Source organism: Allokutzneria multivorans, from assembly GCF_039537405.1.
In the GTDB taxonomy this organism is placed as follows: domain Bacteria; phylum Actinomycetota; class Actinomycetes; order Mycobacteriales; family Pseudonocardiaceae; genus Allokutzneria; species Allokutzneria multivorans.
This window is the reverse complement of sequence record NZ_BAABAL010000019.1, coordinates 780272-837213: the sequence shown is the minus strand read 5'-3', so window position 1 is coordinate 837213 and position 56942 is coordinate 780272. Positions and strand designations below refer to the sequence as shown.

At 68.6% G+C, this 56942-nt stretch carries 51 protein-coding genes (2 of these 51 running past the window's edge); 26 read left to right on the top strand and 25 right to left on the bottom strand.

The window, feature by feature from the left end; genetic code table 11:
* Positions 1 to 1313, bottom strand: the 5' portion of a protein-coding gene (locus ABD798_RS31945) for an AAA family ATPase (RefSeq protein ID WP_344883251.1). The gene continues 13 nt to the left of window position 1, outside the view; the window shows 1313 of its 1326 coding nt (coding positions 1–1313); it begins with the start codon at positions 1311 to 1313; its stop codon lies off the left edge, out of view.
* 389 nt (positions 1314 to 1702) lie between these two features.
* Between ABD798_RS31945 and ABD798_RS31940 the strand changes: the two genes are divergently transcribed.
* A complete protein-coding gene (locus tag ABD798_RS31940; RefSeq protein WP_344883248.1) occupies positions 1703 to 2569 on the top strand; it encodes a geranyl diphosphate 2-C-methyltransferase in 867 nt (288 codons plus the stop codon).
* 60 nt (positions 2570 to 2629) lie between these two features.
* On the opposite strand, the gene ABD798_RS31935 is transcribed toward ABD798_RS31940, so the two are convergent.
* Both ABD798_RS31935 and ABD798_RS31930 read right to left on the bottom strand, forming a co-directional pair.
* Positions 2630 to 3844 (bottom strand): family 2 encapsulin nanocompartment cargo protein terpene cyclase, encoded by a 1215-nt coding sequence (locus ABD798_RS31935; protein WP_344883245.1) that lies wholly within the window; start codon positions 3842 to 3844, stop codon positions 2630 to 2632.
* A 159-nt stretch (positions 3845 to 4003) separates the two neighbouring features.
* The gene (locus tag ABD798_RS31930) at positions 4004 to 5176 is read right to left on the bottom strand and encodes an MFS transporter (protein ID WP_344883242.1); all 1173 of its coding nucleotides are present in this window, start codon (positions 5174 to 5176) and stop codon (positions 4004 to 4006) included.
* A gap of 80 nt (positions 5177 to 5256) precedes the next feature.
* Here ABD798_RS31930 and ABD798_RS31925 point away from each other — a divergent pair, with 80 nt between their 5' ends.
* On the top strand, positions 5257 to 6357 hold the full coding sequence (locus ABD798_RS31925) for a hypothetical protein (RefSeq protein ID WP_344883239.1): 1101 nt from the start codon (positions 5257 to 5259) through the stop codon (positions 6355 to 6357).
* A 26-nt stretch (positions 6358 to 6383) separates the two neighbouring features.
* Here ABD798_RS31925 and ABD798_RS31920 read toward each other — a convergent pair whose 3' ends face one another.
* Positions 6384 to 6677, bottom strand: coding sequence for a hypothetical protein (locus ABD798_RS31920; protein ID WP_344883236.1), 294 nt, complete (start codon positions 6675 to 6677; stop codon positions 6384 to 6386).
* A gap of 105 nt (positions 6678 to 6782) precedes the next feature.
* Here ABD798_RS31920 and ABD798_RS31915 point away from each other — a divergent pair, with 105 nt between their 5' ends.
* The 4 genes from ABD798_RS31915 (at position 6783) to ABD798_RS31900 (ending at position 11923) form a co-directional block, all read left to right on the top strand.
* Positions 6783 to 7721: a GbsR/MarR family transcriptional regulator gene (locus ABD798_RS31915; RefSeq protein WP_344883232.1), complete on the top strand. Its 939-nt coding sequence runs from the start codon at positions 6783 to 6785 to the stop codon at positions 7719 to 7721.
* A 120-nt stretch (positions 7722 to 7841) separates the two neighbouring features.
* Positions 7842 to 8015, top strand: a complete 174-nt coding sequence (locus ABD798_RS31910) for a hypothetical protein (RefSeq protein WP_344883229.1) — start codon at positions 7842 to 7844, stop codon at positions 8013 to 8015.
* Positions 8016 to 8018: 3 nt separating this feature from the next.
* Positions 8019 to 10967 carry a type 2 lanthipeptide synthetase LanM family protein gene (locus ABD798_RS31905; protein WP_344883226.1) on the top strand — a complete coding sequence of 983 codons (2949 nt, stop codon included), beginning with the start codon at positions 8019 to 8021 and terminating at the stop codon, positions 10965 to 10967.
* A 62-nt stretch (positions 10968 to 11029) separates the two neighbouring features.
* Positions 11030 to 11923, top strand: a complete 894-nt coding sequence (locus ABD798_RS31900) for a prenyltransferase/squalene oxidase repeat-containing protein (RefSeq protein WP_344883709.1) — start codon at positions 11030 to 11032, stop codon at positions 11921 to 11923.
* Here ABD798_RS31900 and ABD798_RS31895 read toward each other — a convergent pair.
* Positions 11904 to 12563 carry a hypothetical protein gene (locus tag ABD798_RS31895; RefSeq protein ID WP_344883223.1) on the bottom strand — a complete coding sequence of 220 codons (660 nt, stop codon included), beginning with the start codon at positions 12561 to 12563 and terminating at the stop codon, positions 11904 to 11906. The genes ABD798_RS31900 and ABD798_RS31895 overlap by 20 nt on opposite strands.
* A gap of 88 nt (positions 12564 to 12651) precedes the next feature.
* Here ABD798_RS31895 and ABD798_RS31890 point away from each other — a divergent pair, with 88 nt between their 5' ends.
* Positions 12652 to 13059: an SgcJ/EcaC family oxidoreductase gene (locus ABD798_RS31890; RefSeq protein ID WP_344883220.1), complete on the top strand. Its 408-nt coding sequence runs from the start codon at positions 12652 to 12654 to the stop codon at positions 13057 to 13059.
* Here the strand turns inward: ABD798_RS31890 and ABD798_RS31885 are convergent.
* Both ABD798_RS31885 and ABD798_RS31880 read right to left on the bottom strand, forming a co-directional pair.
* The gene (locus ABD798_RS31885; protein WP_344883217.1) at positions 13056 to 13547 is read right to left on the bottom strand and encodes an SRPBCC family protein; all 492 of its coding nucleotides are present in this window, start codon (positions 13545 to 13547) and stop codon (positions 13056 to 13058) included. The two genes, ABD798_RS31890 and ABD798_RS31885, sit on opposite strands and share 4 nt — an antisense overlap.
* Positions 13544 to 13897, bottom strand: coding sequence for a metalloregulator ArsR/SmtB family transcription factor (locus tag ABD798_RS31880; RefSeq protein WP_344883214.1), 354 nt, complete (start codon positions 13895 to 13897; stop codon positions 13544 to 13546). Before ABD798_RS31880 ends, ABD798_RS31885 begins: the two co-directional genes overlap by 4 nt.
* Before the next feature lie 182 nt (positions 13898 to 14079).
* On the opposite strand from ABD798_RS31880, the gene ABD798_RS31875 reads away from it, so the two are divergent.
* Positions 14080 to 14934: an SGNH/GDSL hydrolase family protein gene (locus tag ABD798_RS31875; protein WP_344883211.1), complete on the top strand. Its 855-nt coding sequence runs from the start codon at positions 14080 to 14082 to the stop codon at positions 14932 to 14934.
* Positions 14935 to 14946: 12 nt separating this feature from the next.
* Here the strand turns inward: ABD798_RS31875 and ABD798_RS31870 are convergent, their stop codons facing one another.
* The gene (locus ABD798_RS31870; protein ID WP_344883208.1) at positions 14947 to 16182 is read right to left on the bottom strand and encodes a PucR family transcriptional regulator; all 1236 of its coding nucleotides are present in this window, start codon (positions 16180 to 16182) and stop codon (positions 14947 to 14949) included.
* 115 nt (positions 16183 to 16297) lie between these two features.
* Here ABD798_RS31870 and ABD798_RS31865 point away from each other — a divergent pair, with 115 nt between their 5' ends.
* A complete protein-coding gene (locus tag ABD798_RS31865; protein ID WP_344883205.1) occupies positions 16298 to 18052 on the top strand; it encodes an AMP-dependent synthetase/ligase in 1755 nt (584 codons plus the stop codon).
* A 51-nt stretch (positions 18053 to 18103) separates the two neighbouring features.
* Here the strand turns inward: ABD798_RS31865 and ABD798_RS31860 are convergent, their stop codons facing one another.
* Together ABD798_RS31860 and ABD798_RS31855 are read right to left on the bottom strand one after the other, a co-directional pair.
* The gene (locus ABD798_RS31860; protein WP_344883202.1) at positions 18104 to 22147 is read right to left on the bottom strand and encodes a Pls/PosA family non-ribosomal peptide synthetase; all 4044 of its coding nucleotides are present in this window, start codon (positions 22145 to 22147) and stop codon (positions 18104 to 18106) included.
* 448 nt (positions 22148 to 22595) lie between these two features.
* A complete protein-coding gene (locus ABD798_RS31855) occupies positions 22596 to 23780 on the bottom strand; it encodes a DUF222 domain-containing protein (RefSeq protein ID WP_344883199.1) in 1185 nt (394 codons plus the stop codon).
* A gap of 263 nt (positions 23781 to 24043) precedes the next feature.
* Between ABD798_RS31855 and ABD798_RS31850 the strand changes: the two genes are divergently transcribed.
* Positions 24044 to 24937: a sigma-70 family RNA polymerase sigma factor gene (locus ABD798_RS31850; RefSeq protein WP_344883196.1), complete on the top strand. Its 894-nt coding sequence runs from the start codon at positions 24044 to 24046 to the stop codon at positions 24935 to 24937.
* Here the strand turns inward: ABD798_RS31850 and ABD798_RS31845 are convergent.
* The 4 genes from ABD798_RS31845 to ABD798_RS31830 form a co-directional block, all read right to left on the bottom strand.
* Positions 24907 to 26001 (bottom strand): TetR/AcrR family transcriptional regulator, encoded by a 1095-nt coding sequence (locus ABD798_RS31845; RefSeq protein ID WP_344883193.1) that lies wholly within the window; start codon positions 25999 to 26001, stop codon positions 24907 to 24909. The two genes, ABD798_RS31850 and ABD798_RS31845, sit on opposite strands and share 31 nt — an antisense overlap.
* 120 nt (positions 26002 to 26121) lie before the next feature.
* The gene (locus ABD798_RS31840; protein ID WP_344883190.1) at positions 26122 to 28146 is read right to left on the bottom strand and encodes a S9 family peptidase; all 2025 of its coding nucleotides are present in this window, start codon (positions 28144 to 28146) and stop codon (positions 26122 to 26124) included.
* Positions 28147 to 28208: 62 nt separating this feature from the next.
* Positions 28209 to 28832 (bottom strand): dihydroxyacetone kinase subunit DhaL, encoded by a 624-nt coding sequence (gene dhaL, locus ABD798_RS31835; RefSeq protein WP_344883187.1) that lies wholly within the window; start codon positions 28830 to 28832, stop codon positions 28209 to 28211.
* Between the two features lie 15 nt (positions 28833 to 28847).
* On the bottom strand, positions 28848 to 29855 hold the full coding sequence (locus ABD798_RS31830) for a dihydroxyacetone kinase subunit DhaK (RefSeq protein ID WP_344883184.1): 1008 nt from the start codon (positions 29853 to 29855) through the stop codon (positions 28848 to 28850).
* Positions 29856 to 29978: 123 nt separating this feature from the next.
* Between ABD798_RS31830 and ABD798_RS31825 the strand changes: the two genes are divergently transcribed.
* The 7 genes from ABD798_RS31825 (at position 29979) to ABD798_RS31795 (ending at position 37014) form a co-directional block, all read left to right on the top strand.
* Positions 29979 to 30737 carry an IclR family transcriptional regulator gene (locus ABD798_RS31825; protein WP_344883181.1) on the top strand — a complete coding sequence of 253 codons (759 nt, stop codon included), beginning with the start codon at positions 29979 to 29981 and terminating at the stop codon, positions 30735 to 30737.
* Positions 30738 to 30961: 224 nt separating this feature from the next.
* Positions 30962 to 31282 (top strand): acyl carrier protein, encoded by a 321-nt coding sequence (locus ABD798_RS31820; RefSeq protein ID WP_086818815.1) that lies wholly within the window; start codon positions 30962 to 30964, stop codon positions 31280 to 31282.
* Complete coding sequence (locus ABD798_RS31815) at positions 31275 to 32045, top strand: alpha/beta fold hydrolase (protein ID WP_344883176.1); 771 nt, start codon at positions 31275 to 31277, stop codon at positions 32043 to 32045. Before ABD798_RS31820 ends, ABD798_RS31815 begins: the two co-directional genes overlap by 8 nt.
* Complete coding sequence (locus tag ABD798_RS31810; protein WP_344883174.1) at positions 32042 to 33220, top strand: glycosyltransferase; 1179 nt, start codon at positions 32042 to 32044, stop codon at positions 33218 to 33220. Before ABD798_RS31815 ends, ABD798_RS31810 begins: the two co-directional genes overlap by 4 nt.
* Positions 33217 to 35034, top strand: a complete 1818-nt coding sequence (locus tag ABD798_RS31805) for a class I SAM-dependent methyltransferase (RefSeq protein ID WP_344883171.1) — start codon at positions 33217 to 33219, stop codon at positions 35032 to 35034. Before ABD798_RS31810 ends, ABD798_RS31805 begins: the two co-directional genes overlap by 4 nt.
* Positions 35035 to 35668: 634 nt before the next feature.
* Positions 35669 to 36424, top strand: coding sequence for an alpha/beta fold hydrolase (locus ABD798_RS31800; protein WP_344883168.1), 756 nt, complete (start codon positions 35669 to 35671; stop codon positions 36422 to 36424).
* Between the two features lie 68 nt (positions 36425 to 36492).
* Complete coding sequence (locus ABD798_RS31795) at positions 36493 to 37014, top strand: DinB family protein (RefSeq protein WP_344883165.1); 522 nt, start codon at positions 36493 to 36495, stop codon at positions 37012 to 37014.
* On the opposite strand, the gene ABD798_RS31790 is transcribed toward ABD798_RS31795, so the two are convergent.
* From ABD798_RS31790 to ABD798_RS31780, 3 genes are all read right to left on the bottom strand, one after another.
* Positions 36974 to 38077 (bottom strand): glycosyltransferase 87 family protein, encoded by a 1104-nt coding sequence (locus ABD798_RS31790; protein ID WP_344883162.1) that lies wholly within the window; start codon positions 38075 to 38077, stop codon positions 36974 to 36976. The genes ABD798_RS31795 and ABD798_RS31790 overlap by 41 nt on opposite strands.
* An 80-nt stretch (positions 38078 to 38157) precedes the next feature.
* On the bottom strand, positions 38158 to 39306 hold the full coding sequence (locus ABD798_RS31785) for a 50S ribosomal protein L11 methyltransferase (RefSeq protein ID WP_344883159.1): 1149 nt from the start codon (positions 39304 to 39306) through the stop codon (positions 38158 to 38160).
* 237 nt (positions 39307 to 39543) lie between these two features.
* Positions 39544 to 40176 (bottom strand): DUF4360 domain-containing protein, encoded by a 633-nt coding sequence (locus tag ABD798_RS31780; RefSeq protein WP_344883156.1) that lies wholly within the window; start codon positions 40174 to 40176, stop codon positions 39544 to 39546.
* A gap of 274 nt (positions 40177 to 40450) precedes the next feature.
* Here ABD798_RS31780 and ABD798_RS31775 point away from each other — a divergent pair, with 274 nt between their 5' ends.
* From ABD798_RS31775 to ABD798_RS31750, 6 genes are all read left to right on the top strand, one after another.
* Positions 40451 to 41095 carry a peptidylprolyl isomerase gene (locus ABD798_RS31775; RefSeq protein ID WP_344883153.1) on the top strand — a complete coding sequence of 215 codons (645 nt, stop codon included), beginning with the start codon at positions 40451 to 40453 and terminating at the stop codon, positions 41093 to 41095.
* Between the two features lie 322 nt (positions 41096 to 41417).
* On the top strand, positions 41418 to 43721 hold the full coding sequence (locus tag ABD798_RS31770; RefSeq protein WP_344883151.1) for a sensor histidine kinase: 2304 nt from the start codon (positions 41418 to 41420) through the stop codon (positions 43719 to 43721).
* Complete coding sequence (locus ABD798_RS31765; RefSeq protein WP_344883148.1) at positions 43718 to 44143, top strand: roadblock/LC7 domain-containing protein; 426 nt, start codon at positions 43718 to 43720, stop codon at positions 44141 to 44143. Before ABD798_RS31770 ends, ABD798_RS31765 begins: the two co-directional genes overlap by 4 nt.
* Positions 44140 to 44577 carry a DUF742 domain-containing protein gene (locus ABD798_RS31760; RefSeq protein WP_344883145.1) on the top strand — a complete coding sequence of 146 codons (438 nt, stop codon included), beginning with the start codon at positions 44140 to 44142 and terminating at the stop codon, positions 44575 to 44577. Before ABD798_RS31765 ends, ABD798_RS31760 begins: the two co-directional genes overlap by 4 nt.
* Positions 44558 to 45184 (top strand): GTP-binding protein, encoded by a 627-nt coding sequence (locus tag ABD798_RS31755; RefSeq protein ID WP_425549310.1) that lies wholly within the window; start codon positions 44558 to 44560, stop codon positions 45182 to 45184. Before ABD798_RS31760 ends, ABD798_RS31755 begins: the two co-directional genes overlap by 20 nt.
* Before the next feature lie 39 nt (positions 45185 to 45223).
* The gene (locus ABD798_RS31750; protein ID WP_344883139.1) at positions 45224 to 46126 is read left to right on the top strand and encodes a TIGR04222 domain-containing membrane protein; all 903 of its coding nucleotides are present in this window, start codon (positions 45224 to 45226) and stop codon (positions 46124 to 46126) included.
* Between the two features lie 255 nt (positions 46127 to 46381).
* Here the strand turns inward: ABD798_RS31750 and ABD798_RS31745 are convergent, their stop codons facing one another.
* From ABD798_RS31745 to ABD798_RS31715, 7 genes are all read right to left on the bottom strand, one after another.
* Positions 46382 to 47320 (bottom strand): catalase family peroxidase, encoded by a 939-nt coding sequence (locus ABD798_RS31745; protein WP_344883136.1) that lies wholly within the window; start codon positions 47318 to 47320, stop codon positions 46382 to 46384.
* Between the two features lie 64 nt (positions 47321 to 47384).
* Positions 47385 to 48308 carry an SRPBCC family protein gene (locus tag ABD798_RS31740; RefSeq protein WP_344883133.1) on the bottom strand — a complete coding sequence of 308 codons (924 nt, stop codon included), beginning with the start codon at positions 48306 to 48308 and terminating at the stop codon, positions 47385 to 47387.
* A gap of 60 nt (positions 48309 to 48368) precedes the next feature.
* Positions 48369 to 48680 carry an ArsR/SmtB family transcription factor gene (locus ABD798_RS31735; RefSeq protein ID WP_344883129.1) on the bottom strand — a complete coding sequence of 104 codons (312 nt, stop codon included), beginning with the start codon at positions 48678 to 48680 and terminating at the stop codon, positions 48369 to 48371.
* Between the two features lie 4 nt (positions 48681 to 48684).
* Positions 48685 to 49248 carry a GrpB family protein gene (locus tag ABD798_RS31730; protein ID WP_344883126.1) on the bottom strand — a complete coding sequence of 188 codons (564 nt, stop codon included), beginning with the start codon at positions 49246 to 49248 and terminating at the stop codon, positions 48685 to 48687.
* 20 nt (positions 49249 to 49268) lie between these two features.
* Positions 49269 to 49664, bottom strand: a complete 396-nt coding sequence (locus tag ABD798_RS31725; protein ID WP_344883123.1) for a DUF3037 domain-containing protein — start codon at positions 49662 to 49664, stop codon at positions 49269 to 49271.
* Positions 49661 to 50476: a HipA family kinase gene (locus ABD798_RS31720; RefSeq protein WP_344883121.1), complete on the bottom strand. Its 816-nt coding sequence runs from the start codon at positions 50474 to 50476 to the stop codon at positions 49661 to 49663. The genes ABD798_RS31725 and ABD798_RS31720 overlap by 4 nt, the downstream gene beginning before the upstream one ends.
* Positions 50473 to 51894 carry an amidase gene (locus tag ABD798_RS31715; RefSeq protein ID WP_344883118.1) on the bottom strand — a complete coding sequence of 474 codons (1422 nt, stop codon included), beginning with the start codon at positions 51892 to 51894 and terminating at the stop codon, positions 50473 to 50475. Before ABD798_RS31715 ends, ABD798_RS31720 begins: the two co-directional genes overlap by 4 nt.
* 51 nt (positions 51895 to 51945) lie before the next feature.
* Here ABD798_RS31715 and ABD798_RS31710 point away from each other — a divergent pair, with 51 nt between their 5' ends.
* From ABD798_RS31710 to ABD798_RS31700, 3 genes are read left to right on the top strand one after another with little or no spacing between them, the layout of a single operon-like run.
* Positions 51946 to 52539 carry a TetR/AcrR family transcriptional regulator gene (locus ABD798_RS31710; protein ID WP_344883115.1) on the top strand — a complete coding sequence of 198 codons (594 nt, stop codon included), beginning with the start codon at positions 51946 to 51948 and terminating at the stop codon, positions 52537 to 52539.
* Between the two features lie 23 nt (positions 52540 to 52562).
* Positions 52563 to 54200, top strand: a complete 1638-nt coding sequence (locus ABD798_RS31705) for an ABC-F family ATP-binding cassette domain-containing protein (RefSeq protein ID WP_344883112.1) — start codon at positions 52563 to 52565, stop codon at positions 54198 to 54200.
* A gap of 15 nt (positions 54201 to 54215) precedes the next feature.
* Positions 54216 to 55679, top strand: a complete 1464-nt coding sequence (locus ABD798_RS31700; protein WP_344883109.1) for a hypothetical protein — start codon at positions 54216 to 54218, stop codon at positions 55677 to 55679.
* Positions 55680 to 55718: 39 nt separating this feature from the next.
* Here the strand turns inward: ABD798_RS31700 and ABD798_RS31695 are convergent, their stop codons facing one another.
* Positions 55719 to 56942 carry the 3' portion of a Tex family protein gene (locus tag ABD798_RS31695; RefSeq protein ID WP_344883106.1) on the bottom strand. The gene runs 1134 nt beyond the window's last position, so the window shows 1224 of its 2358 coding nt (coding positions 1135–2358); its start codon lies off the right edge, out of view; the stop codon is at positions 55719 to 55721.

Genomic DNA, 56942 nt, shown 5'->3' with positions numbered 1-56942 from the left:
AGCGCGCCGCGGTGCGCCGGGGACAGCCCGCGGATCACCCGCCAGCGCATCACCTGCTCGGTGGTGGCGCCCGCCTCGATGAGCTTTGCCCCGTCGATGGTGGTGCGAGGGGAGAACATCACCGGCAGCTGCTTCTCCGCCGCCTTCGCCCGCAACCCCCTGACCAGCTGGAGCAGCTCGCGCACCGCGTCCCGGTGCGACGGCGCGTGCCGCAGCGCGAGCCGCTCCTCCAGCTTCTCGTCGATGGGCACGTCCACCACCACGAACCGGTCCAGCGTCGCGGCGTCCAGGGTCTGCCGCCCCACGTAGTTCCGGTCCGCGCCGGTCCCGTAGGTGTTGCCCGTGGCGACCAGCCGGAAGTCCGCGTGCGCCACCACCATCCCGTCCGCGAAGGCGCACGTGCCCAGCGCCAGCGCCTGGTTCAGCTCCGCGAGCAGGCCCGGGTGACCGTTGTCGATCTCGTCGAGCAGCATCACGCCGCCGTGCTCGAAGGCCCTGCGGAACGGCGTGTCGTGGTAGGTGCCGTGCGCGTCGAAGTACCCGAAGACCTTGCTCATCGGCGTGGTCGGGCCGAGCGAGAGCGCCTGGAAGTCTAGCCCGAGCGCCTGCGCGGCCTGCTTCGCGAGCATCGACTTGCCAGTGCCCGCCGGGCCGACCAGGAGCACGTGGCAGCGCGCGTGCAGCGCCGTCAACAGGTCCGGCAGCACCGCGTGCGAGTCCGTGCCCAGGTCGATGACCCCGCCCTCGGGGAGCACGACCCGCACGACGTTCGGCGTGAACTCCTCCAGGAGCTGGTCGACCTCCCGCTCCACCACCTCGCGGATCGTGCCGATCGCCTTGGCCTGCTCCTCGCGCAGCGCCTCGCCGATCGTCTTCAACGCCTCCGCCGCCGAGGTCGCGACGACCTCCGGGATCGTTTTGAGCGTCTCCCCGCGCACCGTCGCGGCGGCGCTCTTCTCGGTGTGCCGCGTCAGCTCGTCCCGCAGCTCGCTCACATCCGGTGTCGCCGCCGCGACCGCCTCGGCCGCGAGCCCCGGGATGATCAGGCCCGCCTCCGCGCGGATCACCTCCGCGAGCCCCGCGCGCACCTTCTCCTCGACCACCCGCTGGAGCTCCACCGGGTCCGGCGCCGCCTCGCCGACCGCGTGCCGCGCCATGTCCGGCACGAGCGCGGAGGCCTCCCACTGGATGATCGCCGGCAGCCTCGCCCGCATGTCGCACTCGACCCGCCACAGCAGATTGCTGTGCGCGCACAGGTTCCGCACGACCGTCTCGGCGAGCTGCAATACCTCGGCCCTGGTGCTGCTGCGCAAGGGGCGCTCCTTCAAAGCCGTCGTTCGTGTCGCGGTGATCAGAACCCAGGGTGACCGGGAGGGGTCCCGGCCGCGTTTCACGCCCGGCCACACCGGTTTTCTCCTGTCGCCTGAATGGCGGTGCGGTAGGCCCTCACCTGCGATGATCTAGGGATTTGTCACTGAAGGTGACGAACGCTCCGGTAATTTCCCCCGAGTGCCGCAGTGAATTACTTCTGATCGCTTTTATGGCGCCCTCACACCTTCGGGTGACTGTACTGCCTGAGAAATGCGGGCTAGCTTCGAAATGCCTTCGGGTCTATCCGTGCGAATATCTCAGAATTGTTTCGCAATGGTGTCTTTTGTCTCGCGACCCGATAAATCCAGCGCGTCTTCGAAGGAGCTCACGCATGACCGCGACGCACTCCCCGGCCACTGCCAAGCCCGTGCTGCGCAGCGACTACCAGCGCTCGGTCGCCGAGTACTGGAACAAAGAGCGCGACCCGGTGAACCTGCGCCTCGGTGACGTCGACGGCCTTTACCACCACCACTACGGCCTCGGGGACTACGACCCGGCTGTGCTCAGGGCGCCCGCCGAGATCCGCGACCAGGCGGTGATCGCGGAAATGCATCGGATGGAGACCGCGCAGGCCGACGTCCTGCTGGACCACCTCGGTGACGTCCGGCCGCACCACCGGTTGCTGGACGCCGGATGCGGTCGCGGCGGCACGAGCATCATGGCCAACCTGCGATTCGGCTGCGAGGTCGACGGCGTCTCGATCTCGGAGGAGCAGGTCGCCTTCGCCAACGCGCGGGCACGGGAGCGGGGAGTCGACGACCGGGTCCGCTACCACTTCCGCAACATGCTCGACACCGGCTTCGAGACCGGCTCGCGCAAGGCCATCTGGAACAACGAGAGCACCATGTACGTCGACCTGCACGAGCTGTTCGCCGAACACGCCAGGCAGCTGGAGATCGGCGGCCGCTACGTCACCATCACCGGCTGCTACAACGACGTCACCGGCGGCCGGTCGAAGGCGGTCAGCCAGATCGACCAGCACTACACGTGCAACATCCACCCGCGCAGCGCGTACTTCAAGGCCATGCAGGCCAACAACCTGGTGCCGATCGCCGTGGTCGACCTGACCCCCACCGCGATCCCGTACTGGGAGCTGCGCGAGCAGTCCTCGGTCGCCACCGGCGTGGAGGCCCCGTTCCTCAAGGCCTACCGCGAGGGCAGCTTCCACTACCTGCTCATCGCCGCCGACCGCATCTGACCCCACCCGCCAAGAAGGGGCCGCCCGCACCGGGCGGCCCCTTCCTGGCGTTGTTCGTGACTAAGCGGCTCCAGCCTTGTCCGCGTGGTAGCGGCGGGACGTGGCGTGCCACTCGCGGCTACCGCCGCACCAGGCCCACGTCTCGGCGAGGAAGCGCCGCAGCATCGGCGAGCCCACCAGGCTCAGCGCGGCAGCCTCCGCCACGAAGCGCTTCATGAGCTCGTTGTGGATCTCCACCGTGCGCTTGGCCGCCTGCCGCTGCGTGCAGCCCTCCTGCTCCATGAGCGCGATCGGCAGGCTGAGGTCGTCGTCGGCTTCCTTGCTCATCGAGTGCAGGTCGTTGATCAGCACCGCCGCCATGCCCGCCATCGAGAACGCCTCGCGCACCCGGGGGTCGTAGAACTCCTGCGGCGGCAGCTCGTAGCCGGCGACCGCGTCGATCAGGATCATCGGCGGCAGGTAGCTGTTGTGGTGCCGGTGCATCAGGTATTCCCACACAGGCGGCCGCTCACCGGTCACCCGCCAGCTCGCGTTCTGGTCGAGAGTGGTGAACAGGATCGACATCTGGTGCTGGAAACGGGCCATCTGCGTCACCGAGGTGTAGCGCGCCAGGTGCTCCATGCCGCTCCGGAACGCCAGCGCGATCGGGTCTTCCTCGATGTGCCGCCGCAGTTCGTGCTCGTAGCGGTGCGGCAACGGAACCGGGTCGACCACCCCGTAGAGGATGCCGAAGCGCGCCGCCGTCCGTGCCGGATCGGCGCCCACCTCCTCCTCGTCGAGGTAGTAGTCATCGGCCGCCCACTCCGCCACGACGACCTTGGTCGCCGCGAGCAGCCGGTCCGCGTCGTCGGTCCCGGGGTGGGTCAGCATGATCAGCCTGCCGAAGCCGCACGAGCGCAGGTGCTCCGAGCGGCCCTCGTAGATCCCGACCTGCTCGGCCCACTCCACCATCCGCTCGTTGACCTCCTCCCCGAGTGCCGCGTTGTCGCGCACCGGGCCGGGGCAGAACAGCTCGGGGATCTCGTCGTCGTCCTCTTCCGCCGCCGGTTCCGCCACGGCGGCCGGTGCGGGGCGCAGGAACGACAGCTGAGCCGCGGACATGCCCAGCATGCTCGGCTGCTCGGTCACGAAGACCAGGCTGGACGGGGTCACCCTGGGTGGGTCCTCGAGCAGCGCGGCCAGCTCACCCGGCGGCGCCGCGCCCCTGGTGGCCAGCACCTCCGCCGCCAGCCGGGACAGGTCGTCGGTCGCGTTCGGGGCACTCAGGCGAGACATCAAGGACATGCTGTTTCGAACCGCCTCTCCATCGCCATCGCAGGCCAGTAAGCCACGTCGCGTGGTGGCACGGGGGAAGCTCACCCGGATGCGAGGGGCGTTCACGCGGTTGTGGAGCGGCGGTTACGGTCCGCCCGCCGTGTCTGTCCACAGTGGACGCTAGCGCGATGATCTTCCGGCATATGCCCAAAAGAGGCCGATCAGCACCGAACCCGCGCCACCCGCCAGCACGAGCGCGGGTGCGCCGACGAGCCCCAGCAGCGCGCCGGTCACGCTCAGCGAGACGCGCAGGACGGCGCCATAACTCACCGCGTGCATGCTGAACACCCTGCCGTGCAAGGACTCCGGCACCGATTCCAGCAGCAGCGTGGTGTCCAGCGCGATGATCACGCCGCTCGCGACGCGCATTCCCAGCAGCACCACCATCGCCGTGACCAGACCCGGGCTGACCGCGAACAGCGCCCAGAGCGCACCCTGCGTGATGTAGCCGATCGTGAACGCGAGCTGTCGCCGGTGCGCGGGCACGCGTCCGCCGAGCAGGCTGCCCACGAGCACCCCAACGCCGTCGACCAGGTACAGCAGGCCGATCCCGGTGCCGTCCGTACCGAGCACCCGCGTCGCGAACACCGCCAGCAGCACCTCGTACCCACCGCCGACCAGGCCCCAGGCGATGCCCACCACCACGATCCGCCGCGCGAGCGGGTACCGCCGCAGTGCCGCGAGCCCGCCGCCGAACCTGAACCGCCGCCCATCCCCACGCTCGCTCGCAGACCGAGAGCGGACTGGCCAGGCAACCCACGCCGCGACCGCGCACAACCCGGCCGCCAGCAGGAACGCCGCGAACGCCCCGAGCGTGGCGACACTGACGGTCCCGAGCGCCGCTCCCGCGATCGTGCTGATCCCCGTCACCGCGCCGATCGCAGCGTTTGCCTTACCCCACAAGGATTCTGGCGTCGCCAGGTACCGCAACCGCTGTGCCGCAGGTCCCGCGAACCGGCCCGCGATCAGGAACACCGCATAGCCGCACGCGGTCACGACGAGCGAGCCGTCGATCGCGACCGCCATGACCACGAGCCCCACCGCCTGAGCCGGGAGCGCGACGCGGAGCACCACGTGCGGGCGCACCTGGTCGACGACGGCCCCGCCGAGCGGTCCGACGAGCAGTGCCGGCACGTTCCCCGCCAGCAGGACTGCGGCCAGCGCGGCTCCGGAGTGGTGCGCGAGGACGCCTACCGACAGCGCGACCTGCGTCGCCCACGTGCTGACCGCGCCGAGCAGGGCGACCGTCCACAGTCGGCGGAAGTCGCCCGAGGACCACGAAGGAGATGACATCAGGGCAGCCTGCGATCTCCAGCGCACTGGAGGTCAAGGAAGTGCTTCCCTCAGGGCCCGCCGTGGGCGAGGATGCCCGCGTGATCAAGAGAACTCTCGCCGTGCTCGCGGCCGTGCTGCTGGTCGGGGTCACCGCGCAGCCCGCGACAGCCGCGGTCAGCATGGTCGCGAAGATCGCGCAGGAGCCCGGCGAGTACGAGGCCAGGTTCCCCGACGTCGTCAAGCTGAACGACGGCAGGCTGATGGCCGTGTGGCACCGCGCCGCCGAGCACCAGGGCGCGGTCGGCACGATCCGGCTGTCCTTCGGCAGCGCCAACGGCCGCACGTGGAGCGAGGCCGCCCCCGCGCTCGCCAATCCCGGCTCCATGAACGGGATCGACACCCGCGATCCCAAGCTCGGCAAGATGCAGGACGGCAGCGTCGTGATGACGTTCTTCGTCCCCGGCGGCAAGGTCTACTACTCGGTGTGGAAGCCGGGTTGGACGCGCTTCACCGACCCCGTGCAGCTCACGGCCCCCGGCCTCGCGACCGGCATCTACAGCCACGGCAGCCCGCTCGCGCTTGCCGATCGCGCCGGGCACGCCGACCAGGTGCTGATCCCGGTCTACACCGTCGGCCCGGCGGGCGGCGCGCACTACATCCAGGCGACCTGGCGCCCCACCGCCGATCCGCGACTCCAGGTGAGCGCCGCTCACAAGATCATCGGCAACAGCAACCCGCCGGGCCGCGCCTACCAGGAGCCGAGCTTCGTCCAATACGGCGACACCGTCGTCGCGGTTGTCCGCGCCGAACAGAACGGGAAGGGCTCCCCGGCCATCATCGCCAAGTGGAACCCGTACACCGCGCGGCCCGACTTCACGTATCAGAGCTTCACCGGCGTGCTCGCGAACTCGCACCACCTGCTCAAGACCGCTAGCGGGAAGCTGCTTTTCACCTACGGCGACAGGGCGCGCACCGGCCGTCCGACGTCCGGGATGCTGATCGGCAACCCGACCGCCACATGGGTCAAGAGCAAGGTGCTCCCGCTGTACAACTCCGGCGCCGGCGACCAGGCGAACCCGTCGAGCGTCGAGATCGCGCCCGGCACGTTCCTGACCCTGGGCTACAACGCGAAGAAGAAGACGGCTTCGCCGACCGGCGGCACGCTGTGGGTCATCGAGAGCCACGCGACCGACTACTGAGGCGCAGGTCCTCCTGGGCGACCGCGTCAGCGCATGAGGCGCGTGCGCACGTCCGGGAGGAACCGCGTGTCGGCGCGGTGCACGCCGCCAAGGTCGATGTCGTGCGGCAACGCGGTCGGGGGCTTGTGCTCCAGGAGGAAGGCGAGCGCCTCTGTGACGATCTGCCGCTCGGTCAGCTCCGGTCGCGCCACCTGGACCCGCAGTTCCTCGGCCAGCTCCTCCGGCACGACCACGCGATGCTGGGTGGCGATGTCGCCCTCGCCGACCAGGGCGGCGAACTCGTGCTCGCCCATCGGCCGGACCTCGACGCGCTGACTCATCCTCGTCTCCTTCGCGGTGGCTGTGTTCCTGATGGCCTACCCGACCGCAGACGCCGAAAACCGGCACACTTGCCCCACCCAACGAGCGAGGGAAGGGCAGCGCGGATGCCGGGCGGCAGGTTGAGCGACCAGGAGCGCGAGCAGATCGCGACCGGCTTGGCCGACGGGCTCGGGTTCGCCGAGATCGCCAGGCAGCTCGGGCGGCCGACCTCGACCGTGAGCCGGGAGGTCGCCCGCAACGGAGGAGCCGCCGAGTACCGGGCCGAGCAGGCGAGCACGAGCACCTCGGCCAGGGCCCGGCGCCGCAAACCCGTCTTCGCCCCGGCCGTCTCTCCCGTCGCTGACCAGCACGGACGCGATGCGCGATCCATGATCGACTTCACCGGGCGGTTCGTCGAGCTGATGGTTCGGACCGGAGTGCCCCGCATGGCCGCGCGCGTGCTCACCGCGCTGGTCACGGCCGATTCCGGGAGCCTGACCGCCGCCGAGCTGGTGCGGCAGCTCGCGGTCAGCCCTGCTTCGGTGTCCAAGTCGGTCACCTATCTCGAAGGGCTGGAGCTCCTTCGCCGCGAGCGCGCGGGTGCCCGGGGGCGTGAGCGCTACCTCATCGATGACGACGTCTGGCTCCAGACGTGGATGACCAGCGCCCGCACTAACCAGATGCTCGCCGAGACCGCGCAGCGAGGTGTCGAGGTCTTCGACCGCTCCACACCCACCGGCGCCCGTCTGGAGAAGATGGCCCGGTTCTTCGCCCAGCTCAGCGACGACATGACCGGCGGTGGTCTCACCGAGTCCGTCGTGCGCGACGTCCTGACCGTCCTTGCCGCCCTCGTGCACGCCGCCAGGCCACTCACCATCGCCGAGCTGTCCACCGCGCTCGACTGGTCGCCGGAACGCGTCGTCGAGGCCCTGCGCAACGCCGACCAGCGCCCCGACCTCGCGGGCGCCGTCGGCGTCCTTCGCCTGGAGAACGGCGCCTACGCCGCCGGTGCTGCGCCGGACCGCCTCACGCCCGCGCAGCGCGACGCCCTCGGCAATTCGTGAAACGGAGTCGCATAGCAAACTCCGGAGGACAGGTTCGTGCAATCGCTTGCGCGGCTTGAACCGCTGCTGCCATGCTGCCTTTGGTTGTAGTCGAAAAGTGAATGCGTGAGGTGATCCTGAATGTCTGTTCAGCTCGTCGAGGCGCCGCTCAGTGCTTTCGCCGCCGCTGGTGATGTGGAAGCCGAGCTGTCTGTGCTGTCCACTTTCGGCGGCAATGCTTCCGGAGACGATTCATTCGGCATTAAGACGGTTTTCACGGCTTTCCCGGGTTGCTGCTCGCTCGTTGATTTCTGATTGATGAACGAGGCCCGAGCGCGCGGTGGCGCTATCACTGTCGAGGAACGCCACCGCGTTCTCGGTGCGCGATTGCTCGACCGATCAGTCGCACCGTTCGCGGTCCTGGCGGAGCCGCTGATCGGATGGGCTCGCGAAGGCCTCGCCGAGGCTGCTCCTGCGGTGCTCGGCCCGCGAACCGCCAACCGCTGGGCGGAGATGTTGCTGCCCGATCTGGCGCGCAGGCTCAACGGCATGGCGCAGCGGACCTGCCTGGCCGAGCTGGCCGATGCTCGTGAGCGGGGCGCTCTCGATGGCGAGGACAGTGAGCGCAGATTCGCGTCCTTCCTGGGCAAGCTGGTCGATGAGCGCCAGTCGCTGCTGGCTCGGTATCCCGTGCTCGACCGGCAATTGGCCGTTGTCACCGATCTCTGGGTGCGCCATGCCGCCGAGTTCTCCGAGCGGTTCGCCCGCGATCTCCCCGACCTCGTGGAGTGCTTCGCTGACGGCGTGGACCCAGGTGCTGTGGTTGACCTCCGCTTGGGACTCGGTGATCCTCACGGCGGTGCGCGGACCGTGTCGATCGTGGAATTCGAGAGCGGGCTCAAGTGCGTGTACAAGCCGCGCCCCCTCGCGGTGGACGTTCATTTTCAGGCCCTGCTGGAGTGGGTGAACGAGCGTTACGCAGGCCTCGACCTGCCGACCCTGCGGTGCCTGGATCGCGGTGAGCACGGGTGGACGGAGTTCGTCGAGGAAGCCGACTGCGAGCCCGGTGAATCAGCTGCGCGGCTCTTCCGCAGGTACGGCGGCCTGCTCGCGGTCCTCTATCTCGTGCACGCCGGTGACTGCCATGTCGAGAACGTGATCGTATGCGGAGAACGTCCATTTCTCATCGACATCGAGACAGTCTTCCAGCCGTTGTTCCTCTCGCTGAGTTCCGGCACCAGTTCCGCCGCTGAAGCAGCTGCCTTGGAGATGCGCGACGGGTCGGTCCTGTTCAGCGGTCTCCTGCCCGTCGGTGCCCGCCCTGCCGACGCGACAGAGGTGGCTGGCCTCGGGTCGTCCGCCGTTGCGCCGCGCGCAGGCGCTGCGCAACCCCGGGCAGTGGTCGTGGACGTGGGCACCGACCACATGCGCGTCGAGTTCAGGCCGCCGGTCGTTGAATCGTCCGCGTCATCACGGATGCCGCGACCGATCGAGCACCTGGACGACATCGTCTCCGGGTTCGCGGACACGTACGACGTGTTCGTCCGCCACCGCGCCGAGCTGTTGGACGAGTCCGGTCCGCTCGCGGCCTTCTCGACCGATCGCGTCCGCTGCATCATGCGGGACACGATGGTGTACGGCTTGCTGCTGTCCACCTCCTTCCACCCGAGCCTGCTGCGCGACATCGCAGACCGTGAGCGGCACTTCGACCGGCTCCGCGCTGACGTCGCCCGGCGTCCGGGGTTGGCGACGGTCGTCGAGGCCGAGCTGCGGGACATGTGGCGCAACGACGTTCCGCTGTTCACCGTCGGCGTCGACGGAGGCCCGGTCCGCGCAGCCGACGGCACGCCGCTTCCCGACGTGACCGTGCGGTCCGGCATGAGCGTCACTCGCGAAGTCCTCGACCGCCTCGGCTCGGACGACCTGGAACTTCAGACCTGGCTCATCCGCACAGCGGTCACCGCGGAGACGATCCGGTCGGAGCTGACCGTCGCGCGCGAGCGGCACGAATCGACCCCCACGGCTGAGCCCGTGGACCGGACCCGGCTCGCCGCCGCTGCCGACGCGATCGCGGAGAAAGTCGCCGCCCTGGCGGTCAGTGCTGACGGCGAGGCCGTGTGGCTGGGCTGTTCGACCGGTCGAACCGGCAACTACACGGTCGGCCTCCTCGGCGCGAGCTTCTACGACGGCCTCACCGGCATCGCGACGTTCCTCGCGCGCCACGGCGAGCTGCGCGGGTCACCTGACTCGACGCGCTTGGCCACCGAAGCCGCTCGCGCCGCGGTCCGCCAGATCGAGCGCTTCCCCGACATCGGCGTTGTGGGACTGCAAGGCGCGGGAGGCTTGATCTACGGGCTCTCACAGCTGCACGCACTCGTCCCGGACCGAGATCTCCTCGGCCAAGCGCTGTCGATCGCGAAACACCTGCGCTCCGCAGTGGATGCCGACGAGCAGTTCGAGGTCGTGGGTGGAGCCGCAGGCGCGATTTTCGGGCTCGCCGCGCTGCACAGCGTGCGCCCGGACGGAGCCGTCCGCGACGCGATCGCCGCCGCTGCCGACAGGCTCGTGTCCCAGCGGCAACCGTGCGTGGTCGGCGCGGGCTGGACGGCCGCTGTGCTCAAGAACATGGGCCTGGGAGCGGAGCCGCTCGGTGGCTTCGCGCACGGCGTCTCCGGGATCGCGGCCGCGTTGGCCGTCGCCACCGACGTGCTCGGCGACGAGCGCTACAAAGACACGATTCGGGACGCTCTGGCCTACGAGGCGCGCCTGTTCGATCCGGAAACGGGGCACTGGCGCGACCTCCGCCGCGACGTCGAGACCGAACTCCTCTTCAGCTCCGGCGAGAGCGGCTTCGACCAAGCGGTCGCCTGGTGCCACGGAGCACCCGGGATCGGCATCGCCCGCCACATGGTGCTCGACGTCATCGACGACCCGACCTGGCGTGCCGAGCTGGCCACCGCCACTGCGGCCACACTCCGCTCCGGCTTCGGCAGCGACCACTCGTTGTGCCACGGGGACCTCGGCAACCTCGACTTCCTCCTGCTCGCCGCACAACGCGACCCCACGCTCACCGAGCCGATACTCCGGCAGGCCGCTGGTGTGCTGGACGGCGTCGACCAGCACGGATGGCGCTGCGGCATGCACCCGAACCTGGTCGGAGCCGGGTTGTTCACCGGCCTGGCCGGGATCGGTTACGGCGTGCTCCGCCTGCTCGACCCGGAGGCCGTGCCCTCGGTCCTCGCGCTCGAACCACCGCGGAGGACATGACCGCAGAGGGAATGACCGGTTTGTTCAAGACCGCCGTCGAGGCGACGAAGCACGATGAGCGCATGACGATCGACCTCACCGCCGCCTCCGCGTTCATGGCCGGGCACGCCCGCGTGCTCGACCGCCGCCGCTTCGAGCTGCTGGTGGGAGGCGGTGACCCCGCCGCCGTGCTCGCCGCGCTGGACGCCTATCGCAACCCCGACGGCGGCTACGGCTGGGGACTCGAACCCGACCTCCGGTCGCCGGAGAGCCAGCCCGGCGCGGCTCTGCACGCCTTCGAGGCCTTGGCCGACATAGCTCCCGTGCGCGCACCGCAAGCCGTGGCGCTCTGCGACTGGCTCGCGTCGGTCTCCCTCCCCGACGGCGGTCTGCCGTTCGCGCTGCCGCTGACCACCACAGCCGCCTCAGCACCGTGGTGGCAGAACGCCGAGCCGGGGTCCTCGCTCCAGATCACCTCGGTCACCGTCGCGGAGGCCCTGCGCGTCGCGGCCCACGACCCTGCCGTGGGCGAGCACCCGTGGCTCGACCGCGCGGTTCGCTACTGCTTCGACGCGATCAGGAAGATCGACGGTCGGCCCTTCGCCTACGTCCTGTCTTTCGCGATCCGCTTCTTGGACGCGGCGCACGACCGCCACCCGGAAGAGGCCGCAGAGCTCCTCCGCACGCTAGCCGCGCACGTGCCAGCGGACGGCCGAGTGCACGTCGACGGCGGCACCGAGGACGAGTCGCTGCATCCGCTGGACTTCTCGCCGCGCTCCGGTCTGCCGTCGCGGTCCCTGTTCACTCCGGAAGTGGTCGCCGCCGACCTCGACCGCCTCGCACGGCTGCAGCAGGACGACGGCGGTTGGGTCGTCGACTACGCCAAGATCTCGCAGGCGGGCGCCCTGGACTGGCGCGGCTACACCACCGTTCACGCCGTCCAGGTGCTCTCCGACGCTACGCGTTCTCCGTCCTGACCGGCTGTTCCACGACGAGCTCCAGTCCGGAGCCCTCCGAGAGCAGCAGGGTCGGCGTGAGCGGGTTCGGCTCGTAGTCCGAATCGAGCACCATCTGGGCGAGCTGGTCGGACCAGTACGAGCTGGCGCCGGTGATGTAGATCTGGTCCGGGCACGGCAGCGCGATGAGCAGCTGGTCCTCCTCCAGGATTCCGGAGATCCACTCGTGGAAGTCCGGTGCCACCACCGCCGACCCGGCGAAGTAGCCCTCCCGCTCCAGGCTGACCATCCGGTCCGGGGTCTCGTCGCTGCCCCTGATCTGCGCCGTGAGCCCGACCATCAGGTTCGCCGTCGCCTCCGCCATCAGCTCGTCGACGCCGCGTCCGCCGAGCTGCTCCTCGACGACGTGGTGCATGCCGATCGTGCCCTCCGAGGTCATGCTGACGTGGGCGAAGGACGCGAAGAGCGTTCCCGGGACGATCGGCACGTTCGGGAAGTGCTCCAGATCGGGCGAGGAGGACGTGCTGCGCAGGATCGGCAGCAGAGCGCCCTCGGGCCGCTGCTCGGCCTTCTTCTCCTGCGCCTTCTGCAGCTGGCTGCGCCGCATCGCCTCGCGAACGCGCTGCCGGATCTCGTCCTCGCTCAGGGACTGCTCACTCACCTGCGCAGGTTATCGCCCGAGCCGCCCACGGGGATCGCGTGCGGCCCGGGGTTGACCTCAACCTGAGTTCCGGTTGAAGGCTGCTCCCATGACAGCGACGAGTGAACAGCAGGAGATCGAGGCCATCAGGCGCGTGGTCGCCGAGATCGAGCGCGTGCAGCGCAACGAGCTGGTGGAGGAGTTCATCGGACTGTTCCGCGAGGACGCGGTCTGGACGACCGGCCACGGCAAGGTGCTCATCGGCCGCGACGCCATCGCGGAGTTCACCCGCAAGGTGCTCCCGGGCGCCACGGCCGGCTCCATCGCCACCTACGAGGTCGTCCACGTGCTGTTCGTCCGCCCCGACGTGGCCGCGGTGAAAGTGCGCCAGCGCTACCTGACCCTCGAAGGCCAACCCGTTCCAGGGGACGGCGAAGGCGCCCCGCTGTACGTCATGACCAAGGAGGACGGGCACTGGCGCCTCACCGCGTGCCAGAACACCGTGGTCGTCGGCTAGCGCAGTCCGTCGAAGTAGGGCTTCATCTCCGGGTAGAACTCGCTGAACTCGGGCCGGGGCGTACCTTCCCGCGCCGCGACGAGCATGTCGAGGTAGTACTCCCAGCCCGGCCCGATCTCGCCGATGCCCTCGACCGATTCGAGGTGGTGGGTCAGCTGCAACGTGGTCACACCGTCCTTCTCGGACAGCGCCAGTTCCAGCCTCCAGTTGCCGACCTCGTCCTTCATGGACACCTCGAGCTGCCGGGGTGCCGAGCAGGATTCGATGCGCAGGTCGCACCACGGCTGCTTCTCCTCGAAGGCCAGCTGGAGCTTGACCATCTGCCCCGGGCCGGCGTCGCCCTTCCACGGTCCGAACCACCGCGCGGTGCGCTCGGGCTCGGTGACGCTGGCCCACACGTCCTCGATCGGCGCGCGGAAGGTGCGGTCCAGCACCAGCTCGGTACCGGAGTCGGTGTGGAAAAGGCGAGCGGTCGGTGTGCGGCTCATGCTGTTTCTCCCTTTCGTAGGTCTTCTGTGCGGTGTTCACGCCGGGTCCGGTAGACCTCGGTCTCCAGCGCGTCGAGGCGGTGCTCCCACCCGGACGGCCTGGCGAAGGTGGCCAGCCACTGGGCGAGTTCGGTCAGCCGCTCCGGGTGGAGCACGTAGAAGCGCTGCCTGCCGACGAGTTCGTCGTGCACCAGCCCGCTGTCCCTGAGCACCCGCAGGTGCCTGCTCACAGCGGGACGGCTGATCGGGAAGCGGTCGGCTAGCTCTCCCGCTGACCGTCTCTGCTCGCGCAGCAGGGTCAGGATCTCCCGTCGCACCGGATCCGCGATCGCGCTGGCCACCTCGTCCACGAGAGGAAGCGTAACCCACTGGTTACGCTTTCGCCAGTTCTGGCATCGCGGCCGTTCACGGGGCCGCCTTCGTGACGGTTCACAAGCGCCAGCTGCGCAATCTGGGCGGAATCCCACTCCGATTCACGTTCTCGCCCCGCACCATGTGAGGACGCGCTACGACAACGGTGTTGGAGGCTGGGATGCGGCTGAGCGGACGAATCTGGGCTGGACTCCTCTGCGTCGCCACTGCGGCGGCGGTGACCGCGACGCCCGCACAGGCGCGCGAACCGCTGGAGTACGTGGCACTCGGCGACTCCGCGGCCGCCGGGCCGCTGATCCCGAACCAGGACATCAACCTCCTGTGCCTGCGCTCGACCAACAACTACCCGGCGATCGCCGCGAAGTCCCTCGGCGCCAAGCTCACCGACGTGAGCTGCTCCGGCGCGACGACGAGCGACCTCACCACCCGGCGATTCGGTGTCCTCGCGCCTCAACTCGACTCGTTGAGCGCCACGACCGGCCTGGTCACGGTGACGATCGGCGCCAACGACTCGGGACTGTTCACCCACGCCCTCTCGTGCATCAACCTCTTGCCCGAGCCGATCGGGTTCTCCTGCGCGGACCGGCTCACAGCGGGCGGCAGGGACACCGTCGGCGAGGCCGTCGACGCGTGGGCACCGAAGTTCGCGGCCGCGCTGGACGAGATCCGTCGCCGCGCCCCGAACGCGAAGGTGCTGGTCACCGGCTACGGCACCTACGTGCGCCCCAACGGCTGCTTCCCCGTTCAGCCGGTGTGGTCGCGGGACGCCAACTACCTCCAGGGCGTCATGAACAAGATCAGCTCGAAGGCGCGCGAGAACGCGCTCGCCCGAGGAATGCGGTTCGTCGACTTCGCCGCCGTGACGGTCGGGCACGACATCTGCGCGGCGCCGAAGGACCGGTACCTCGAAGGGCTCGTCCCGACGCACATCGCGGCCCCGCTGCACCCCAACGCACAAGGCATGGCCGCCTTCGCCACCGCGGTCGTCGCGGCGACCGCCTCCAAGAGCCGCTGACGGCGCTCCCGGCTAGTGCCGCGGTGCCCGAGCCGCCAGCGCCGCGCTGATCAACGCGATGTCCGTGACGTTCGTCGGATCGAGCCCGGTCAGTTCAGCGATCCGTCGGAGCCGGTAGTCGACCGTGTTCGGATGCACGTGCAGGTCCGTCGCGGTCGGCCTCCGGCTCCCACGCCGCAGGTAGGTCTCCAAGGTCTGCACCAGCTCCTCGTTCCCGTCGAGCGGGCGCAGCATCGCCGCGAGCCGGTCGCGCGCGGCGCTCGGCCGCGACAACTGGTACTCCAACAACACGTCATCCAGCCGGTACACGCCGCCGGGCTTGCCGGAAGCCGCCGCGACCGCACGGACTTCGTCGGCCAGCTTCGCCGCTGCGGCGACCTCCTCCGGAGCGGCCTCGGCGACCCCGACGGTGATCTCCGCCCCTGCCGCCCGAGCCACGTCAGCGACGATCCGCCTCAACCGGTCCCAGTCCCGTTCACCCACTTCGTTGACCGACGTCGGATGCGGCAGCAGCGCGATCCCACCCGCAGGCGTGAGCGAGGACAGCACCGGACCCCTGATCTGACGCTCCAGTTCCGCCCGCAGCCGCCTGAGCTTGCGCCTCCCGGCGACCAACTGGTCCACCCCTGGCTCGGTCTCGTCCGCGTGACTGCCCACCGAGAGCGCCAGCACCAGGTAGCACGGAGGTAGCCGGAACCCGGTCCGGCTCGCCGCGGCATCAGCGGGCGTGCCGTCCAACAGCGCCGTCAGCAACGTGTGCCGCGCGGACCGCTCGTCGTCGAAGAGCGTCTGCCGCTGGTCGAGATAGCCAGCGCCCACTGCGGGCGTGATGAGTTCCAAGTAGCGCAACGCCAGCGAGTTCACCGCCATCACGTCGTGCACCTCCTCCGGGCGCACCTCCGGCGTCAACGACTCCCACACCACCTGGACACCGATGTGGTAGGCCGTGAGCACGATGTCGATCGGGATGCCCTCCTCGGCGCGGCGCGCTGCCGACTCCCGCAGGAAGGCCAGCTCCTCCGCACTCGGCAGGGACTTCGTCCGCACCATGGCGACGAACGACCGCAACGTCTGCGCGATCACCCGGTTGATATCGCCCGCGAGCTCCTCGGACGGCAGCAGGCCGTACGCGGGGATGCGCGAGGTCACCGCGGCGAGCACCAGTTCGGTGAGCGCGGGCAGGTTCTCGCTGAGCCGCTCGTGCAGCGGACGCCCGCCGAACCGGAACGGCTCCCGGTCACTCACCACGGTTGTTACCCATCACAACATTCGGCGCAGAACTCTGGGATACGAGCCATATCTCCTCCGCATGTTCGTGAACCATCATCACACTTCCGGGTTCCCGCGTCGAAGGAGACGCATCATGCGCGAGGTCGTCGTCGCCCCGCTCGTTCCCGCTCCCGAGAGGGGCGGCCTGGCGGAACTGGTCTACGCCAACGCCGATGAGGCTCCGGATCACGTCGCCTTCCGCCGCCGAACCCCCGACGGCTGGTCGCCGGTGACCGCGAAAGAGTTCCGAGACCAGGTGCAACGGCTCGCCAGGGGCCTCGTCGCGGCGGGGGTCCGCGCGGGGGAGCGGGTCGCGATCCTGTCGTCCACCCGCTACGAGTGGACGCTGTTCGACTTCGCGATCTGGGCCGTCGCGGCGGTGCCGGTGCCGATCTACCCGACCTCGTCGCGGGAACAGATCGAATGGATCATCACGGACTCCGGCGCGACAGCGGTCGTCGTGGAGACTCCCGAGCACGAGGAGAAGGTCGCCGGGTTGCCGCTGCTTCGAGGGGTGTGGCGGATCGACACGGTCGAGGACCTCATGGCGCTCGGCGAGGGCGTCGCGGCGACGGAGATCGACGAACGGCGCGCGACCGTGTCGCCGAAAGACGTCGCGACGCTCATCTACACGTCGGGGACCACCGGACGCCCCAAGGGATGCGTCCTGACGCACGCCAACTTCTTCGCGGAGGCCGGCAATGTCGCCGAGCTGCTGAGCCCGCTCTTCAAGGGCAAGGACGTGTCCACGCTGGTGTTCCTGCCGCTGGCACACGTGTTCGGCAGGATGGTGCAGGTCGGCTCGGTGCTCGCGCGCGTCACGCTCGGCCACACCGCCGACGTGAAGAACGTCGTCAACGACCTGGCCGCCTTCCGCCCCACCTTCGTGCTCTCCGTGCCGTACGTCTTCGAGAAGATCTACAACAGCGCCCGGCAGCGAGCCGAGTCCGCGGGCAAGGCCCGAATCTTCGACGCCGCGGTCGAGACCGCGATCAAGTACTCGGAGGCCACCAGGCCCGGGTTGGTACTGCGAATCCGGCACGCCGTCTTCGACCGGCTGGTCTACCAACGGCTGCGCTCCGTCCTCGGTGGACGGTGCACCTACGCCATCTCCGGGGGCGCCGCGCTCGGACGTCGGCTCACGCACTTCTACCGCGGCATCGGTCTCACCGTGTTCGAGGGCTACGGCCTGACGGAGACCACCGCCGCGGTGACGATCAACGCGCCGAGCGCGGCCAGGGCGGGAACGGTCGGTCGGCCGGTGCCCGGCACCACTGTCCGGATCTCCGGCGACGGCGAGGTCTTGATCAAGGGAGGCGTGGTCTTCTCCGGCTACTGGGGCGCCTCATCAGCACAGGACGAGTGGTTCGCGACGGGCGACCTCGGCTCGCTCGACGACGACGGCTTCCTCAGCATCATCGGCCGCAAGAAGGAGATCCTGGTGACCAGCGGCGGCAAGAACGTCGCGCCCGCCGTCATCGAGGATCGGATCACCGCCCACCCCCTCGTCGGCCAGGCCGTTGTCGTCGGTGACGGCCGCAAGTTCGTCGCCGCTCTGATCACCATCGATCGCGAGCACCTCGCCCTCTGGAAGAAGAGCAACGGCAAGCCGGACGGGGCGACAGCTGCCGACCTCGTCGAGGACCGTGAGCTCCTCGCCGAGGTCCAGCAGGCCGTCGACGCCGGCAACGAGGCTGTGTCCGCCGCCGAAGCGGTGCGCCGCTTCCGCGTCCTGCCAACGGAGTTCAGCATCGACGGCGGCCACCTCACACCCTCGCTGAAGCTCCGCCGCAGCCAGATCATGAACGACTTCGCCGACGAGGTGGAGTCCCTGTACGAGCCGCGCTAGGCGCGCTTCCCACGGTGAGTGGTCGGCGCGCCCAACGCGGCGAGCGGCGGTTTACCGAGCAGCTACCCGGGCTTCCTCGGCCGCAGTGCGAACAACGTCGGTCTGTGCGGCAACGACGTGAGTGGCAGCGACGTGGCTGGCTGCATTGCGGCTGGCTGCATTGGGGCTGGCTGGATTGTGGCTGGCAACGCCGTGGGTGGCAGTGTTGTGGTCAGCAACGCCGTGAGCAGCGACCGGGTTCCCCACCCAGGCCGTGCCGTCCGGCAAGCTTTCGCCGCGCATCACCAACGAATTCGCCCCAACGCTGCCGTGTGCTCCGACAGCGGAGTCGAACAGCACCACCGACCTCGGCCCGACCGTCGCGTTCCGGCCGACGTGGATCGGCCCGAGGCGCATGATGCGGTCGTGGAACAGGTGCGTCTGCACCACGCAGCCCCGGTTCACCACCGCGCCATCGCCCAGCGTCACCAGGTCCGGCTCCGGCAGCCATCGCGTCTCGCAGTGCACACCCCGCCCGATCTTCGCGCCCATGCCGCGCAACACCATCGAGAAGAGCGGCGTGCCGATCAACGCCGTCCCTGCCCACCGGGTCACGAGTTCCTCGAAGAACACCGCAGCGAGTTCGTTGCGCCACACGAACGAACTCCACAGTGGACGTTCACGGGGAACGTGCTTGCCGACGAGCACCCATTTCGCCGCGACGGCGACAGCGATCGCTACCACCGCCACGGCGGGCATCAGCCAGCCAACCGCGAGCGCAGCGGCGGCAATCCCCTGTGAAGTGAGGAGAAAACTGAGCATGACGACGGTGAACAACGCGAGCCCGTAGCTCACCACCACCGGAATCAGGCGGCAGACCTCGATCAGCGTCCGCGCCACGACAAGGCGACGCGGTGGATTGTACGTTCTCGCGGTCGAGCCACCTTCCACCTTGCGCGGCAGCAACATCGCGGGCCTGCCAAGCCACGAGGTGTTCTCGGGAACCTGCTTCGGCGCGCTGGACAGCACTCCCAGCAGCGACCCGTCCGGAACCCAACGACCGGGACCCACCTCGGCGGAGTTGCCGATGAAGGTCCGATCACCCACGCGCGCCGTTCCGACCACCAGCCAGCCGTTGCGCAGCTCGTAGGGAGCCAGGCTGGTGTCATCGGCGAGGAAGCTGCCCGAGCCGACCGTCATCATGCTCGGCAGCCCGGCGACCGTGGAGACCTCGGTACCCCGGCCGATCTTCGCGCCGAGCATCCGGAGCCACCTCGAGGTGAACAGCCCCGCATACAAGGAGAACAACGTTCCGCGTGCCGCCGTGGTGAACCGCTGAACGAGCCACGCGCTCCACCCCGCAAGACTGTCCACACGGTGCACGCCGGGTTTCACCGCGAAGTTCAGCAGGCGGACCACCAGAACGGTTGCCCCCGCGTACGTGACCAGAGAACCCAACGCCGCGAGCGGAACCACCCACGCGGCAGTCGCAACGGTCATCGCGCTGGTGACCAACGAACCCAGCACGAGGAGTCCGGGAAACGCGGAGAGCAGCATGACAGCGCCGGTCAGCAGGGGAGTCAGGCCGTAGATCATCCGCCACACCAACGATCGCCGTGCCGGGCTCGCCGGCCACACCTCGTCGACCTCACCGAGATCCCGCGCCGGAGCGCCACCCCACTGCCGCCCAGCGGAGACCGCGCCGCGCACCGAGCTGCCCGAAAGAACTTCAGCGCCATCCTCGACAACAGCGCCGTCCAGCAGGGTCGAGTGCCCACCGATTCTACTGCCTGCACCGACTTCGATGCCGCCAACGCGGACGCAGTCACGGTCCAGCCACCAGCCCGCGAGATCGCTGTCCGGCTCAACCGCAGCGCGATCACCGAAGGTCGCGAGTCCGGTAACCGGTGGTAGAGCGTGCAGATCCACGTGCCGCCCGACGCGGCAACCCAATGCACGAGCGTAGTGGTGCACCCAGAACGTGCCTGCGATCGAGGCGACACCCACAACGGTGACCCAACGCTCGGCAGCCCACAACCTCAGGTGATTCCAACCAGCGCGACGGTGTTCCCCAGGGCGGATCCCTGTAGTGGCCAGTCGTGCACCAGCCGCAGCCAACAGCACTCGGCCCGGCGAGGTGAAGAACAGCAAGCAGGCGGGCCCAACCACGTACCAAGGGACCGTTGAGCTGATGCCCGGAATCCCGGCCAAAGCACTCAATTCCTGGAACGCGACGACGACCAACAGCAGCCGCAGGCCCGCGAACGCGAACACGACGAGCGCGAACAAGGACTGCGCAAACCCGAAGAGCGTGAACGAGCCAGGTTTCACACTCCTCTCCCGACTCGCCGCCTGCGGAGTGTTGCTCTCATCGGCCAGCTTCTCGGCGACGCCTCGCACAGTCGGATGCTGATAGACGTCGGCCACCGAGGCCTGCGGAAAGTGCTCGCGCAGCCGGGAAACCAGGTGTGCAACGGCGAGGCTTCCGCCGCCAGAACCGAAGAAGTCGGAATCCTCCGTCGGAGCTTGGCCCAGCACAGCGGTCCAGTGCTCGGCGATGATCGCCTCCGCCTCAGACCACTCCACCGCCCCAGCCCCTTCGAGCGGCCAGGGCAGCGCGTCCCGATCGACCTTTCCAGAGGCGCGAATCGGCATCTGCGGCACCACGGCGAGCAGCGGAACGATCGCGGCGGGAAGGCGCTCCGCTAGCTGAAGCCTCGCCGCAGCAACATCCATTGTGGACTCGACATCGTCCAGCGCCAGATAGCCGACGAGCACCGAGGCACCGGTTTCCGTCTTGCGCACGACGCTGGCCGCCGCGGAAACACCGGGCAGAGCGGCCAGCGCCGCGTCCACCTCACCCAGTTCGACGCGCCGACCGCCGATCTTCACCTGGTCATCGGAGCGACCAACGAAGACCAAGCCCTCAGGATCCGCCCGCACCACGTCGCCGCTGCGATAGGCCCGAGCCCAGCCCAACGACCGCAGCGGCGCGAACTTCTCCCGGTCCTTGGCCACATCGAGGTAGCGGGCCAGTCCGACACCCCCGATGACCAGCTCCCCGGTCTCACCCCAGGAAACCGGTTCGCCGCTCGCGTCGACAACCGCCAATTCCCAGCCCGCCAAAGGAAATCCGATCCGCACGGGCAGGTCCGCCGACACTCGGGCAGCGCTGGCCACCACGGTGGTCTCGGTCGGACCGTAGGTGTTCCACACCTCGCGCCCGGGGACATCGAGCTTGGCCGCCAACTCGTGGCTGGTCGTCTCGCCGCCGAGGATCACCAGCCGCACACCTCCGAGCGCATCCGCGGGCCACAACCCGGCCAGCGTCGGCACAGTCGAGACCACGGTGATCCCCCGCTCGACCAACCACGGTCCCAGCTCCGCGCCTGCCCGCACGAGTTCGCGCGGCGCCGGAACCAGGCACGCGCCATGACGCCAGGCCAACCACATCTCCTCGCAGGAGGCGTCGAAGCCGACCGAGAGACCGGCGAGCACCCGGTCGGCGGGCCCCAGCGGATCGTTCGGCAGGAACAGTTCCGCCTCGGCATCGACGAACGCGGCAGCGCTGCGGTGGGTCACCGCCACGCCCTTCGGCTTCCCGGTCGAACCGGAAGTGAAGATGATCCAAGCGTCGTTCTCAGGCGCTGGCGGCCGAATGGGACGCCGACGTGTCGTCTCGCGCAGCGTCCGGATTTCCCCACCAGGGCCCGCAACCGCGCAGACCTCCGCTTCCCGCCAGATCATCTCCGCGCGTTCCAGCGGATCGTCGAAGTCGACCGGCACATACGCGGCGCCGACCGACAAGGTGGCGAGAATGCTCACATACAGGTCTGCGGTGCCAGAAGGGATCCGAATCCCAACACGGTCGCCGAGCCCGATGCCCGCTGCGCGCCAAGCGGTGACGACCTCGCCGACCCGCTCGGCGAGGTCGGAGTAGGACAGGGTGGTCGCCCCGTCATCAAGCGCCAGAGCGCATGGCTGGGCGGCGACCGTGGTGTGGAAGATGTCCACCAAGGTGCGCTCGGACGGAGGGTCGGCTGCCGGATAGGTCGCGCTGCCCATGGGTGCGGTCTCGCGGGCAGTGCTCAGCTGAGCGGCTAGTCCACTGGTCATGTGCGTAAGCCCTTGTGCCGTCGATTCGCGAAATTCATGCCAGAGATCGCGAATGGGGCTTCTGTCCGCATCTCGGATCTCTCCGAGATCGAGTCGACCAGTGGAATGTTAAAGAAGTGTGTGAGTTGTGAGTGAGCGCTGTTGATGAAGTTGCGCCAAGCGGGTGGAGGGTCCGATGTCACCTGCGGGTTTGTTCGGGGCTTTCCGCTGAGGGTGGGAAGCCGGGTTTGAGATTGTCATTAGATGGTTCGATATTGGGCTTCACTGAAGCCTTACACCAGCGCGACGTGCCTGGACGTCCAGTACCTGTTCTACGGTCACGACGCGACGTTCTCGAACGTGGAGTGGATCTCCGTCGTGAGCGCGTTGCGGTGCGGTGGTGAACTACTCGCCCGCGCGCCGAACGAACTCGTCCTGGACGGGTGCTGCCTCGGCTGCGCGACCCTGACTACGCATCAGCTGCGCCAGGAGCACGCGGACCCGGGTTGCCGCCGTCGAGGTTCTCCGTGGGACTCGGGTCGGCGATCGGTTCCGACTCGCTTTCGTAGAAACCCCCGGACGGCGTTATCCAGAAGTGCCTGCCGTCGTCCATGTGGTGACAGGTCCAGCCGGACTCATGCCGCATCCGCTGGTGGTGCTGGCACAAAGACCTGAAGTCCATCGCCGATGCGGTCGTGTCGCTGGCAGGCGTGCAGTGGTCGACAGTGCAGTTTTCCGCGGCCTGGTCGCAGCCGATGGCTGAGCAGATGCCGTCGCGAGCCTTGACGAACTCCCGCAGCGCCTCGGAGGGCTCGTACTCGGTGCGCCCGACATCGAGGGCGATGCCGGTGGCCGGGTCAGTGAGGATTCGCTTCCACGTTCCACCCGCGGCGATCTCCTTGGCGACCGACGCCGGGACGGGGCCGTATCCGGCGAGCACACCGGGATCGTCGTTGATCCCGATCAGCGTGGTGATGGGTACGGTCACCTGGACCTTCGCCTGCCGCAGCGACGCGTGGACCGCCTCGCCCACAAGAAGATCCCGGGTGACGTCCGCTCGCCTCTGATCCAATGTCCGCCGATCGCCGGGGATGGCGAGGCTCTTGGCGAGTCGGTCGATGCGGCCCCATGCGAGCAACCCGTCAACTGCCGTGAGCCGCACGTGGAGTGAACACATGCCGTCGTCGGCGTTCGTCTTTTCAACCATGCGTCGTCGGCGTTTCTCCGCGTGGCGCCTCTCCGTGCCTGCTGGATCAAGTTTGCAGACGAGCTGCGACGCCCATTTCCGCAACGACACGTAGGTGCGGGTCGGGGCGTACTCGAGGAGCTTGGCCTCCGCGATGTCGGCCTGCGACGCGGGAAGGAGTTGGACCTTCCCGACGATCAGCAGGGCCTTGCCCAAATCGATCTTTCCCTCGAGAAGGGCGTTGAACACCGCCGGACGGGCGGTCACGGCCTGGGCCTGGCTCAACAGCGCTCTGGCTTTGTGGCGGGACATCGACAGCAGCGCGCCGACATCATCGCTGGAGTACGGCGTGTCGCGCTTCGCCGCGGGCTCGGTGAACTTGATCAATAGTCCGGCGAGCACTGCCTGTGCTGTGCACAAGGCGCGGAAGGCGCCCGCGAGCTCGCGGGCAGTCGTGGTGTTTTGCATAGCCACGAACATACGACAAGAAATCTGCGAATGTGCAATTTGGGGTGAGTTATCCACATGTCCACGAGAAAGCTTGGGTTTCCTGGGCGAGGTTGACTTGCCTGTGGATAGTTTTGTGGCGCAAGTGGCCTTCGTGTGCTTTACGTGTTCCTCTGGGGAGCTCTAGCGTGTGGCGGGCGGCGACCGCGACTCCGGGGCGGTGGCTGTCACAACCCTCCCCTCCCGTTCGTCAAGGAGGTAGCGATCAGAAGCGAGGGGGACGGGTGAACGGCGACAGCTGGCTCGTAGGACAGTTTGAGGAGAATCGCGGCCGCCTGCGCGCCGTGGCGTTCAGGGTGCTCGGTTCGGTGAGCGAAGCCGAAGATGCCGTGCAGGAGGCATGGCTGCGACTGAGCCGGACGGATGTCAGCGAAGTGCGCAACCTCAGCGGCTGGCTGACCACCGTCGTCGGTCGCGTGTGCCTGGACATGCTGCGCTCGCGTGCATCGCGACGAGAGGAGCCATTGGACGAAGGCGTGCCGGAACCGGTCGAACGCAGTGATCCGGAATACCAAGCGCTCCAAGCAGACTCGGTTGGTCTTGCGCTGCTGGTGGTGCTGGACACGCTCGGGCCCGCAGAACGATTGGCGTTCGTTCTGCACGATCTGTTCGGCGTGCCGTTCGAGACGATCGCCCCGATCGTGGGTCGCAGCCCTGCTGCCGCACGGCAGTTGGCTAGCCGTGCGCGGAGACGGGTTCGTGGCTCTGAGCAGGATGGTGCGACGGACCAGGCTAGGCAGCGAGAGGTCGTCGAGGCGTTCCTTGCCGCTTCACGTGGTGGTGACTTCGAAGCACTGCTGGCTGTGCTCGATCCCGACGTCGTGCTTCGGGCGGACGAGGTTGCGGTTGCGCTCGCCGCAGCGGCGCAGGGCAGCGGCGCGCCAGCTCTTGCCAGTGAGGTGCGCGGCGCCTCTGCAGTCGCACACGCATTCATCGGACGTGCGCGAGGAGCTAAGCCAGTGTTGGTCGACGGCGTTGTTGGTGCTGCTTGGGCGCCTGACGGGGACCCTCGTGGGGTCTTGGACTTCATCGTCGTGGGTGGCCGGATCGTGGGCATCGAGGTCGTCGCTGATCCTGAATACATCCGTCAGGCGCGGCCGGTGTTCCTTGCGGATTGATCGACGGTGACGGAGGTGGCCGCGTGGCACGCGCCGTAGCCTTCCGCTCGGGCGACAATCCGCCCTTGGGATACCCGCACCGCCACCTCGGTCGCATCACTGACGCCGGGTACACCAGCGGCGCTGGCGAGTTCGGTCGCTGTGCTGATGACCAGCTGAAGGCGAGGCCAAGCAGGTTCGGGGAACGCCTGCCGGAGGCAGTGCCACACGTCAGCGATCGCGAGTCGGGCCAGCGGCGCGAGTTCGGCGGGGTCATTGGTCACCACCGCGACGGTGATCTTGTCGCTGGCTCGCGCCGCTCGCACGGCTTCCTCTGCTGCGGAAAGCCTGTGCAAGCCAAGCACCGCAACGATTCCGTCGTGGGCCAAGGCTGCCGGCTCCGACTTCAGCGAGTTGAGCGCAGGCGAGGGTGACCACGCTTCGTCGACGAGCTTCACCGGCGCGATGATCGGCGGTGCGGGCCAGGAGTCAGCGAGGTCGAGCTCGGCCAGCTGTTCGCACGCCTTCACCACGTTGAAGGGCTCCACGAATCCCGGTGCGGCGGCTGCCATCTGTGTTGCGCCGTGCAGCGTGGTCAGAACGGTCTCGGCGATGCGGACCATTCGACCACGGCGCGGTTCCAGACGCTCAAGGGAGAGTCCGAGCAGGATGGCGTTCAACCGCATCAACTGCGCGTAAGGCAGGCGTGTACGAGTTTCGCCTGTGATCTCTGGCATCAGGTCCATGCTCAGCCGTGCTGAGCCGTCATGTTCACCGATATCGGCCAGCGGCAGCCGCGCCACCCAAGCGCGGGCGAGAGTGCCCAGTGCCTCTTTCGCGGTCAGACCGGGCTCCGCGTGCTGCGGGATCGGTGCATTCTCGGAGAGGTTGGCCAGCACGGCGAAGTAGAGCGCCCTCTTGCTCGGGAAGTTCGAGTAGACCGCGCCCCTGGTGAAGCCGGCGCGTTCGGCGATGGTGTCGATCTTGGCGTCGCGGAAACCGCGCTCGGTGAACTCCTCCTGCGCCGCGGCCAGGACTTTGACGCGGTTGTGCTCTTGTGATTGCGCCCTGCTGAGCCGAGCCATCGCACTCCTCGACGTAACCCACCGATGTGCGGGCCAAGATATCGCTGGTCCGCGTGGGCTGGCTGGACGCGACGGAAGAATCGCGGCGCACCGACCTGGAGGCGCGCCGTGGCCCTGGGGTCAGCCCAGCAGTTCCGGGCGCCGCCAGTCCTTGCCGAGCACGTGGTGGTCGAAGAACGCGAGAACCGTCGAATACCAGATCTTCGAGTGGGTCGGCGTCAGGATCCAGTGGTTCTCGTCCGGGAAGTACAGGAACTTGTGCGGGCCGGAACCGTCCTCGGCACGCAGCCTTGCCATGAGGTCCCACCACAACCGCATCGCTTCACCGATCGGCACGCGGTAGTCCCTGTCGCCGTGCAACAGCAGCATCGGCGTGGTGATCGCGTTGACGAAGTTGTGCGGGGAGTTGGCGTCCAGCGCCTCCGGTGTCGCTTCCCTGCGGAACTCGTATTCCACGTCTGCCGCAGTGTCCAAGCGCCACACGGACGCGTGACTGGCGATCGCGGAGAACCTGTCCGTGTGCCCAGCGATCCAGTTCGCCATGTAGCCCCCGAAAGAGCCGCCGATCGCGGCTGCGCGCGAGGAGTCGATGTCGGGGCGCTGCTGAGCCGCAGTGGTCATCTCCATCAGGTCCGTGTAGGGCTTGCCGCCCCACTGGCCCCAGCCGCGGCGCACGAAATCCAGGCCGTAGCCGATGGACAGCGCGAAATCCGGCATTAGGACGGCGTATCCCTTGGCGACGTACATCCAAGGGTTGGCGCGCCAGGACCAGGCGTTGACGGACATGACCGGCCCACCGTGGACCATCAGCACGAGTGGCGCGGGCTTGTCCGCGCTCGCGTCGTGCGGCAGCGCGATCCACGCACGCACCGATGTGCCGTCCTCCGCCGTCACCAAAATTTCTTCGAGCCGCCCAGGGAGCTCGTACTGAGCGCCGAGTACCTCTGCGGGGCCGCGTAGTGGTTCTACGCCGGACTCACTGATCCGGACGGGTGCGGGTGGGCTGTTCACAGCCGAGCGGAGGGCGTAGATCTCGCCATTCGGGGCGACTTGAACGTCGGAGTACGCAGCGTCATCCGAGGTCAGTCGTGTTGCTTCCCCGGTTTCGACGTCCACCCGCCACGCGGGTGCACGACCGTGGTCGGCGGCGACGACCAACAGCGCCGCGCCGTCCGGTGTCCAGCACGCGATGTGCGGCCAGCGGTCCCAGCTCCGTGCGACGTGTCGCAGCTCGCCACCTGCGACCGGGAGAACGGCCAACCACTTGTCGCCCGGGCCAGCAGGAGAACAGCGCTCGTCAACCTCGAAAGCAATGTGCTGTCCATCAGGGGACACCGTGGGCGCGCGGTACTGGTGCGCGGCGTCGTCAGCGAGCGTGCGTCGAACTCCCGTTGCCACGTCGATCGCGACGAGTGTTTGCCGCTGGGCTCCGCCAGCTTCAGCGACAGCCCACGTCGCGATCACGGTGCAGCCGTCCGGCGTGATGTCCCAGGAACTGCTGTCCCACAGGGCCCGGCCGACGTGACCGGTGACGTCGATGAGATCGAAGCTCTCGTCGGTCACGGACTTCGCGAGCAGCCGGGTGCGGTCAGGTCCGAGATCGTGGTCCCAGTACCGGATCGGGTTCTCCTCGTGCAGGAGAGCGGAAACACCGGCCTTTCGGCGAGCTGCCCGGAGTTGCTTGTCCGAGGCGAAGTCGGTGGCGGAGGGCATCATGCCCGAGCCGAACACGATCGTCCCGTTCTCGCTGACGACGACTCCACGCACACCGCCGGCCGGGCTCGCGATCACTCGCGCCTCGCCGCCGTGCACGGGCAGCGACCACAACGCTGACGCGGCCGAGTCCTCGTCGCTGTCCGGTCGTGGTCGCGACGACACGAAGAGCAGGTCCCCGGCAGGGCCGAACGCGACCGCTGACTCGCCCTCCGCGCTGCGGGTCAACCGCCGCGCAGGACGCTGGCCTTTGGGGTCGACCTCCCACAACGCCGTGGTGTAGCGGGCGCTCTCGGTGTTCGGGAGGGCGACCTCCACGACGATCCTGCTGCCGTCGGGGGCGAGTCGCAGTCCTTCGATCCTCGGCAGGGCGATGTAGGCGTCGAGATCGTCGAACGAGGTGCGGGAACCGTTGTCGGCGTCGGAGATCACCTGGCTTTCCTAACACCAGGAGGGACGGTCCGGGCCGGATTGATCAGAACCGGCGCGGAAGATCAACTCGAGGAAGGGGTGGCGGCGTCGAAGAAGTAGGCGACCGTGAGAGCGCCTGGGTCGACGACTCCGCGAGCGTGCTCGCCGACGTAGCTCGCGCGACCGCGTTTCGCGAGCAGTCGCTTGGTTGAGGCAGCCCCCACGTGCGCGGCGGAAGCGGCTTCCGCCAAAGCGTCTGGAACGGTCGCGCCGCGCGCGGCCGCCGCGCTCAGAGCCTCTGCGGCGGGGACCATCGCGTCCACCATCGTCTTGTGGCCGACCTCCGCCTTGCCCAGGCGTTGGACGACAGCCACAGCGTTCGTCGCGGCCTCGCCTAGCACCACAGCTGTGACCTCTCTGCCCTTGGCCGCCTTGGCGAACTCGCGGAACCACATGCCGAAGAGCGGGCCGCTGGTGCCACCCGTGTTCAGGAACGCCTCCGACACGGCGAGGAACACCTCGTGCGGGGAGGTCGGTTCGCCGGTGAGGTTGGCCGCGGCCCTGCGCAGGGCTGAACGGAGATTTGTGCCGTAGTCACCGTCGCCCGCTTGGCGGTCGAGCTCAGTCAGTTCGTCGTTGCGCTCAGCGCCGACAGTGACGAACCGATCGGCCCACGCGCGAGCGTGTTCAGTCGTGAGGGTGGTCATCGTCGAACTCCTTTGTCACCAGGCGAGCGCGGGCGTGCGGACCGGGGCGTTCCATAGTTCGAGCAGCGTGGAGTCGCAGCGCACCAACGTGATGGAGCAGCCCTGCATGTCCAGCGCGGTCACGTAGGAACCGACCAGGGCGCGCTCGATGCGCACTCCGACACCCTCTAGGAACGCGGAGAGTTCGCGGTGCACGACCGCCAGCTCAAGCGCGTGCGTCGATCCGAGGCCGTTGACGATCGCGATCACCGACTCGCCCCGCTGAAGGCCGAGTGCCTCGACAACGGGCTGAGCGAGCGCCGGAACGAGTTCGCTCGCGGGGCCGAAGGGGTGTTGACCGACGCCGCGCTCACCGTGGATGCCGACACCGAACTCCACCTCGTCGTCGGCCAGGTCGAAGGATGGGCGCTGCTGGCCGGGGTGGGTGCACGCCCGCAACGCGAGCGCCATCGTGCGCGAGCTCGCGACAACGCGGCGGCCCAGCTCAGCGAGCTCCGAGAGGGAGGCGCCACGCTCCGCCGCCGCACCGCAGATCTTCTCGACCGCGACCACCGCCGCTGTTCCCCTGCGTCCGGGACCGCCCTCGTCGCCGCCGTCAGTGGCGAGGTCGTCGTCGACCAGGACGATCTCGACCTCGATGTTCTCCTCGCGGGCGAGCTCCGCCGCGATCGAGAAGTTGAGCACGTCGCCGGTGTAGTTCTTCACGATCAGCAGGACGCCTCGACCGCGATCGACAGCCTTGATGCCCGCGCGGATCTGGTAGGCCGTCGGGCTCGCGAACACCGCGCCGGGGATCGCGGCGTCGAGCATTCCCAGGCCGACGAAGCCGGTGTGCAGCGGCTCGTGGCCGGAGCCGCCACCGGAAACCAGTGCGACCTTCAGTGGGTCGCCGTCCTTGGGCGTGCGCAGCACCAGAGCCGGGTCCGCACTGACCTGGATCAGGTGTGGATGCGCGAGCCGAAGTCCTTCCAGTGCCTGGGGGATGAACTCGTCCGGATCGTTGACGAACTGCCGCGCGCTCATCGCTCTCCCGTCGTTGGGCATTCGCGAGTCAGAAATCATTTCGACGATGTCGAAATAGTGCACGGACCGTAGCCCCGGTGGGCGGTGTTGTAAAGTCCTTGCCCTGATGTCAGGGAGGACGCGGTGATCCAGTCCGTCGACCGCGCCGTCCGGGTTCTGGGCGTTCTGCACGGGGCCCGCAGGATCAGCCTCTCGGAGCTTTCGGCCCGTCTCGAACTTCCGCCGTCGACGGTCCACGGCATCGTGAAGACGCTGGTCGCGCACGGCATGGTGGTGCAGGACCGGGCATCCGCGCAGTACCGCCTCGGCCCTGCGGTCCTGAAGCTCGGCACCGTTTACCTGCACACCCTCGAGCTGCGCGCGCAAGCGGCGGCATGGGCGGACGACCTCGCCGCCAGGACCGGTTTCGCGGTCCGGACCGGCGTGCTGATGCTGGACGAGGTGCTCGTCGTGCACCACTCGCCCCGGCCGGACGGTTCGCGTCAGATGCCCGAGGTCGGCATCGTCATTCCCGCGCACGCCTGCGCGCTCGGCAAGGCGTCGCTCGCCTACCTGCCGAGCCGTGCCCGCGCACTCCTCGGCGACGGGCCGCTGCGCAGCATGACGGCCGAGACGATCACCGAGCCCGCAGACCTCGCCGCCCACCTGGACCAGGTGCGTGTGGACGCCTACGCGGTCGAGCAGGAAGAGGCGGTGCTCGGCGAGTGCGGTACCGCCGCACCCGTTTTCGACGCCGCAGGGGCCTTGGCGGGAGCGGTCGGCGTCGTCGTGCCGATGTCCGAATGGCCGCCCTCCGACCTGGTGCGGACCGCGGTTCGCGACACAGCGCGGGCCATCTCCCGGGAACTCGGCGCGGACGGGTGGCCGGCGACCACCGCCTGAAAACCGTCTGTTTGCTACGTCATTCAAACGGGTTGATTTAGCTCGAAAGCCGGAGCGCCGACAGGCGAGATCAATCGTCCTCCCGCACGGTAGTGATCGAGGAGCGGGCCCCAGAGCCCCATTCCGGTCGGTTTGCCGGGGCAAAGGCAAACCTGGTTACCGCCTGCTCTCTCCCTGCGCGCGGCGGGGAGTCCTTCTCGTGCGCTGGACGTCAAGGAGGATGAATGAGCTCCACGGAACTGACGGACGTTGTCGGCGATTACGCGGCGGAATCCGCCGTGCTCGCCACGGTGCGGCACATGCTGGTCGAGGTCATCGGCGAGGATTACGCCCTCGGCGTCGACATCGACATGGACACCTCGTTCAACCGCGATCTCGAACTGGAAAGCATCGAGTTCGTGACCCTCTCGGCGAAACTCCGGGAGCACTACGGGAACTCGGTGAACTTCGCGGCCTTCCTCGGCGACAAGGAGGTAGCCGAGGTCGCCGAGCTCACCGTGGGCGAGCTGGTCACCTACATCGCCGGCTGTGTGTCCCGTGACTGAGGTCGTCGCCAACAACCTGCGGTTCCACGTACAACGGCTGTCGAACTCCGAACCGGGTTCGGCGAGCGACGCACCGACGGTGCTGTTCCTGCACGGCCTCGTCGTGGACAACCTTTCGAGCCTCTACCTGACCCTGGCCACGGCGACAGCAGACCTCGGCGCCCACACCATCTGCTACGACCAGCGCGGTCACGGCCGCTCCGAGCGTCCCGCGACCGGGTACACGCTCAACGACTCGGTCACCGACCTGAACGCGTTGATCGCGGCGCTGGACGTGCGCGGCCCGGTGCACCTCGTCGGCAACAGCTACGGCGGGTTGCTGGCACTGGCCTACGCGGCCGAGCACCCCGACCGGACGGCCGGCCTGCTGCTGATCGAGTCGGTCGTGCCGAGCGAGGGCTGGGGTGACCGCATCGTCGAAACCCTGTCGATCGCGCGGACCGGCGCTTACGACGACCGGCTCCGCCACCTCAAAGGCCGTAAGTGGGACAACCTCACGAAGCAGTTCCTCGGCCTGTTCCACGAGACGAGCCTGCTCGCCGACATGGCTGCCGAACAGCCCTTCACTCCAGAGCGCTTCGCCGCAGTGGAAGCGCCGGTGCACGCCCTCTTCGGCAGCGAATCGGACCTGCTTCCAGACGCGAGCCTGCTTCAGAAACACCTTCCCCACTTCGAACTGACCGTCCTCGAAGGACAGTCGCACATGATGCTCACCCAGGCGTCCGGCCAGGTTCGGGAGCAGCTGAGGACGTGGTTGTCATGAGCCGGATCCTGTTCGTGGTGCCGCCGCTCGCCGGACACGTCCTGCCAACGGTGGCGCTGGGGCAGGAACTGGTCGAGCGCGGGCACGAGGTCGCGTGGGTCGGCCACCCCGAGGTCGCCAGCCGGCTGTTGCCGCCCGAACTGACCCTTTTCTCCGCAGAGCGGCCCGACGCGGAGTCGTGGTTGGCCGAGACCTACGAGCGTTCTCGGGGGCTCCGCGGTCCGGCGGCGTTCCAGTTCCTGTGGAAGGACTTCCTCGTCCCGCTGGCCGGTCGGATGATGTCGGGAGTCGAGGCGGCCGTCCGCGAATTCGGTGCCGATCTGCTCGTGGTCGACCAGCAGGCGCTCGCGGGCGCGCTCTCCGCGCGCAGGCACCGGCTGCCGTGGATCACCTCGGCGACCACGTCCGCTGAGCTGACCAACCCGTTCACGATGGTCCCGAAATTCGGTGCTTGGGTCCGTTCCCAGCTCGACGACCTCCAGCGTGCGCAGGGAATACGTCCAGACGACGCCGCGCTGGGCGACCTCCGGTTCTCTGAGCACCTGGTGCTCGCCTACACGACCGAGAGCTTCGTCGGGATCAACGCCACCGTGCCGAGCCAGTGCGTCTTCGTGGGACCGTCGCTGGGCAAACGGGTCGAGGTGGGGGACTACGACTGGGGGTGGCTCAACCCGCGGCGGCAGCACGTCCTCGTCTCGATGGGCACGATCGACCGGGAGAACAACGGTCGGTTCCTCAACACCGTCGTCGAGGCGGTCGCGCCGCTCGCCGATCGCGTCCAGGTCAGCATCGCCGCGGCGCCCGGGCTCATCGAACGCACCCCGGAGCACGTACGGGTGCGCGAGTTCGTGCCGCAGCTCGACCTGCTGAAGCACAGTTCGGCCGTCGTGTGCCACGGCGGTCACAACACCGTGTGCGAGTCGCTGGCCAACGGATTGCCGTTGGTGGTCGCACCGATCAGGGACGACCAGCCGATCATCGCCGAGCAGGTGGTGGCGGCGGGTGTCGGTCGTCGGGTGCACTTCGGCCGGGTCCGCCCGGCCGAGCTGCGCGAAGCCATCCTGTCCGTGCTCGACCAGCCGGGATACCGCGCTGCGGCCGAACAGATCCAGAGCTCTTTCGCCGACGCCGGGGGAACCGTGACGGCGGCCGACCACGTGGAGAAACTGCTGTGAGCCTGTTCGAGGCGCTTCCGCTGATCGTGACAGTCGCATTGGTGCTCAACGGCTTCCGGCTGCGCGGCCAGGTCTCCTGGCTGCCGTTGCTGGACGACCGAGGGGCGCCCGCCGAGGAACGGCACCGGTTCCTCACCGCCGAGGGCGTCCACCTGGACCAGCCCACGAAGGACAACGCGAGCACTTGGGCCCGGGAGCACGGGCTCACGGTGCTGGAGCTGGTACCGCGCGAGTTGTCGGTAGGCCAGGCGATCGATCTGGCGCACAGCGGCATGGGAAAGAACTTCGTCGCTGACCGGTTCGCGCACGCGCGCGGAGCCGGGCACGTGATCCTGATAGATGAGGACATCGCCCGTCGCGAAGACCTTGAGCGCTCGGAGGGCTTCACCCGATCCGAGTTGACGGAGCTGACCGTCCAGCTGAAGCGGTTGGCGTGCACCAGCACGGACTTCGCGGTGGCGCCGGACCTCGAAGCGCTGCCCGAGGACGTTGAGCAGCGGGTTCACGTGCTGCGCGCGAAGTACTATGGCGTGCGCAAGCACCTCGTCAGCCCGGTGGTCGGTTATGCGCTGCTGATCGCCGGGCTGTTCGCGTCGCCGTGGTGGGGCCTGGGTGCTCTCGCCGCGTTCAGCCTCCAGCCGTACCTGATCTTCGCGGGAAGCCCGATCCGCCCGGCGGACCTGCATCGACATGCGCTGCTGCGGTTGGTGCTCGGACCGGTTCGGTGGGGACGCACGGTGGCTGCTCTGTCCCGCATGCCGGTTCCGGTCGACACGAAGTTCGCCGAGACCCGCGCGCGCTATGAACAGGATCTCGCGGAAGGCACCAGGCGCTTCTTCGAGCCGCGCAGGCACTCGTGTCCCTGGTGCGGTGCCGGAGAGCTCTCCGTGCACGTGCGTGGTTTCGACGTGATGCAGAACAAGCCCGGGCAGTTCGTCCTCGACCGCTGCGGCAGCTGCGGACACGTTTTCCAGAACCCACGCCTGTCACTCGAAGGGCTGGAGTTCTACTACCGCGACTGCTACGACGGCTACGGCAGCGGGCTCAGCGAGGCCGCCTTCGACTCCAACATCGCCGGGTACAGGGCACGGGCGGAAATGCTGCGCCCGTTCACCACACCGCGGACCTGGCTGGACGTCGGATCGGGTCATGGGCACTTCTGCAACCAGGCCAAGGAGTCCTGGCCGGAGACCGAGTTCCACGGCCTGGACATGACCGACGGCATCGACGAAGCGGTCCGGCGCGGCTGGGTCGAGCACGGGTACCGGGGCATGTTCCCCGACCTGACCGAGGACCTCGCGGGCAAGTACGACGTGATCAGCATGCACCACTACCTGGAGCACACCAGGGAGCCGTTCGAGGAGCTGGACGCCGCGGCCAAGGTGCTCGACGCGGGCGGTTTCCTGTTGATCGAGTTGCCGAACCCGGAGTCGCGCTACGGCAGGATCCTGCGCGGGGTGTGGATGCCGTGGTTCCAGCCGCAGCACCAGCACATGATCCCGTGGCGCAACCTGGAACGCGCGCTCGCTGATCGCGGGTTCTCCACGGTGGACGTGCACCTCGGCGAGGCCAACCAGGCCAACGACCTCGTGCTCGCCGCGCTGATCACCTTCAACCACCTGGGCAAGGACCCCAGGGCGCCGTGGAGCGAGGGGGAGCCCACCCTGCTCCGTCGCGCGCGCTTCCTCGCGGTGATGACCGTGGGCGTCCCGTTCATCGCGCTGGCTTTCGCCGCGGACAAGGTGATCCACCTCTTCCTTCGTCGCGGCAAGGGCGGCAACACTTACCGGTTGCTCGCCCGCAAGGACGGCTGACACTCGTTCAGGTTGAGCAGGAACAAGTGGGCCTTGCGCCCGTGGAGAGCCCTGATCCCGCGATGGTCATTCGCGGGATCAGGGGATTCGAGAACGAAGACCCCGGGGAGCTGGAGCAGCGTTCGTGATTCCGCCAGACGGAGGCCGATATCCCAGCACTGCACCACGCCGAGATCGTTGCAGCGCTACGAGAGCCCGGAGTTGATCTTCTTCATGCGGTGCGGTCAGATTCGGTGAAGAAGCGTTTGCGCAGCTCCATCGAGTCGGGACGGTCCAGGCTGATCCAGTGCGTCCGACCGTTGTCCACGCGCTCGAACCTCGAGTTCGGTCCGGCACCGGGACGAGTGTCGGAGACCCGTCGAACTTCGTGAAGTCGTAGTCGATCCGCCACACCATCTCGTCCGCCTCGGGATCGCGGAGGAAGTCGTTCTTCTTCCGGTTTCCAGCGCGCTCCATTTGTCCAGCGATAGCAGCGCTTCCTGGTGTGCACCGGGCGTTTCGGCGAGTTCATTCGGCCGTGGCGTGGTGGACTGGGAACATGCTTCAGCGAAGCGCTTTCGGGGAACCCGGCCGCTCGCGAACCAGGGACGGCAGGTTTCTGCACCACGTCACGCTCGGCACCGGCTCGCCGACTGTGGTGTTCGAAGCGGGCATGGGCGCGAATCGCGGCACGTGGGGTCTTGTGCAGCAGGAGGTCGCCGCGCGCACCCGCACGCTTGCTTACGATCGCGCGGGTTTGGGCCGGAGCGCCCCGGCGCCCGCTGGGCTGCACCGGATGGCCACGGACCTCGAAGACGTTCTGCTCGCCGATGACGACACTCGTTTTGTGCTCGTGGGGCACAGCCTTGGCGGTGTGCTCGCGCGCTGGGTGGCCCAACGCCAGCCGGCCATGGTCGCGGGACTTGTGCTGGTGGATCAGGTCGAAGAGGGAATCGAGGCCTACCACGACCGGTCACGGGCACGCTTGGTTGCCACGGGGTACACGATCGGCGCCTGCCTCGCTGGTGCTTCTCGACCGCTGTTGATGAAGGTGCTGCACAAGAACTTTCCGTATGACATGGCGGTCGAACTGATCTCCGAAGAGGTCAGCTTCAGGGCATTGCGGACGGGCGCCGCGGAGGTGCTCGCGATGGCGACCGGCCTTCGCGGGCTGATGGAGGGCGCGGTGGTGCCCGACATCCCGGTCACCGTGATCTCCGCGGGGCGGCACGGTAGAGCCGAGCGACCACCGCGACCCGTGCTCATAGCGGCGCATCGGCGGCTCGCGGAACGGCTTCCCCGAGGGCGTCACGTCGTGGCCGACCGCGCGGACCACTTGGTGCCCTTGCAACAGCCGGAGCTGATCGTCAGCGAGGCGCTCAAACTGGTGGAGGAAGTTTCTCGCCTTTAGGACCGAAGTTGTCCGCTATGGGTTCTACCTTTGATCTCAACAGCAACGAACCGAGTGAGGACGCCACCATGACGACCACCGAGACCACCACCCTGACCGGCGAGCGCGCTGACCTGGTCGCGATGTTGGACAAGCACCGGTTCTTCCTGCGCAACACCGCTCGCGGCCTGGTCGAAGGGCAGGCGTGGGAGCGCAGCACGGTCAGCGAACTGACCATCGGCGGGCTCATCAAGCACGTCACCGACGTCGAGCGCGGCTGGGTGCGCTTCATCCAGGGCGGAGCCGAGCACATGATGACGGGCGACGACTCCGGGCAGGACTGGACGGACGGCTTCCGCAAGGTCGGCGACGAGAGCCTGGAGAACCTGCTCGCCCGCTACGAGGACGTCGCCCGCAAGACCAACGAGCTGGTGGCGTCGCTGCCCGACCTGGACCTCGCGCACGAGCTGCCCCAGGCGCCGTGGTTCGAGCCCGGCGCGAAGTGGACCGCGCGGCGCGCATTTATGCACATCATCGCCGAGACCGCCCAGCACGCCGGGCACGCGGACATCATCCGTGAGGCGATCGACGGCGCGAAGAGCATGGGCTGAGTCGCACGGCGGTCCAGAACAGGGCCAGCAACGCGATCAGCAGGTAGGCGTTGCCGACCAGGTGCTGCCACCAGGTCCAGGTCGCTTCGCGGTGCCCGCCCGCAGGGAGCAGGGAATGCGGCCCCACCACAAAAACGGGCACCAGGGCCAGCCACGGGCGTGCCCGCGCGACGAGCACCACGAGCGCGGGCACGATCCACACCCAGTGGTGCGACCACGAAATCGGCGACAGGACGAGCACACCGGTCGCGTTGGCCACCATTGCCTGCGCCGGTCCTACCCGACGGATGATGACGGCCATCGCCACGAGCACCGTAGGCAGCAACACGACCCACGCGAGCGTCGTGAGCACCGGTCCGGCTTCGAGTCGAGACAGTTCGCCAGCGATGGTCTGGTTGGTGGCGAAAGCCGAGCCGCTCAGCCCGGAGGCGCCGAGGATCGTGTCGGACCAGTAGTGGACAGAAGCCGCTGGAGCCACCACGAAGCCGATCGCGGCGGTGACGACGACGGTGGCCACTGTGGTCATCGCGGCGCGAAAGTCCTTACGCAGCAGGAAGAACAGAATGAACCCGCCAGGAGTCACCTTGATGGCCGCCGCGATGCCGACGAGCATCCCGCGCGGCCATCGCGGCTCGCGGACCAGACAGTCGGCCGCGACCAAGCCCATCAGCCACAGGTTGACCTGCCCGAACTCGATCGTTGCGCGCACCGGCTCCAGCACGATCGCCAATGGCAGCACCAGAGCGGTGAGCGTGATCCTTCGCCGCTTGCTCGCTGCCGGAAACACCCTGCCGAACACCAAGTACAGGGTCACCGCGACGGCCGCGAGCGAAGTCGCGACCGCCGCAATGACCGCAATGCCTTTAGGTACCAAGGTGAACGGCGCGAAGACCACCGTGGAGAACGGCGGGTAGATGAACGGCAACGCGATGCCGGCCGAGGTCGGAGGCATCGGGCCGTACAGGTCTCCGCCGTCCCACAGGGTCTGCACGCCGAGGCGGTAGACCTCAAGGTCGATGTAGAACCTGTGGCTTCCCAGGAGCCGCCAGCACAACACGCCCACCAGCGCCGCGCCTGCTCCTGCTAGGAACCAGCAGTAGCTCCTGCGGGAGCAAGTGTCCAAACGGGTCAGTGGGGATCTGCTCATGCTTTAAGACATCCGGATGTCGTTGAGCGTTGTGCGTCCACTTTCATGCGAACACGCCAGAGCGAAGTTACCTCGGCAACCCGTGCTGAGTGCAGCGGCGCGTCGACAGTGGAAGCGCGAGCGTGCTGCGGTGTCGCTGTTGAACGCCCTACGACTTCCAAGCCCGCCCGCTCGAAGGCGTTCATCAGGTTCGCCCGGCTGCGCAGCCCCAGTCGTTCGGCGAGGTCCGAAAGGATCAGCCAGCCTTCGCCGTCCTTCGTGAGGTGCTTACCAAGGCGGTCGAGGAAGCCGTAGAGCATCCGGCTGCCGGGGTCGTACACCGCGCGCTCCAGAGACGAGGTTGGCCGCGCGGGGAGCCACGGTGGGTTGCACACCACTAGCGGCGCTCGGCCGCGAGGGAAGAGGTCGACGCGCTGTACCTCTGTGCGGGCACCGTAACCGAGTGCGTCCAAATTCTCCTGCGCGCACACGACGGCCCGTCTGTCCACATCGGTGGCAATGACGCGCGCGACTCCGCGACGCGCTAGCACTGCGGCCAGCACACCAGTTCCGGTTCCGATGTCGAAGGCCACCGTGCGCGCCGGTAGGGGAGCCTCGGCGACCAGTCGCACGTACTCGCCCCTTATAGGCGCGAAAACGCCGTAGTGGGGCCGAATCCGTGCACCGAGCGCTGGGATGTGCACGCCGGACCTGCGCCACTCGTGCGCGCCTACGACACCAAGAAGCTCGCGTAGTGGCGTTGCGGACAGCGTGGTCGCTTCGCCGTAAGCCTCGTTGCATGCCTCACGGACGTTCGGTGCGCGCCGGAGGTCCAACGTGTAGTCGGAGTCCAGGAGCACCAACACCGTCGCGAGCACGCGAGCGCGGCGCGCCTGGTCTTGGCGGTGCGCCTGGAACGTTGGAGCGGGCGTTGTGGGGATGCGCCGATCGAGGGCGCGGAGCAGCTGGCGTGCGTTCTGGAAGTCGCCGCGCCACAACATGGCGACTCCGCGTTTGGCCAGGCGGTACGCATGGTCGGCGGAGAGGCTGTCGTCCACCGTGACGGTGGAGGTCGGTGGGAGTGCGCCGTTCGCGGACCGCCACTGGGCAGTCCGGGGCTGGCCCGCCTCGGTCCACGAGACGAGCTGGGGTGCTGAAGTTGTCACGAGTCCGTTTCCGCTGCTGTGCTCGGCGATGCCTGAAAACGCGCCACCGGCCTCTGCGGGCGTGGTGGCGCGGATGAGGAGCTGGCTCGCCGGAGCTAGTAGAGGACAGCAGCGTGCGCGGGGTTCGTCACCGGACAAGAATAGCTGAATGCAAACGTTGTTTCTTTGCAGGGGGTCAAGAAAGGAGGGCGCGACACTCCCGAAGGAAGTGTCGCGCCCGGTGCGCGTTTCGCGGGGTTACTGGTCGCACTTCTTCCACGCGAAGTGATAAATGGTGTTGACACTGCCGTCGGTGGAGTCCATCGACATGAAGCTGTGCCCGGTCGAGCTGCCCTTGCTCACCCGCAGCTCGCTGTTGACGTTCAGATTGCGCTGTTCGCCGCAGGGGGCGTAGACCAGATCGGCGATCGCCGTCTTGTCCGTGGCCTGCCAGTTGTCGTTGAACGGGCCGCGGAAGGTGTGCCTGACATGCGCGGTCGGCGAAGTGCCGGTGAAGTAGTAGTTCGCCTGCTCGATGCCGCTGGCGCCGCTCGCCAGGTTGGCGTAGCCGCGGTAGTCCGCCTGCGCCACCGCGTAGGTGAAGCCCTGCGGCACGTTCACCCTCAGGTTGAGCTGGCAGTTCTTCCTGATCTCGGTCGGGTCGGCGCCGCCGCCGGCCTGGGCGAGGTAGCGGCTGTAGGTCACGGTGAAGGCGGTGTTGTCGTGGTTGACCGCCACCGCGGCGGTGCCTGCGGGGCAGCCGGAGCCGTTGACGCTGACCACGTCGACGGTGATCTTTCCGGGCGGAGGCGGCGAGTCGTCGGCCAGCGCCGGTGAGGGCACCGCCAGCAGGGATAACAGCACACCGGCGACCGTCGCGGTTCTCAACATGGAAATACCTCCGCTGCATTTAGGGCATGGGGGAAAGGGTGTCACCTATATGGCGGTAGCAGGTGATTGAGGCGTTCTTTCTCGCTGCGCAGGGCTGAAGAACGCCACGATTGTAGGGGGCTCCTGATGGGTGTGCATGCATCCAAATGGCTGTCATTGCGGTGCTCCAACCATCCCTTAACTGATTGCGCGATCAATATTTCCGGGATTGCGGAGAATGCTGCGCCGTTCAGTGGCCTTCCCCCTCGGCGGTGGGCTCGTTAGGTTGGCCCTTATGAGGAAGCGCTGGTCTGTCGCTGTGGTCGCCGCCCTGCTCGCCTCGTTGACGGTCGCGCTTCCCGCGCACGCGAGCCCGTCAGTGGCCCGGTGCGTGTTCACACCGACCCCGGACGACCCCGCCGCGAAGCCCGTCCGCGCGCCCCTTCCGCGCGCGAAGGCCCGTGGCACTGTCGGCGTGACCATCAGGACCAACTACGGCGAGATCGACCTCGAACTCGACCGCGCCAACGCGCCGTGCGCTGTGCACAACCTGCTTTCGCTTGCGCGACAGCGCTTCTACGACAAGACGCGGTGCTGGCGGTTGACGAACTCCGCTCGGTTGGGCGTTCTGCAGTGCGGCGACGTCTACGCGGCCGAGAAGGGCGGTCCCGGGTACAAGTTCGACGACGAGGTCACCGGTAAGGAGACCTATCCGCGCGGGACCGTGGCAATGGGCAACTTCGGGCCCGACACCAACGGTTCGCAGTTCTTCCTTGTGCACAGCTTCGCCAACATCAAGCCCGCGTACACCGTGCTGGGCCGGGTCACCAAGGGCATGCGCGTCCTGGACCGCATCGTGGCCAACGGCATCATCCCCGGGCCGGCCGATCCGCTCGACGGTGCGCCCGCGAAGCCGGTGAGAATCGTCGGAATTGGCTGAGACGATATCCGCCCAGCCGAACTCACCTCGCACGAACGGGTGAGGTTTTCCGTGCTGTCCCAGCGGGTCAGGCCGGTGGATGTTCGGAATGTCCTTGCAGATCACAGTGTGTCCACTGAGGAACTTTCGCACTTCTAGCACAGGGTTTTTGCGCGTTTTTCGAGGGGTTCGCGGTGCCGCATGATGATTGCGCGGTGCCATCCGGTGCCGTATCACGGTTCAGCTTGAGTCGCGGGTCGACCGCGCAACCCCGGGCTGGGTGGAGGTCCTTGTGAGCGCAGGTCACCGGTCGTCGTCCGGGTCCGACGACGTTCCCAGACAGGTGACCGCGCCGTCGAGCGAGATCCGCCCCCTCGGCACCATCCGCGGCAAACTGCTGCGGATCCTGGCGCTCTGCCTCACCGTTGTGGTCGTCCTGCTGGGCATCGAGGTCACGTCGGTCGTCCAGCGCGACTTAGCCGCCCGCGCCACCTCCGACTCGGTGACCGTCGAGATCACCGTGCAGCGCCTAGTGCACGAGGTCCAGCGTGAGCGAGGCATCAGCAGTGGCTTCCTCGGTGGCCGCGACGAGTTCCGGGGGCTGTTCCAGGAGTACCGGGCGCGCACCGACGCGGCGCAGCGCAGCTTGATCCAGCTCATCGGGACGGTGTCGCCGGAGAAGGTCGCTGCCGTGCGCACCGCGCTGGACCGGCTGAGCGACCTCCCCCCGATGCGGACCAGGATCGACTCCAAGTCGATCGACTTCAACGCCAGTCACGAGTACTTCACCGAGCGCATCGCGCTGCTCAACCAGGGACACCTCGACTTCGACCTGGTCGCTGACAACGTGCTCCAGCAAGGCTTGTTCGCGATGCGCGCGCTGTCCAACGCCAAGGAGCGCTCCGGTCAACAGCGCTCCTTCCTCAACGGCGTCTTCAACTCCACGGGCAACCGGTTCAAGGACGACGAGTACATCCGCTTCAGCGAGATCCTCGTCACCAAGCAGGCCGGGTTCGCGGAGTTCAACCGGCGAGCCACCTCCGCGCAACGCGAGCGGCTGGAGCGCGCCCAGTCCACCAGGGTCGCGGCGGACATCGCCAACGCCGAACGGGTCGCGGTCGCGGCCGCGGGGGGAGCCCTCTCCGAGCGGATCAACTCGCGGGCGCACCACGACTGGATGACCGCGTACATCGACGAGCTCCAGGGTGTGCTGCAGAGCGTCGCCGACGACATCCAAGGGCGGGCCGAGACGCTCCAGAACGAGGCCACCGCGGAGCTGGTCGTCGTGGTTCTCGTGGTGCTGCTGGTGATCGCACTGCTGCTGTGGATGTTCGTCGACGCCAAGCGCTCCATCATCGGACCGCTGGCGGCACTCGCGGAGGACGCGGAGGACATCGCGACCCGACGCCTCCCGGAGGCGGTCGCCGCACTGCAGACCGCTCGGGAGCACGAGCGACCGCCGCCGCCCGAGCCGATGCGAGCACCGGTGGGCGCGGGTGCGGAGATCCACTCGGTGACCCGTGCGCTTGACCGCGTGCAGTCGACCGCCTTCGCGCTGGCCAACGAGCAGACGGTGTTGCGCCGCAACACCAGCGAGTCCATGGCGAACCTGGGCCGCCGCAACCAGAACCTGTTGCGCCGCCAGCTCGCGTTCATCACCGACCTGGAGCAGGAGGAGCTGGACCCGGCGGTGCTGTCCAACCTCTTCCAGCTCGACCACCTCGCCACCCGCATGCGGCGCAACGCGGAGAGCCTGCTGGTCCTCGCGGGCACCACCAGCCCCCGTCAGTGGACCGAGCCGCTCCCCGCGGTCGACGTCGTCCGCGCGGCGCTGGCCGAGGTCGAGGACTACCACCGGGTGGTGTTCCGGCGGATCGACGACCAGCTCGTGGCGGGCGCGGTGGCCGCTGAGATCGCGCACATGCTGGCCGAGCTGATCGAGAACGGGCTGTCCTTCTCCCCACCGGAGGTCGAGGTCGAGATCTACGGCCGCCGCGTGCCGAACGGCTACACGCTGGCCGTGATCGACCACGGCATCGGCATGTCCGCCGACGCGATGGCCAGGGCCAACACCCGGCTCGGGGGCGAGGAGAACTTCCTGGTCGCGCCGACGCGGTTCCTCGGGCACTACGTGGTCGGCCAGCTGGCCAAGCGGCTCGGTGTCCAGGTGAACCTGGCCGAGTCCCCCGCGAGCGGGGTGACCGCGCGGATCGTGCTGCCGACCTCCTTGCTGGTGACCGGTCCCGCGACGCGCACCGTTCCGGAGGACGAGCCCGAGCTGGTCCGGCGGGCGCACGTCATCCCGCCGCCGGAGCCCGCGGAGCCGGTCCCCGCCCCGGTCGCCGTCGCGGTGCTGGAGCCCGAGCCGACCCCGGACAACGTGACGCAGCACCAGCGGCCGAGCGGGGAGCGCACGCGCAACGGGTTGCTCAAGCGCGTTCCGCGCAACCAGGGGAGCGGACAGAACCGCAGTGTGCGCGCCGTGCCCAAGCCCCCGGTCACCGACCGCACACCCGCCCAGGTGCGCAGCATGCTCTCGGACTTCCGGGGCGGCCACAAGCGTGGTGAGCGCGCGTTCCGCGACTCGCCGAAGGACCAGGCCGGTCCGCACACCGTGTCACACCAGAATGCAGAGGAACCCAGGTGACGGCCGAGCTGAACACAACACCCGAGACGTTCAACTGGTTGCTGGCCAACTTCGTCCGCAGCACCGACGCCGTGCGCGACGCGGTCGCTGTCTCCTCGGACGGGCTGTTGCTGGCGACCTCGGGTGGCCTGGACCGGACGGAGGCCGACCAGCTCGCCGCGATCGTCTCCGGCCTGGTCAGCCTCAGCCGCAGCGCGGCTCGGCGGTACGAGTTCGAGGGCCTGAAGCTGATCATGATCGAGATGCAGCGGGGATTCCTGCTGGTCTCCTCGATCGGCGACGGCAGTTCGGTCGGCGTGCTGACGGAGCGGGACTGCGACATCGGCCTGATCGGCTACGAGATCGCCGTGCTCGCCGAGCGCGCCGGTGATCTGCTCACCCCGGCGTTGATCACCGAGTTGCGAGGGCAGCTGGCGCTATGACCGAAGGTCCCCGACTGCCGGATTCCCGCATGATCCCCGGGTTGGAGTCGCACGACGCGTGGTCGGCCGCGCGGCGCCAGGAGCCGGTCGCCACCGGTTCGGAGGACGCGGGCGACTCCTTCGTCCGTCCCTTCATCGTCACCGGTGGCCGCACCGCTCCTCGCAACGGTGGGCTCCGGGTGGACACCCTGGTCCGGGCCCGGGCCGGCGCCGCCGAATCCGCACTGGAGTTCGAGCGGCTGAGCATCGTCCGGCTGTGCGCCGAGCGCGCGCTGTCCGTGGCCGAGGTGGCCGTCGGCATCGGCGTCCCCCTCGGCGTCGCGCGAATCCTCATCGCCGACCTCATCGCCGAGAACCTCCTGGACCACCAGGAGTCCACCGCCCTTTCTGGTCACGCCATCGAGAGGATCAGAGATCTTGTCCGGGCACTCTGAGCACACCCCGGCGGCCTGCCCGCTGCCGGTCAAGATCGTTGTCAGCGGTGGGTTCGGCGTCGGCAAGACGACGCTCATCGGGGCGATCTCGGAGATCGAGCCGCTGACCACCGAGGCGGCGATGACCGAGGTCTCGGTGGGCGTCGACGACACCACCGTGCTCCCGGACAAGAGCACGACCACCGTCGCGTTCGACTTCGGTCGCATCACCCTGGACAGCTCCTACGTGCTGTACATGTTCGGGACGCCAGGGCAGGAGCGGTTCTCGTTCCTGTGGGACGACGTCTCCGACGGTGCGCTCGGTGCGATCCTGCTGGTGGACACCAGGCGGATCGAGGACTGCTACCCGGTGATCGACTACTTCGAGGAACGCGGGACGCCGTTCGTCGTCGCGGTCAACACCTTCGACGGCGCCGACCGCTTCGAGACCGAGGAGGTGCGCGAGGCGCTCGGCGTCTCCTCGGGAACCAAGATCGTGCACTGCGACGCGCGCAACCGGGCCTCGGTGAAGGGCGTTCTGGTCGAGCTCATCGAGAACGTGTTGCTGCAGCACGATTCTCGACACAGCTCGGACACGGAGGCGCCGGAGCGGCTCGTCACGGGTTAGCCTCGCCCGGAGTCCGTCGACTCCTGGGGGTGGCTGACCATGACCGAACCGTGGGGGATCTCCGGCCCGGCGTTCCTCGCCCTGTACTGCGCGTTGATCATCGGCGTGTTGCTGGTGAACAACGTCTGGGGACGACGTCAACGGCGGGTCGGTGATCACGGTGTGCCCGTGGGGACATTGATCCCGCCGCCGTACCACTTGGCGTTCCTGGTAGGTGGTGCGCGCCGTGCTGCGGAGACCGCCTTGGCCACGCTGCTCGCGGACGGGCGGCTGCGCATCGCCAGCACCGGTCTGGTGAGTCGCACCTCCGGAGGGGTCACGTCCGACCCGCTGGAGAACGCCGTGTTGGACAAGGCGAACACGGTGCGGGCGCGGACCGTCGTGGACCGGGCGATGGAATCGCCTGCCTGTGGCGCGATCGCGGACGACCTTGCTGACCGGGGTCTGCTGGTGCCGCAATCGGTGGTGCGAAGCCGGTTGCGGTGGATCTCCTTGCTGTTCCTCGCGGTGCTCTTGGTCGGGGTCCTTCGCGTCGTTGACGGGGTGTCGGCCGCGCGGCCGGTCGGATTCCTGATCCCGCTCGTGGCGATCGCCGGTATCGCCACGATGATCACGCGGTCTGCGTCCCGGCGTGTCCAGGCCGGCAAGCGGACCGCGCTCGGGGACCGTGTCGCTGCTGAGGCGCGCGGTCGCCACAACCACCACGCGGACGAGCCGGACCTGGTCGGCGTCTCCACGTTCGGCTTCGCCGCTGGGGCTGTGCTCTTCGGCGGCTTGGCGCTCTATCCGGATGCGCAGATCCAGGACGCGCTCACCTACACCCCGCCACCGGTGTCCGGCGGTGGTTCCGATGGTGGCGGGAGTGGCGGTGACGGCGGCGGCAGCAGCAGCTGTGGCGGTGGTGGCGGCTGCGGTGGAGGATGCGGGGGCTGTGGCGGCTGAGCCCCCGCGCGCTCGTCCTCCGGCAGGTGTTGTGCCACTTCACGTGTTGTAGCGCTCGGGTGTTGCTGGGCTCGGGCTTCGTGCTGGCTCAAGCGCTGTCGCGGTGTTGCAGAGTGCAGGGCGTTGTCAGACTCGAGGCTCCGTCGCAGCTCAAGGCGCCGTGACTGTCAGATCCTGTGGTTGGGGCCGGTGCTGTGACAGGTCGGGGCGCCGTAGTGGTTCGGGTGTTGGGGCAGGTTGCGTGTTGGGACTGAATCAGGCGTTGTGGGAGCGGCGGTCGTAGGAGACCGCGTAGGCGTCATGGCGAAACGCCAGGATCGGGTCGGCGGAGAGGGCGATGCCGTCGGTGACGCGGGTCGGGTCGAAGATCTCGGCTGCCCAGTGGTCCTGGTCGGCAACGGGTCCGGTGATCTCGAGATGACCCGCGACGATCTCTTTGCGGTCGGCGGGCCATGCCTTGGTGGCGTTGTCGGTCGGATCGCCAGGCTCCGCCAGCTGCACGCGCAGGGTGAAGCCGACCGGGCCGTCCGCGAGGCGCCGCACCAGTTCGGCGGTCAGGTACTCGGGTTCCTGGGCCAGACCGTCCACTTCGGACAGGTCCTGGACGCCGGTGTCAGGCTCCCAGCGGTAGCGGACGAACTGGCTGTGCCCCTGGGCGTTCGTCCACTCGAACGCGTGGATGGCCCAGTAGCGGACCGTGCCGTAGCTGACCGGGATGGGCATCGTCGCCACGGCCTGGAAGCCCGCCGCGGCCTCGGGGTTCTGCTGGATGTACGCGCCGAGCCTGGCGGGGTCGGTCGCGCCGGTGACCGGGTCCTTCTCCAGCGCCCCCAACAGGTTCAGGAAGTTCTGCGGCGTGGAGGCCAGGAACACCGGGAGGTTCACCGCGACGAGGTCGGTCGCCGCGCCGGTCGGTAGGTGGAACTTCACCGCCATGCCGCGCCCGGCCCGCGCGCCGTCGAGGGTGCTCGGGCTGCCGTTGGAGTTGGAGAAGCGGACCGTCGCGGCCACCTCCGCGTGCTGGAGGTGGGCCGCGGTGGTCAGGCCCGCCGCGTCACCGCTCGGCGTGAACGTGGCGTCGAAGCACACGCCGCGCGCGTGGGCCCTGCGGTAGCCGGGAAAAGCGCCGGAGACGCGTTCCATGCTGTTGACGACGTCGACCGCGAGCGTGGACGTGGTGGGGAGGCTCGTCATGGCCGCAGGGTAAGCGGTTTCCGGCGAATCTCCTGGTCACGCTGTCAGTTGAGGGGTGTAGCCCTCAGCTGAGATTCAATTGCTCGGTGTACTCCTGCGCGTATTCCTCCGCCAGGGCCTCGACGCGCCCTTCGGGCCAGCACGGGGTCTCACCGCGCAACCACTGTGCGAGCAGGTCGATGTGGACGTGCCACGCTCCGAGTGCCGTCGCGCGCTGGTCGGCCTGAGCCGAGGTTCCGGTCTGGGTCAGCACGAGCCGTGCACCGCCGTTGCCCGGTCGCAACTCCCAGCGGATGGCGCCGCCTTCCCACGAGTACTCCAGCAGCTCGCGCTCCTTGACCGCGGTGACGGGGCCGACCTGGACGTAGCCGGTGGTGAAGCGAAGGGGCGGTTCCTCGCCGACCGCCGGGGTGGAGTCGGTGAGCAGTGCCCAGACGTCCGACTGCGACTTGGTGAGGTTGCGCTCGAAACGAACCTCCCAGCCGTCCTCGGTCTCGCGCGACTCGCCGCGTGCCAGGTCGAACAGGGCCACGTACTCGTCGTGGCGCGGACCGTACGGGGCGGCTTCGGTGATCTTCTCGTCGGCGAGGAGCTGGTCCAGCGCGGTGAAGCAGCCCTCCCATCCGGTGGCGAAGCTCGCGGCGCCGGCGCGGTCGTCGAAGATGTGGGTGAACACGAGCACGCAGGCGTCGCCGTCTTCGCGCAGCTCCCACCGCAGCACTTCGCCCTCCCAGGTGAAGGCGAACAGGTTCTGCGGCTCGAAGTCGGTGATCGTGCCCTTGGTCGGCGCCCCGTCATCGCCCTCGAAGACGAAGAGGATCGTGGCGCCCTGCTTCAGCTCGGTGTGCATCGCGGCGGGGAACCACTGCTTCGAGTGCTCGGGGTCGGTGATCGCGCGCCACGCCTTCGCGATCGGGTGCCTGAGCCTGCGCTCGAAACGCAGCATGTTGCGGCCTTCGTGCCTGCTCAGCTCGCCGTTGCGGGTCATCGTCGTTCCTCACTCGTTCTCGGTCCCTGCTAGTCAGGCTCTGCTAGTTGGCAGGCTCTGCTAGTTGTCAGGCAGTGCGTCGAGGTAGTCCTCAAGGGCGTCCAGTCGCCGCGCCCACAGCCGCCGGTACGGCTGCAACCAGCCGTCCAGCTCCGCGAGCGGGCCGGGGTTCAGCTCGTACCAGCGGCGCTGCGCCTCCTGGCGGACCCGGACCAGGCCCGCCTCGCGCAGGACCCGCAGGTGCTTGGAGGTTCCCGGCTGGGTCAGCCCCAGTTCCTCGCTGAGCTCGCCGACCAGGTGCGGCCTGCTCAGCAGCAGGTCCAGGATGCGTCGGCGGCTCGGCTCGGCGACGACCTCGAAGACGGTGGACATGACGTCAATGTAACCCGTCAGGCATATAACCGCCATGGCATGTTCGCAGAACTCGGACGACGAACTCAGACTTGCCGGCTGTGTAGGCCTCGCGATCAGCGCCGTGATCGGCGGACAACCGCCGCTTCAACGCCGCGTACTCGCGCGTCAGGTCGGGATCGGCGCGCAGCGCGTCGCGAAAAGCGAGCTGGTCGCGCCATCGCTGGTGACCGGCGGAGACCAGGTGCAGGTGCGCGACGCGGTGCTTTCCGGACGCGTCGGGGCGGACGAACAGCCGCCGCCACGGTCGCTCGTCCAGTTCGGGTGGCACCAGGTGCCACCCGTCGTCGAGCAGTGGGACGTGCACGGAGCCGTCCGTGTGCTCGGGAACCGAGGCCATCAGGTCCACGATCGGTTTCGCGTCCAGACCGGGAACGGCGGTCGAGCCGATGTGCTCGACACCTTCGACCAGCCACGGCTCCAGCAGCTCGACGAGCCGCACCCGCTCCGCGGCGGCGCGATCCGCCCAGAGTTGCCGATAGGGAACCACGACCGCTTTTTCGGTCGCCCACGCGGGAAAGTCAGCCACGCGGCGACGCTAGCCGGACCTCATCGGATGGGCAGGACGAGCTGTGCCAGGAGCCGATCGGCGTCCGCGTCGGGGTCCAGCGTGAGGCCGGTGTGGACGGGACCGGCGCGGACGACCGTGCTGCGCGGCGCGGTCAGCCAGCGGAAGCGGCGGCCGATCTCTTCTTCGGCGGCGAGCCCCGCCCGCTCCGAGGCCGCGCAGATCTCCGCGAACGCCTGCACCGCTCGCCCGACGGCGTCGGAGTCGGCGGTCGGATCGAGCGCGCGCAGCCGATCCGCGTCCAGGTGCGTCCGCGAGCCGAGGTAGTCCAGCCTGCGGCAGTAGAGCAGCACCCCGGCGTTGATCGACTCACCGCGTTCGGCGCGCGGTACGACCTGGAGCACGGCGTACTCGAAGACGTGTCGCCGATCGGTCACTTCCCGCCACCCCTGGTCAGCCAGTCCGGTCGGTTCGCCCCGACCTTCGTCGGCGTCCGATCCTTCCTGATCGTCGGGTCCGGCAGCCACGCGGTGCTCGCGGCGGCGCGCGCGGCGAGCTGCTCCACGTACGCCTCGCGCAGGTCGTCGGGGCCGTCGAAGCCGGGCTCCTCGGCCAGCCACACGTCCGGGACCTCGGCCAGCGCGGCCTCCAGGACCTCGCGGGTGACCAGCGGGGCGAGCGCGGTGTTCGCGGCGGTCACGTCGGGGGCGAAGTCGATCAGCACGTGGTCGCTCGCGTCGTACGGCTTGGCCACCCAGCTCTCCCGGCGGGGCCAGTTGTGGTGGAAGGTCAACGCCGAACCGTGGTCGATCAGCTGCGGCGAGCCGTGCCAGGACAGCATGTTCGGGTTCTTCCACGACCGGTCGACGTTGCCGATGAGGCCGTCGAACCACACGACCCGCCCGGCGAACGTGGAGTCCACCGAGAACGCCGTCGGGTTGAAGTCGAGTGCGCCGGGCAGGTAGTCCATGCCGAGGTTGAGGCCGCCGCTCGCGCGCAGAAGGTCCTGGATGTCCTGGTCGGGTTCGCTGGTCGCGAGCACCGGGTCCAGTTCGACCGTCACCAACGACGGCACCGGCAGGCCGAGTGCGCGGGCGATGTGCGCGCTGACGACCTCGGCGACCAGCACCTTGCGGCCCTGGCCCGCGCCACGGAACTTCACCACGTAGGTGCCGAGGTCGTCGGCCTCCATGATCCCGGGCAGCGACCCGCCCTCGCGCAGCGGTGTGACGTACCGGATCGCGGTCACCTGGTCCACGCTTGCTCGCCTTTCCACTCTGGCGTGACGGGAGTGAAGCTGCCGAAATGCCGTTCGAGCACCTCTGCGGCGGTGAGGCACATGTCCTCGCGGAAGCGCGCACCGATCACCTGGACCCCCATCGGCACACCGTCCACGACGCCTGTCGGCACCGCCACCGCGGGCACGCCGACGAGCGAGGTCACCGTGTTGAGGCTGATCGACAGCGTGGCGCGCATGTGCTCCTCCGGGCCGGACATCCGCAGGTTCCGACCACCGACCGGCTGGGTGCAGACCGGGCCGACGACCAGCGGGTACCGCTGCTGGAACCGCTGCCAGTCCCGGACTATTCCGTGCCGGTCGCCGGTGAGCCTCACGTAGTCGGCCAGCGAACTGGGCGGCACGCGCTCCATGGACAGCTCCATGTGCTGAGCGCTCTGCTCGGTCAGCAGCGGCCGGATGCGCGGCCACGACAGCCCGAACTCCGTGCTGATCAACTTCCCGTAGGCGGTCAGCGCGTCGGTGTAGCGCGGCAGCGCGACCTCCTCGACCGCGTATCCCGCACCGCCCAGGACGGCGGCGGCGAGTTCCACGGCGGTTCGGACGTCCGGGTGCACGCCGAAACCGCCCGGGTCGGTCACCACACCGACCTTTATCGGCTCGGTCGGCGGAGGCCCGTCGAGCGGCACGGGCAGGGCGAGCGGGTCGTCCACATCAGGACCGGCCAGCACGCGAAACGCGGCACGCAGGTCGCCGACCGCGCGCGCAATCGGGCCGTCCACGGGGAGCAGTTGTGAGGCCAGCGCCGGCTCGGTCCCTGCCACGCGGTGGTCGACCGGAAGGCGTCCGTAGCTGGCCTTCAAGCCGGTGACGCCGCAGCACATGGCCGGGATCCGGAGCGAGCCGCCGGAGTCGTTGCCCAGCCCGATCGCGGCCATGCCCGCAGCGACGGCCGCACCGTCACCGCCGCTCGTCCCGCCGGGCGTCTTCGTCCTGTCCCACGGGTTCACGGTCTCGCCGAAGAGCTGGCTCGTGATGCCGTGCCCGCCGATGGTGAGGTCGGGCATGTTGGAGCGGCCGATCGGGATCGCGTCCGCCGCGCGCAGCCGCCGGACCTGGGGCGCGTCCGATTCGGCGATCGCGTGCTCGAAACGCGGCACGCCGTGGGTGGTCGCGGAGCCCCGGACGTCGATGTTCTCCTTCACCGTGAAGGGGACCCCGGCCAGCGCGCCGAGCCGTTCCCCGGACGCCCTGCGGCGGTCGACGTCCTCCGCGGCGGCCAGCGCCTCGCGCTCCAACGTCCTGGTCACCGCGTTGACCGCCGGGTTGACCTCGGCGATCCGGTCCAGGTGCGCGCGGACGACCTCGACCGCGCTGACCTCTCCCGAGCGCACCGCCGCGGCCAGTTCGGTCGCGTTCCTCGTCCACATGCACTTCAAGATACAGATCTGTATCTGAAAACACTCTTGTATATTGAGCGCATGCGTCTGACCAGGGAACAGAGCCGTGCGCAGACCCGGGAACGGCTCCTCGCAGCCGCCGCCGAGCTGTTCGCTGAGCGCGGCGTCAACGGCGCGTCGGTGGAGCAGATCGCGGAGCGCGCCGGCTACACGCGGGGCGCGTTCTACGGCAACTTCGAGGACAAGCACCAGCTGGTCGGCGAGTTGTTGAGGCAACGGACGCTGCGCGAGCTGGAAGAGGTCACCGTGCTCCAGGAGGCCGAGAACCCGTGGGAGGCCGTCCGCGAGTGGAACCGTGCCCGCGCTGACCACCTCACCGAGTGGCTGACGCTGCGGACCGAACTGATGCTCTACGCGCTGCGCAACGAGGAGATCCGGCCGCAGCTCGCGGAGCGCGAGACGATCGCCCGTGACGCGCACACCCGCACCATCGAGCGGGCCTTCGCGGGGAAGAAACCACCGGCCGATCCGGCGTTCCTGGCGCTGATCGTGCACGCGCTGGAGGACGGTCTGCTCGTCCAGCGGATGCTGTTCCCGGACGAGATCGCCGACGACGTGGTCGTGGACGCCGTTGAGCTGCTGATGCGCACCTGGACCCGCTCGGCGGAGGGCTGAGCGCGACCAGCATGCTTCTCGGCATGAGCGCCACCCTCGTCGCCAAGGACCTCAGCGCCGGTCACGGCGACCGGACCCTGTTCTCCGGCCTTGACCTCGTCGTCGCGCCCGGGGACGTGATCGGCCTCGTCGGCGTCAACGGCGCGGGCAAGTCCACCCTGCTCAAGACACTGGGCGGGCTCATCCCGCCGGAGCAGGGCGGCGTCCAGCTCAGCCCGCCCGCCGCGACCATCGGCTACCTCCCGCAGGAGCCCGAGCGCCGCGCCGACGAGACCGTCCGCGCGTTCCTCGGACGCCGCACCGGGGTCACCGGCGCGCAGGAGGAGATGGACCGCGCGGCGGAGGCGCTGGCCAGCGGTGAGCCCGGCGCGGACGACGGCTACGCGATCGCGTTGGAGCGCTGGCTCTCGCTCGGCGGGGCGGACCTGGAGGAGCGGGCCGAAGAGGTCGCGGACGACCTCGGCCTGACGATCAGCCTCGACCAGCCCATGGCCTCGCTCTCCGGAGGGCAGGCGGCACGCGCGGGCATGGCCTCGCTGCTGCTGAGCCGCTACGACGTGTTCCTGCTCGACGAGCCCACCAACGACCTGGACCTGGACGGCCTTGACCGCCTGGAGAAGTTCGTCACCGGGCTCCGCGCGGGCACTGTGCTGGTCAGCCACGACCGCGAGTTCCTGACGAGGACGGTGACCTCGGTCGTCGAGCTCGACTTCGCGCAGCAACAGGTCTCGGTCTACGGCGGCGGATACGCGTCCTACTTGGAGGAACGCGACGTCGCTCGGCGGCATGCGCGCGAGGACTACGAGGAGTACGCGGACACCAAGGCGGCGCTGGAGGCAAGGGGGCAGGCGCAGCGGGCCTGGATGGAGAAGGGCGTCAAGAACGCGCGCCGCAAGGTCAAGGACAACGACAAGCAAGGACGCAAGTTCAGGTCCGAGGCGACGGAGAAGCAGGCTTCCAAGGCGCGGCAGACCGAGCGCATGATCGAGCGCCTCGACGTGGTCGAGGAGCCCCGCAAGGAGTGGGAGCTGCGCATGGAGATCGCGGCGGCGCCGCGCTCCGGCTCGGTCGTGGCCTCACTGCGCGCGGCGGTGGTCCAGCGCGGGGACTTCACGTTCGGGCCGGTCGACCTCCAGATCGACTGGGCCGACCGCGTCGCGATCACCGGCGCGAACGGCGCGGGCAAGTCCACGTTGCTCGCGGCGCTGCTCGGGCGGGTGCCGTTGGACGCGGGCCACGCGACGCTGGGCTCCGGGGTCCAGGTCGGCGAGATCGACCAGGCGCGAGGCGCGTTCCTCGGCGAACAGTCCCTTCTGGACAGTTTTGCCGCACAGGTGCCTGACTGGATGCCCGCCGACATCCGCACGCTGCTGGCGAAGTTCGGCCTCCGCGCGCAGCACGTCCTGCGCCCCGCCGCGTCGCTCTCACCGGGCGAGCGCACACGCGCCGGGCTCGCTTTGCTCCAGGCGCGCGGGGTGAACCTGCTGGTGCTCGACGAGCCGACGAACCACCTCGACCTGCCCGCGATCGAGCAGCTGGAGTCGGCGCTGGAGTCCTACACGGGAACTCTGTTGCTGGTGACGCACGACCGGCGGATGCTGGACGCGGTGTCCACCACGCGGCGGATCGAAGTGGTTGCGGGCCGCGTGCACGACCGCTGAGCAGGGGGACCAACCGTGGAGGCACTGCGCGCACTAGTCAGGAAATGGCCGCGTCAGGGTGGGATCACCTGGCCGCTCCCGTTGCGCGACGACGTGTTCGAGTTGGCCGTCCTCGGTGGTCCCCTCGACGCCGAGAGCGCGGCGATGATGGTGCTCGCGGCCGCGCGCTCCGGCGACACCGTCCACGCGGAAAACGTTCTGGCGAAGGCGGATTCTCGGTTCTGGCGCCTCTTCGACGTTGGAGTTCGGCGCGTGGTGTCCTTCCCGATGATCAGAGAACGGCTGCTCAGCACAGAGGTATCACGACTTGATCTTGTGATCGCGGCGTGCTGGAACGACGGGTACGTGCGCGAGCTGGCGTTGGCCGAACTGTGCACTGTGGACAGTCCACTTGCCGGGCCGATCCTCGCGCTGCGCGCGGCCGACTGGGTTCCGGAGATTCGCGAGCGGGCGCAGGCGATCTGCGCGGAGCGCTTGACAGCCGATCCTGTTGCGGCGTTGGCCGATCTGGGGCCGGTGGCCTTCGCGCTGGAGAACCGCTTCGCGGGCTCTTGGCTTGTGTCCGCTGTGGACGGTGCGCTCGCGGACGAGCGAGTTCTCCTTGCTGCGATGGGGAGTCCGAGCCGCCGAGTTCGCCGCGCCGCCTTCCAGAAGGGTATCGCCGACGATCGCCTGGACATCGCGACCCTCAACGACGCGGCGCTGCACGACCAGGACCAGGCCAACCGTCGGCTGTGCGCGGAGGCCGCCGCCCGGCTGGCCCGCCTGAGCGGCAACGTCGAAGCCATCCGCGTGCTGTTGGACAGCCGATCGGCGGCGGTGCGCGCGGAAGCCATCTACACCCTGGGCGAGCTCGACACCGCCGTCGACGCGTTGTGCGACCGCAGCAGCGCGGTGCGGCTGGTCGCACAAGTGTTGGTGCGCAGGGCCGAGCGCGATCCTGCCGAGCACTACCGCCGCCTCCTGCCCGATCCCTGGGCGGTAGCGGGCCTCGGCGAGACAGGAGCCGCTGCGGATGCCGGAATCCTGTTGCGGTGTTTGGGAGAGCCCCGTGTCCGCACGCGCGCGGAAGCGGCGCGCGCTCTGCGGCGGCTCGGGCACACCGACACCGAGACCTTCGTGCCCCTGCTCGACGATCCTGCGCCGGGCGTGGTGAAGCAGGCCGCGATCGCCTTGCAGGACAAGGACTTGTCCGAGGGCTTCCTGTTCGGGCTCGTCGAACCCGGCCGAGTCAGGGTGGTGCGCCTCGCCGGGCACCACCTGCTCCGAAACGCGCCCACGCTGACCAGGCTCATCGCGAACCTGCGCCTGCTGGAAGACCCGGAGCTGGGCGAAGCGGCACGCGCGGACCTGTTGCGCGGCTTGGGTGTGCACGTGACGCCAGCCGGAGCTCGCGCGGAGGAACTTCGCAGCCTCATCGCCGCCGCGCCACTGGAGGAGCGCGCCGCCCGCGAACTCCGGTTCAGCCTCGGCCTGTGACCGGGGGAAGCGCACACCGCGCTTCCCCCGGCAAGGGCGCTACTTGTTGCCGAAACCCGCGCGCCGCAAGGCATCGGCCATCGAGCCGCTACCGCTCGAAGGCGCCGGGGACGAGGGGCGCTGGCCACCGCGACCGCCACCGCCGCCACCACGGGGGCCTCCGCCGCCGCGCTGGCCGCCTCCACCACCGCCGCTGGTGCGCGCACCAGGCTCGGGCGTGTCCTGGAGCCGCAGGGTCAACGAGATGCGCTTGCGCGGGATGTCCACGTCGAGCACCTTCACGCGCACGATGTCGCCGGACTTGACCACATCGTGCGGGTCCTTGATGAAGGTGTTGGACATCGCCGACACGTGCACGAGGCCGTCCTGGTGCACGCCGATGTCCACGAACGCGCCGAACGCGGCCACGTTGGTGACGACGCCCTCCAACGTCATGCCGGGCTTGAGGTCGCCCAGCTTCTCGACGCCGTCGGCGAAGGTCGCGGTCTTGAAGGCCGGACGCGGGTCACGACCCGGCTTGTCCAGCTCCTTGATGATGTCGGTGACCGTGGGCAGACCGAACGTGTCGTCGACGAACGCCTGCGGGTCGAGGCCCTTGAGCACGCGGGTGTTGCCGATCAGCGCGGCGACCTCGCTGCCCGTGTTCTGCAGGATGCGGTGCACGACCGGGTATGCCTCGGGGTGCACGCTGGAGGAATCGAGCGGGTCATCGCCCTCGCGGATGCGGAGGAAGCCCGCGCACTGCTCGAAAGCCTTGGGGCCCAAGCGCGCCACGTCCTTGAGCGCCTTGCGCGAGCGGAACGGGCCGTTGGCGTCGCGGTGCGCGACGATGTTCTCCGCGAGGCCCTCGCCGATGCCGGAGACCCGGGTCAGCAGCGGCACGGACGCGGTGTTTACGTCGACACCGACGCCGTTCACGCAGTCCTCGACGACCGCGTCCAGCGAGCGCGAGAGCTTCACCTCGGACAGGTCGTGCTGGTACTGGCCGACGCCGATGGACTTCGGGTCGATCTTGACCAGCTCGGCGAGCGGGTCCTGGAGGCGGCGCGCGATGGAGACCGCGCCGCGCAGCGACACGTCCATGCCCGGCAGTTCCTGGGAGGCGTAGGCCGACGCCGAGTACACCGACGCGCCCGCCTCCGACACCATGACCTTGGTCAGCTTGAGGTCGGGGCGCAGCTTGATCAGGTCTCCGGCCAGCTTGTCGGTCTCGCGGGAGGCGGTGCCGTTGCCGATCGCGACCAGCTCGACGTTGTGCTGCTC

Excerpts from the sequence above, each read along its gene's own strand:
- ABD798_RS31900 (WP_344883709.1), top strand. The coding sequence starts at position 11,030 with ATGACGATCGACCTCACCGCCGCCTCCGCGTTCATGGCCGGGCACGCC.
- ABD798_RS31745 (WP_344883136.1), bottom strand. The coding sequence starts at position 47,320 with ATGACGAGCCTCCCCACCACGTCCACGCTCGCGGTCGACGTCGTCAAC.
- ABD798_RS31750 (WP_344883139.1), top strand. The coding sequence starts at position 45,224 with ATGACCGAACCGTGGGGGATCTCCGGCCCGGCGTTCCTCGCCCTGTAC.
- ABD798_RS31860 (WP_344883202.1), bottom strand. The coding sequence starts at position 22,147 with ATGACCAGTGGACTAGCCGCTCAGCTGAGCACTGCCCGCGAGACCGCA.
- ABD798_RS31910 (WP_344883229.1), top strand. The coding sequence starts at position 7,842 with ATGTCTGTTCAGCTCGTCGAGGCGCCGCTCAGTGCTTTCGCCGCCGCT.
- ABD798_RS31940 (WP_344883248.1), top strand. The coding sequence starts at position 1,703 with ATGACCGCGACGCACTCCCCGGCCACTGCCAAGCCCGTGCTGCGCAGC.
- ABD798_RS31780 (WP_344883156.1), bottom strand. The coding sequence starts at position 40,176 with ATGTTGAGAACCGCGACGGTCGCCGGTGTGCTGTTATCCCTGCTGGCG.
- ABD798_RS31715 (WP_344883118.1), bottom strand. The coding sequence starts at position 51,894 with ATGTGGACGAGGAACGCGACCGAACTGGCCGCGGCGGTGCGCTCGGGA.
- ABD798_RS31885 (WP_344883217.1), bottom strand. The coding sequence starts at position 13,547 with ATGAGCCGCACACCGACCGCTCGCCTTTTCCACACCGACTCCGGTACC.
- ABD798_RS31890 (WP_344883220.1), top strand. The coding sequence starts at position 12,652 with ATGACAGCGACGAGTGAACAGCAGGAGATCGAGGCCATCAGGCGCGTG.
- ABD798_RS31930 (WP_344883242.1), bottom strand. The coding sequence starts at position 5,176 with ATGTCATCTCCTTCGTGGTCCTCGGGCGACTTCCGCCGACTGTGGACG.
- ABD798_RS31810 (WP_344883174.1), top strand. The coding sequence starts at position 32,042 with ATGAGCCGGATCCTGTTCGTGGTGCCGCCGCTCGCCGGACACGTCCTG.
- ABD798_RS31865 (WP_344883205.1), top strand. The coding sequence starts at position 16,298 with ATGCGCGAGGTCGTCGTCGCCCCGCTCGTTCCCGCTCCCGAGAGGGGC.
- ABD798_RS31820 (WP_086818815.1), top strand. The coding sequence starts at position 30,962 with ATGAGCTCCACGGAACTGACGGACGTTGTCGGCGATTACGCGGCGGAA.
- ABD798_RS31775 (WP_344883153.1), top strand. The coding sequence starts at position 40,451 with ATGAGGAAGCGCTGGTCTGTCGCTGTGGTCGCCGCCCTGCTCGCCTCG.
- ABD798_RS31905 (WP_344883226.1), top strand. The coding sequence starts at position 8,019 with ATGAACGAGGCCCGAGCGCGCGGTGGCGCTATCACTGTCGAGGAACGC.
- ABD798_RS31845 (WP_344883193.1), bottom strand. The coding sequence starts at position 26,001 with ATGGCTCGGCTCAGCAGGGCGCAATCACAAGAGCACAACCGCGTCAAA.
- dhaL (WP_344883187.1), bottom strand. The coding sequence starts at position 28,832 with ATGACCACCCTCACGACTGAACACGCTCGCGCGTGGGCCGATCGGTTC.
- ABD798_RS31705 (WP_344883112.1), top strand. The coding sequence starts at position 52,563 with ATGAGCGCCACCCTCGTCGCCAAGGACCTCAGCGCCGGTCACGGCGAC.
- ABD798_RS31855 (WP_344883199.1), bottom strand. The coding sequence starts at position 23,780 with ATGCAAAACACCACGACTGCCCGCGAGCTCGCGGGCGCCTTCCGCGCC.
- ABD798_RS31740 (WP_344883133.1), bottom strand. The coding sequence starts at position 48,308 with ATGACCCGCAACGGCGAGCTGAGCAGGCACGAAGGCCGCAACATGCTG.
- ABD798_RS31875 (WP_344883211.1), top strand. The coding sequence starts at position 14,080 with ATGCGGCTGAGCGGACGAATCTGGGCTGGACTCCTCTGCGTCGCCACT.
- ABD798_RS31710 (WP_344883115.1), top strand. The coding sequence starts at position 51,946 with ATGCGTCTGACCAGGGAACAGAGCCGTGCGCAGACCCGGGAACGGCTC.
- ABD798_RS31915 (WP_344883232.1), top strand. The coding sequence starts at position 6,783 with ATGCCGGGCGGCAGGTTGAGCGACCAGGAGCGCGAGCAGATCGCGACC.
- ABD798_RS31735 (WP_344883129.1), bottom strand. The coding sequence starts at position 48,680 with ATGTCCACCGTCTTCGAGGTCGTCGCCGAGCCGAGCCGCCGACGCATC.
- ABD798_RS31760 (WP_344883145.1), top strand. The coding sequence starts at position 44,140 with ATGACCGAAGGTCCCCGACTGCCGGATTCCCGCATGATCCCCGGGTTG.
- ABD798_RS31795 (WP_344883165.1), top strand. The coding sequence starts at position 36,493 with ATGACGACCACCGAGACCACCACCCTGACCGGCGAGCGCGCTGACCTG.
- ABD798_RS31935 (WP_344883245.1), bottom strand. The coding sequence starts at position 3,844 with ATGTCTCGCCTGAGTGCCCCGAACGCGACCGACGACCTGTCCCGGCTG.
- ABD798_RS31920 (WP_344883236.1), bottom strand. The coding sequence starts at position 6,677 with ATGAGTCAGCGCGTCGAGGTCCGGCCGATGGGCGAGCACGAGTTCGCC.
- ABD798_RS31830 (WP_344883184.1), bottom strand. The coding sequence starts at position 29,855 with ATGAGCGCGCGGCAGTTCGTCAACGATCCGGACGAGTTCATCCCCCAG.